Genomic DNA, 57,671 nt, shown 5'->3' on the forward strand with positions numbered 1-57,671 from the left:
ACGGTGCAGCCCAAGGAAACGCTTTACGCAGTGGCCCGCCGCTACAACCTGCGCCCTGCCGACCTGATTGTCTGGAACAACCTGCCGCAGAATCCGTCGTTGCGGCTGGGCCAGGTGCTGCGCGTGGCGGCACCGGCTGGTGGCACGCCGGCATCCTCGGTGGCGCCTGCTGCGGCAGCAAACCCGACGGCCGCGCCGGCAGCGGCTATGGTGCGCCACACGGTAGCGGGCGGCGAGTCGATGTATGCCATTTCGCGCAAATACGGCGTCACCATCAAGCAAATCATGGAGTGGAACAACAAGGCCGACTTCAACGTGAAGCCCGGCGAGGTGCTGCTCGTGCAGCCAGCCAAATAAGCTCCTGATGCCAAGCGCCCATCCATAGCGCAGTAGCTACGCCTGTTCCGCGCTGCCCGTCTGCATGCTGTGCGATAAGCACTGTTACCCTTTCCGAATTTCTTTATTCTCTTTACTGCGATGCCTTTTCTTTCCCGGATTTTAACTCTCGGCGGCCTCCTGCTGCCTCTTTCCCTGGCTGCGCAAACTTCCCAAACTACCCCAGTAGCTCCAGCGCCAGCTGTAGCGCTGTCCGAAGATTCAGTGCGGGTGATGTCGGGGCTGGTGCAGGCCAGCGTGCGGCAGCTGCGCGCCATCTACTACGAGCCCGATGACGCCCGCGCCACCCAGCTCGTGGAAACCGCGTTGCTCCAGATTCCGGCCTACAACCAGCGCCTGAGCACCTACACCGCCAGCTTGCCACGCGAGCAGCAGCAGCTACTGGCCCAGCGCCTGCGCCAGCAGCCCTGGCAGATTGAGCTGCAGACCTTGCTGCGCAGCCCTCAGTACAAAGACTTCAACACCCGCACGGCCCGCAGCCCTAGCCTTAAAGCCGCCTCCGACCGCCTGGCCGCCACGGGCTTCCTGGGAACCAAGCCGCAAGCAGCCAAGCCGGCAGCCGCCAGCACCGCCAAGGCCCCGGCCGCCACTACTCCCGACAAAGCCGTAGCCGCCGCGCCTGCCACTAGGCCCCTGACCGTTCCAGCCAAAGCGGCCCCGGCCGCCGCGCCCGCTGCCCTGCCCGGCAATGCCCTGGTAGCAGCCAAGGCCAAACCTTTAGCGCCGACCCTCACGCTGGCGGCCCCGGCCAAAGCGGCAACTCCCAAAGCCGTGCGGCATCATACGGTAGTCAAAGGCGAAACCCTGTTTGCCATTGCCCGCCAGTACGGCGTGAAGCCCGACCAGCTCCAGAGCTGGAATGCCAAGCCCGACAACAGCGTGAAAATCGGCGAAGTCCTCACCATTCAAACACCTGAATAGCCGGCCGCAACTCCCACATTAAGAGCAAAGCCAGTGCCCCTTATCCTTTTTCGGAGAGGGGGTCAGGGGGTGAGACACCTGCCATAACGATACACTTGCCGGCCAAGAGCCACCTCCAGCAAAGCAAAAGGCCGCCCGATAAGGCGGCCTTTTGCTTTGCAGTGGATGACAGAGGCGTGATTAAGCCAGCGCCAGTTCCGGCAATGCCTGGGGCACGCGCGCAATCCGGCGGGTGCGGTGGCGGAGCAGCGCCACCACCTCGGCTTCGGAGCGGAACTGGCCTTCCAGGTTCACGAAGTTGCGGGCCAGCAAATCGTAGCGGCGCGTCATGAGGTAGGCGAAGATGTGCAGGAAGTGGATGCCGTCGAACACGATGGCCTTGTTCTGGGCGTAGTAGGCCACGTTTTTACGGAAATGGGCCGGATGCTCGCTCCAGTGCAGGGCCGGCTTGAGGTGGTGGCTGATATGGTAGCCGTCGTTCCAGCACTTGTGGTTGTAGCGGGTGTTGATGCACGTCACGCTGTTGGTGTAGCAGTTGGCAGGGTCGGCGGCATCAATGAAGGCGTGCTGGCTCCAGTTGCCTAGCATCATGATGGTGCGCGTGACCAGCACGGGCATAATAAGCACGGCCAGCGTGGCAGGCAGATTCACGAAGCCCAGCCCCATGCAGGCCACCAGGTACACCACTTCGCCGCGCAGCAGCCGCGCCCGGAACGTGCGTTTGTTGGTGCGGCCCAGGTACTGCACCAGCTTCGGAATGCCCAGCACAAAGAAATCGGCGAGGTAGCGGCCGAAGCTGGCCAGCGAGTCGCGCTGGTAGTACATGGTGGAGCTGCCGTCGTCGGGCAGGTTGTTTTCGGGGTGGTGCATGCCCATGTGATGGGTGAAGTACGTTTCCGGCGTCTGCCCGAAAAACGGCCCGATCACCCACGGAATGTAGTGGTTGAGGTAGCCGTACTTCTTCTTGAACAGGATGCGGTGGCTGGTGCAGTGCAGCATCAGCCCGAACGGCCCCTTGAAGAAAAACGTGGTCAGCCCCAGAAACACCCCGAACACTGCCCACCACAGGCCCCGGTCGAGGCCCGGCACGTAGAGCAGCGCCACCAGGGGCAAGATTGTGAGCGAGATTTCCAGGATCAGGTACACAAACGGCAGGTCGCGCTTGTCCTGAATAAACTGCTGCAGAAACGCGCCGACGCGCGAAACAGGAGCGGCCGGGTCATAGACCGGGTCGGTGGAGGTAGCCAGATATTTCATGCGTGATATTGGCCGGGATGCACGGCCACAGAAGACAAAAAATGTAGATAGTTGGCACTCTCAATAATTCCGGCAACGGGCCAGCCGCGCCGCTAACTGTATATCGAAGCCGAAGCCCCGCTACTCTAAGCCCAGCCATACGCCGGCTGCTCTACCCTAACCCCGTCCGCGGCAGAATAATTGCGGACCCTGCGGGAAGATACGGGCTTTCATGCCGGCCGGCCAACCCGGACGGGCCGCCACCGGAGCCGCCCGGATGGGCGCCCACTCTCTGGTGATACGCCAAAATCCGTTGCCGCGCAATCTTTCCCGGCCGCTGATTCGTGGGTAACTTTACTGTACGCTTCGCGCCCTAACGGCGCGGTGCGGCTTGCCCATGCCCGTTTTCTCGCACCTCCACTCGCACACCCAATATTCCCTGCTCGACGGTCAGGCCAGCATTTCGGCCCTGATGAAGAAGGCTCAGGCCGACGGCATGCCGGCCGTGGCCCTCACCGACCACGGCAACATGTTCGGGGCGTTCAACTTCGTGGCCGAGGCCAACAAGTACAACGTAAAGCCGATTGTGGGCTGCGAGTTTTACATGGTGGAGGACCGCCACAAGAAAACCTTCAGCCGCGAGAAGGGCGAGCGGGACAAGCGCTACCACCAGCTGCTGCTGGCCAAAGACCAGGACGGCTACCACAATCTGAGCAAGCTCTGCTCCATGAGCTTCATTGAGGGCGTGTACTCGAAGTTTCCGCGGATTGACAAGGAGCTGCTGCTCAAGTACCACAAGGGCCTGATTGCCACCAGCTGCTGCATCGGGGCCGAGATTCCGCAGGCCATCCTGTTTCAGAGCGAGGCCAAGGCCGAGGAACTGCTCAAGTGGTGGCTTGATGTGTTCGAGGACGACTACTACATCGAGATTCAGCGCCACGGGCTGATGAACTTCGACGGCACCGGCAAAAGCCAGGAAGACGTGAACCAGGTGCTGCTGGGTCTGGCCAAGAAGTACAACGTGAAGGTCATCTGCACCAACGACTCGCACTACGTGGAGCAGACCGACTTCGCGCCCCACGACATTCTACTGTGCGTGAACACCGGCGAGGAGCACAGCATCCCGGTCGGCGACTTCCAGACGCAGTATTTCCGCCTGATTTCCCAGGACAACAAAGTTCACTACGACCACCTCGACAACCTGCGCCATCTTTCCGGCCAGGATGCCACCATCCGCCGCCAGCTCCAGCGCATCGACGAGGAAGCGCAGAGCCCCCGGCCCCGGGCCCGCTTCGGCTTCGCTAACGACCAGTTCTACTTTAAGAACCAGGCCGAGATGAACGCGCTGTTTGCCGACGTGCCGGAAAGCGTGGACAACACCAACGAAATCGTGGACAAAATCACGCCGCCCAAGCTGCAGCGCGACATCCTGCTCCCCAATTTCCCCCTGCCCCCCGAGCACCCCACCGCCGACGCCTTCCTGCGCCACCTCACCTTCAAGGGTGCCTTCGAGGGCCCGAAAGCCCGCTACTCGGAGCGCCTGCCCGAAATTGAGGAGCGCCTCGACTACGAGCTGCGCGTGATTGAGACCATGGGCTTTGCCGGCTACTTCCTCATCACCCAAGACTTCATCAACCACGGCCGCAGCATTGGGGTGGCCGTGGGGCCGGGCCGGGGCTCGGCGGCGGGCTCGGCCGTGGCCTACTGCATCGGCATCACCAACATCGACCCGATCAAGTATTCGCTGCTCTTCGAGCGGTTCCTGAACCCGGAGCGTGTGTCGATGCCCGATATTGACATCGACTTCGACGACGTGAACCGCCAGCGCGTGATTGACTACGTGGTGGACAAGTACGGCAAAACCCAGGTGGCCCAGATTATCACCTTCGGTACCATGGCCGCCAAATCGTCGATTAAGGACGTGTCGCGGGCCATGGAGCTGCCGCTGCCGGTGGCCAACGACCTGGTGAAGATGGTGCCCGACCAGGTGGGCACTACCCTGGCCAAGGCCTTCGCCGAAAACCCCGAGCTGGACTACATCCTGCGCGACGACGCCCCCGACAACCTGCGCGGCCAGATTCTGCGCCTGGCGCACAAGCTCGAAGGCTCGGTGCGCAACACCGGTATCCACGCCGCCGGCGTCATCATCGCCCCCGACGACATCACCAAGTACATTCCCGTTTCCACGTCCAAGGACTCGGACCTGCTCATCACGCAGTTCGACGGCAAGGTGATTGAGAGTGCCGGCATGCTGAAGATGGACTTTCTGGGCCTCAAAACCCTGACCATCATCGTCGACGCCATCAACCTGATCGAGAAAAACCACGGCGTCAAAATCGACATCGACGAAATCCCGATTGACGACCAGAAAACCTACGAGCTCTACCAGCGCGGCGACACCATCGGCACGTTCCAGTTCGAGTCCGAAGGCATGCGCATGTACCTCAAGGACCTCAAACCGACCAACATCGAGGACCTGATTGCCATGAACGCCCTCTACCGGCCCGGCCCGATGCAGTTCATCCCGAACTTCATCAACCGCAAGCACGGCCGCGAGGAGGTGGACTACCCGCACGAGCTGCTGGAGCCCATTCTGAACTACTCCCAGGGTATTATGGTGTACCAGGAGCAGATCATGCAGACGGCCCAAATCCTGGCCGGCTACTCCCTCGGTGGTGCCGACTTGCTGCGTCGGGCGATGGGTAAGAAGGATATGAAGAAGATGGCCCTGGAGCGGGAGAAGTTCTGCGAGGGCGCCGAGAAGCTGCACGGCATCAAGGCCAAAAAGGCCAACGAGGTGTTCGACGTGATGGAGAAATTTGCGGCCTACGGCTTCAACCGTTCCCACTCCGCCGCCTACTCGGTGGTGGCCTACCAGACCGGCTACCTCAAGGCTCACTACCCCGCCGAGTACATGGCCGCCGTGCTCACCAACAACATGGGCGACATCAAGAAGGTGACGTTCTTCATCGAGGAAGCCCGCAAGCAGGGTGTGGCCGTGCTCGGCCCCGACGTGAACGAATCCATCCTGAAGTTCAACGTAAACGCCCAGGGCCAGATCCGCTTCGGCATGGCCGCCATGAAGGGCTCGGGCGAGGCCGCCGTGGAGGACATCGTGCAGGAGCGCGACAAAAACGGCCCCTACCAGGACATTTTCGACTTTGCGCGCCGCGTGAACCTGCGGGCCGTGAACAAGAAAACCTTCGAGAGCATGGCCCAGGCCGGCGCCTTCGACTCGTTTGAGCGCTACCACCGCCGCCAGTTCCTGGAGGCCCCCGGCAACGACCAGAACCTCATCGAGAAGGCCATGAAGGTGGGCCAGCAGCATCAGGCCGCCAAGGAATCGGCCCAGCAGAGCCTGTTTGGCGGCGGCGGCGGCGAAATGGCCATCCCGATGCCCAAAATCCAGGACCTGGAGCCCTGGAGCCCCACCGAGAAGCTGCGCCGCGAAAAGGAAATCGTGGGCTTCTACCTCTCGGGCCACCCCCTCGACGACTTCAAGCTGGAAATCGACTCCTACTGCACCTGCGGCCTGGACAAGATTGAGAGCTACAAAAACCGCGACGTGACGGTGGCCGGCCTGATTTCCAACGTGCAGTTCAAGACCACCAAAACCGGCCAGCCCTTCGTGAGCTTCAACGTGGAAGATTACGAAAGCAGCCTCAATCTGGCGTTGTTCCGCGACGACTACTCCAAGTTCTCGGCCCTCATCAACCCCCGCAACTACGACAAGGAGCAGGTGCCGCCCATGTTCATCCGCGGCAAATACGCCCAGCGCTTCCGCGACTCCGACCAGTTCGAGTTCAAGATCATGACCATGGAGCCGCTGTTCAACGTGGCCGAAAAGCTGGCCAACGGCGTGCGTGTGCAGCTCGACCTGCGCACCATCACCGAGCCCTTCATGGACCGCTTCATGGAGGCCGTGGAAGGTTGCGCGGGCTCCAAAAAGCTCGAAATCAAGTTCGCCGAGCCCCACGAGCACCTGGCCGTGGACACCTACTCCCGCCGCTACCGCATCGAGCCCAAGGAGTTCATCCGCAAAATGCGCGAGATGGAAATCGACGCCTGCCAGCTGATTTAGGCTGATTGCGGGTTACTGCACCGTAGCGCGAACTTTGTAGTTCGCGTCCCCGAGCCGTTGGACAAGTTCGTTTCAGCGGCGCGGAGGCGCGAACTACAAAGTTCGCGCTACTGCGTTCTAGCGCTACGCCTACCAGACAGCAGCACGTCATTCCGAGCAGCGCGAGGAATCTCGCGTGCTGAGGTTGCTGAAGTAGCATCCCAGCTGACCTTAACAATTTTTCACTGGACATGAAGCTCCAAATTACTTCCCGAGCCATTCCATTGCTTTTTGGCTTGGGTTGGAGTTTAGCTAGTTGCCGCGTAGAGCAGCGGCTGATACTGCCGCAATCTGCCCAATATCAGGCGGCCGCCGAAGCTCCCGTTACCACCGACACCGCTCGGCCATCCTCATCCACGCTTTTAATTCCGGAGTTGAAGCGCAATTCGCGCGTCCGCCCTGCTGCAGGATTAGTGCTGAGGCCTCTCACCCGCCCCCTGATGCCACAGGCAAAAGCCACCCATCCCCACACCTCAGCCCGCCGCCACCAGGCGCCGCAGGTCGAAGCGCAGCATCGGCGGCAGCCTGCGGAGGGCGGTGTAGTGTTTGGCGTGTTCCATCTGTTGCTGCTGCTGGCTGGGGCCGCTTTATTCGTAGTCTTGGGATTGATCTTGTTCCCCATGAGCACCATACTGGGGCTATTTGCTTTCGTAGTGGCCCTGGCAGGCGTGGTTGGTGCGGTGCTGGATATCATTCGGATAGCTCGTTGAAAATAAACTTTCAATTTTTATTGAAAGTTTGAAATACTCCACTACATTTGAACCATGCAACTCGACGAAGCCAAGCGCAGATTTATTGAAGGCTGGGGCACCCTGGGCTCGGCCTGGGGCGTGAGCCGCACAATGGCGCAGGTGCACGCGCTGCTGCTGGTGTCGCCGGGCGCGCTGAGCACCGAGGACATCATGGAGCAGCTGCAGATTTCGCGGGGCAACGTGAACCTGAACGTGCGCGCCCTCATGGATTGGGGCATCGTGCGTAAGGAGCTGCGGCCTGGCGAGCGGCGCGAGTTCTTTTCGGGCGAAAAGGACATCCACCGCGTGGCTACGCTCATTCTGCAGGAGCGCCGCAAGCGTGAGCTGCAGCCCATCATGCGCGTGCTGGGCGAAATCAGCGAGGTAGAACCCTCCCCCACGGCCACGCCCGAGGAAACTGCCGCCTTCACCCAGATGATTGGCAGCATCCAGAGCTTCGCCAACTTCGCCGACCGCGCAGCCTCCACCCTCATCAAAGCCGATGAGAACTGGTTTCTGAGCACATTCATGAAGCTGATGCGGCCGGGGCCATAGCGCTTCGGCAGGCCTTTTTTTTGCCTTCTATATTTCAATAATTATTGAAAGTTTGATATACACGATTCCTTATTCGCCGGCGAAGTTTCTCTCTTCTTCCCTTTTCAAGCGTGTTTTATGGAACCTCCACTGCTTATTCTGGCCGGCGGCACGGGCTTTCTGGGCCAGCACCTGCGACGCAATTTCACCCGGGCCGGCTACCGGGTCCGGACGCTTAGCCGCCGCCCCCGCCACCCCGACGACCTCGCCTGGGACGGCCGCACCCTCGGGCCCTGGGCCGCAGCCCTGGAAGGCGCCGCGGTAGTGCTCAACCTGGCCGGTCGCTCCGTCGACTGCCGCTACCACGCCGTCAACCGCTACGCCATCGTGCGCAGCCGCACCGACAGCACTCGGGTGCTGGGCGACGCCATAGCAGCCTGCCGCAACCCACCGGCGCTGTGGCTGAACTCCTCCACAGCTACCATTTACGAGGACACCATCGGCGCAGCTCCGGCCAACACGGAGGCCACCGGCCGGATCGGGCGCGGGTTTTCGGAGATGGTGGCGCAGCAGTGGGAAGCCGAGTTCAACCTGGCTGCCTTGCCTCGTACCCGCCGCGTGGCCCTGCGCACGGCCATTGTGCTGGGGGCCGATGGGGGCGCGCTGCCTACGCTGGCCCGGCTGGCGCGCCGGGGCCTCAGCACCCCGCACGGCCACGGGCAGCAGTGGGTCAGCTGGCTGCACATCGAGGATTTCTGCCGGGCCGTGGAGTTTCTGGTGGCGCATCCGGCCCTGGCGGGTGCCTTCAACCTGTGCGCCCCCGAGCCCCTAACCAACGCTGCCTTGATGGCGCTGCTGGATGCCCACTACCGCCCCCGCTGGCACCTGCCGCAGCCCCGCTGGCTGCTCGAAATCGGGGCCTTCTTGCTGCGCACCGAAACCGAGCTGCTCCTGAAAAGCCGCAAAGTGGTGCCGCAGCGGCTGCTGGAAGCCGGCTTCCGGTTCCGCTACCCCACCTGCGCGCCAGCCCTGGCCGACCTGCTACCCCAACTGCCCTAGCCACTCAGCCTTTTCACTTCATCGCCTTTTCACCTCATCACCTTTCAACCCCCAAACGCCATGAATTACTATCTGCTGGTTTACGGAATTTATCTGCCTGTCACGGTGCTGCTCACCGTGTGGGTGGCGCGCACGCTCTTCACCAACGGCCGCACCTTCCTGGTCGACATCTTCCACGGCAACGAGCCCCTGGCCGATTCCGTGAATAAGCTGCTCATCACCGGCTTCTACCTTATCAACATCGGCTACGCCACCCTGATGCTGCGCAGCACCGACGAAATCGGGAGCTACCAGCAGAGCGTGGAAGAGCTCAGCATCAAAATCGGGACGATTATCCTGATTCTGGGCGGCATGCACTTCTTCAATCTGTATGTATTCTACAAGCTCCGCAGCCGCGCCCAAGACTATACCAACGCCCTGAACTTTGTGGTGAACAAGCCCGAGAAATAGCCCCATGCCCGACCAGACGGCGCTTTGCTGGCCCGCAGAAGGCTATCCGGCGCTTTGCTTGGTTTGACGGCCGATGCCCGGTATTGATCGAAGTGAACTTTCCCGACGCAGCCTTGTTGAAACGCAATCTGCTACCTTGCGCCCCCAAGAATCGTAAGAAGCAATTTTCAACGTCACACAAACCCCCTTCTGTCATGGGACATAAAGCCATCGAAATTACCGATGCTAACTTCGATCAGATCATCAACTCCGATAAGCCCGTGCTGGTGGACTTCTGGGCCGAATGGTGCGGCCCCTGCCGCATGGTGGGTCCGGTAGTGGAAGAGCTGGCCGGCGAATATGAAGGCAAAGTCATTATCGGTAAAGTCGACGTAGACGCCAACCCGCAGACGTCGGCCAAGTTTGGCATCCGCAGCATCCCTACGCTGCTCGTGTTCAAAAACGGCCAAGTAGTTGACAAGCAGGTAGGTGCTGTTCCAAAGCATGTACTGGCTCAGAAACTCGACGCCCAGGTAACTGCCTAAGCGCTTCTGTTTGCCTTTTGGCAAACGCAAAAAGCCCGGACCTGCTGAGCAGGTCCGGGCTTTTTGCGTTTCAGACGTCCAACGCGAAGCACCTTAGCGGCGGGGCCGGGTCTGGGCGTCGCGCTTCTGGCGGTAGAGCACCCGGTCGGCCTGGCGCTCTTCCTTGCGGATGCCCTGGCGCTCCTCGGTGGTTACTACGCCGTCGGCGCGGGCGCCCTGGCGGGCCTGGCGGGCGTCGGCCTGCTGGGCCTGGGCGCGGGCGGCTTCGGCGCGCGTCAGCTGCCCCGATTGCACGCCCTGCCGGATGCGGGCCTGGTCGTTGGCGCGGGGACGCGCAGTCTGGGCGAAGGAGGCGGTGGTGGCCAGCACACTCAGGGCCGCGCCGCAGAAGATGGCGGAGATTTTCATAGTCAGGAAAGTGAGGAGGTGAAATGTAGTATGGCTCTTGGAGAGCCGCAGGCGCGGCAGGTTTAATGACCGCTCAATACATTTCCTCGGGGCGGGCGGCGCGGGCCTCCGTGGGCGGCACCTGTGGCGGCCGGGCACCGTTGAACAGCGAGAAGCTGGGGGAGAAATGGATGGGCACCGTGAAGGTCATGGCGGTGGGCACGTGGTACTCGCGGCCGGGCCGGAACGCGGGCAGGCTGGCCACCACGCGCCGCGCCTCCTGGTCGGTTTCCGGCGACAGGCCCTGCACCACCTGCACCTGCCCCACGCGGCCCTGCTCATCCACGGTGTAACTCACGTAGACCTTGCCCGTGATGCCCTTGCGGCGCGAGTTGCGCGGGTAGTTGGTGTTGCGGGCCACGTAGTTGAGCAGCGCCGTTTCGCCGCCCGGAAACTGCGGCAGCTCGCGCTTCTGCAGCTTGCCCACGTACGGCGAGCCATCTTCGTTGAAAAACGCCAGGGCCGGCCCTTTGTCGCGGCTGAGTAGCTCCAGCGCACTCAGCTGGCCGGTGTCGTAGTAGTAGCGCCACTCGCCCACGGCCCGGCCGGCGGCGTAGGTGCCCTTGGAGCGTTTCTGGCCGTTGCGGTGCACGCTGATCCAGGTGCCGGTGCGCTGGCCGTTGAGGTACTCTCCACGCTGGCGCACGCGGCCTTCCTCGTCCCAGGCCACGTACACGCCCTCAGCCTCATCGGCGCGGTAGTGCACCTGGGCGGCCTTGGCACCGTTGGGGTGGTACCAGGTCAGCAGGCCGGTGCGCACCACGGGGTCGATGGAGCTGAGCGTGCCGCGCAACAGCAGCGTGCCCGTCAGCGAAAACTCGCGCATGGCATAGGTGCCCAGCAGCTCGTTTTTGCGGTCAATCACCCGGTAGTGGGTGGCGCTATCCGGCACCGTAGCCTCATCACGGCTATTCAGATACACGGCCGGCATACTCTGCGCCCGGGCCGACCCTGCGCAGGCCAGCAGGCAGATACTCAACGCGGCTAAAAGTGCTTTCATGAAGTGGAATCGGCAGAGGTGAGTTCAGGAAATATACCATCTACCGAGCTGCTAGCCAAGCACTTCATGAATTGTTCACAAAAATATTTATACATTCCTATTAGCAGCCGCGGATGGTCCGGGGCGTTACTTTTCCATCTTATTTTCTTCCTATGTTCCGCTTCCTTTCCTACCTGTTTCTGCTGAGTTTGCTGACTCCGGCAGCGTTTGCGCAGGCACCCGCCGCCCGCGTGCAGCAAGCTACTCCAGCCACCCCCGCCCGCCCAGCCACCCCGGCTACCCGCAGCACGGCCACGCAAACCAGCACGACCACCACGGCACGCACCAAAGCCGATGGCTCGCCGGATATGCGCTACAAGGAAAACAAGATGGCCAAAACCACCACCGTCACTGGCCCCACCCGCAAAGACGGCTCGGCCGATATGCGCTACAAAGCCAACAAAACCACCCGCACCACTACCACTAAAACCACCGGCCGGCCCTAAATCGGTTACACAGGTTTCCAACGCAAAAAGGCCGTCCCCGGTGCAGGGTACGGCCTTTTCGCGTGTAGCAGGAGTATTACAGCAGCTGGATAGGGCGGTTGAGCGACTCTTCCAGCGAAATCAGGGTTTCGGTACGCTCAATACCTTCGATGAGCTGCATCTGCCCGTGCAGCACTTCGCGCAGATGCTGCGTGTCGCGGCAGCGAATGCGGGCAAAGATGCCATAGGCGCCCGTAGTGAAGTGGATGCTGACCACCTCCGGAATTTCGCGCAGCTGGGCTGCCACGCTGGCATATACCGAGCTTTTCAGCAGATAAATCCCCAGGAAAGCATCTACACCGTAGCCCAGCTTCTGGTAGTCAATCTCCAGCGTAGCGCCTTTCACGATGCCCAATTCTTCCAAGCGAGCCATCCGCACATGCACCGTACCACCAGAAACATGCACTTTACGGGCAATTTCGGTGTAGGGCATCTTCGCATCGTGGATCAGCAGATCCAGAATCTTGCGGTCGGTGTCGTCAAGTTCGTAATTCTTAGCCATTTTGAAGGTGTGTGATTATCTATATTCAAATTAGGAACGGCATTTTTCAGAAATATTGTAAATTTTCAGACAATGCGCTGTCAAAATTTTACAATTCAAGGCAAACATCTACATTTGTTATAATCCTACGCAAACGGCGCGGGATTGTCCTTGTAGAATGATGAAACTGGCAGACATGCCCTCCTCTCTCGGGGGTGGTGATTCGGGAAAAACTGGTCCGGCGGCCGGCTAACCACACCGTGGAGGTTCGAATCCTTCTTCTACAGCTGACTGGGTGGATAATGTGAGGAGGAAAAAAATGGAACGTATCTGGGTGGGTGCGTTCCTTTCCAAGAGGCGGCATCTGGGTGGGTGCCGCCTTTTTTTTGTCCTGTCCTGTCGCTTTACGTTCCATTAAAGGAAGCTTTTCACCCTCACTACTTCAAATCGGGTGCAAAGAACGTAAAATAAGAGAGGCCATAGTACCACCGTCCCAAACAAAAGCCCGATTTGTGGTATAACTCACAAATCGGGCTTTTTATTTGAGCCTGGGCGGCGGGTAGCCGGCTACTTGTAAATCTGGATCTGGCTTTTGCCATCGGCCTTGATGAAGCCGCGGTACATACCTTCCGAGTTGAAGGGCATGGCCAGGTTGCCCTGGCGGTCCAGCGCAATCAGGCCGCCGTCGCCGCCCAGCTTGGCTACTTTATCGATGGTGGCCTGGGCGGCCTGAGCTACGGGCTGCTGCTGGAACTCCACGCGGGCGGCCACGTCGCGGGCCACCGTAGCCCGGATAAAGTATTCGCCCCAGCCCGTGCACGACACGGCGCACGACTGGTTGTCGGCGTAGGTGCCGCAGCCGATGATGGGCGCATCGCCGACGCGGCCGTAGCGCTTGTTGGTCATGCCGCCGGTGCTGGTGGCGGCAGCCAGGTTGCCGTACTGGTCGAGGGCCACGGCGCCGACGGTGCCGTATTTCTTGCCTTCGGTGAAGATCAGGCGGGCATCCTGAGCCGGATCCATGACGGCGCTGGTGGGCTTGCCGGCTTTGGTTTTCATCTTCATTTTGGCCGGCGCCGCGGCTGGGGCAGCTTTGGTGGGCGCGTTCAGCTGGTCGGGGGTGCCGGCGGCGCGGTCTTCGGCCAGCGCCTTCTGCAGCTGGTCGTAGCGGGCCTGGGTGAAGAAATAGGCCGGCTCGACGATGGTCAGGCCCTTTTCGCGGGCAAACTGCTCGGCGCCCGGGCCGGTCATCATCACGTGCTCCGACTTCTCCATCACAGCGCGGGCGGCCGCAATGGGGTTGCGCACCACCGTGACGCCCGCCACGGCTCCGGCGGCCAGGTTCTGGCCGTTCATGATGGCGGCGTCCATCTCGTTGCGGCCTTCGTGGGTGAAAACGGCACCCTTGCCGGCATTGAACAGCGGCGAGTCTTCCATCACGCGCACGGAGGCCTCCACGGCGTCCATTGAGGTGCCGCCGCGCTTGAGCACAGCGTAGCCGGCTTGCAGGGCCTGGTCGAGGGCGGCGTTGTAGGCCTGCTCCTTCTCAGGCGTCATGTTGGCGCGGGTGATGGTGCCGGCACCGCCATGAATGACGAGCGTGATGCGCGAAGGATCGGGCGCGAGGGTTGCTGCCGGGGCGGCAGATTGGGCCCGCGCCGCCAGCGGCAGGGTCAGGGGTGCAGCAAGCAGCAGGGCCAGCAGGGCCAGCAGGTGAGTACGAAGCGACATAGCAGCAGAGTAGTTGGGATGGACGATGAAACCGGAAAGCGGCGGTAAGATAAAGCCCCGCCCCGGACTCTCGTCGGGGCGGGGCTTATCGGTGGTTTTCTACCGGCCGAAACCGGTGACGCAGCTACGGATTCTGCTGGCGGTAGCGGGCCAGGCCGGCATCCAGAAACTTCACGAAGGCCTCGGCGCTGGGCTCGTAGGCTACGGGCGTGGCCAGGGTGTGGGCCAGGTCGGCAGGCGCGGTGGGGTCGAGGAGCACGTAGAAGGGCTGGGCGTTGACGTTGAAGCCCGACAGTTGCAGGTCGGCGTTTTTCTTGCCCAGCGTGGTTTTCTGCTTGTTGTCGTAGGTGGAGGTGTACCACTCATTCTGGGGCAGCTCGGCCTTGTCGTCGACGTAGAGCGCCACTACCACAAAATCGTCGCGTAGGCGCTGCAGCACCCGCGGGTCGCTCCAGACGGAGGCTTCCATCTTGCGGCAGTTCACGCAGGCGTGGCCGGTGAAGTCGATAAACAGCGGCTTGTTCAGGGCCTTGGCGCAGCGCTGGGCTTGGGCTAGGTCGAAGTAGCCGCGCAGGCCGTGGGGCAGCTCCAGGAAGTCGTCGTAGCGCGGGGCTTCGCAGGCGGCGTTGAGGGGCGTGGCCGAGGGGGCAGCGGCAGTGCCGCCAGAGGCAATGGAGAAGTCGTTGCGGCTCTGCGGGGGCAGGTAGCCGGCCAGCAGCGGCAGCGGCGCCCCAAACAGGCCCGGTATCAGGTAGGTCATGAAGCCAAAGGCCAGCACCGCCATCAGCAGGCGGCCTACGCTCAGGTGCGCGAGGTCGGAGTCGTGCGAGAGTTTGAAGCGGCCCAGCAGGTACAGGCCCAGCAGGCCCGAGAGCGTAATCCAGAGCACTAGGTACAGGTCGCGCGGGAGCAGGTTCCAGTGGTAGGCCAGGTCGGCCATGCTCAGGAACTTGAGGGCCAGCATCAGCTCCACAAAGCCCAGCACCACCTTCACGGTGTTCAGCCAGCCGCCGGAGCTGGGCAGGCTTTTCAGCCACGCCGGAAACAAGGCAAACAGCATAAACGGCAGCGCAAACGCCAGCGAGAAGCCAAACATGCCCACCACCGGCTGAATGCCGCCGCCGTGGGCCGCCATGGCCAGTATGGTACCCACGATGGGCCCGGTGCAGCTGAACGACACCACCACCAGCGTGAGGGCCATGAAGAACACCCCGGCCCAGCCGCCTTTGTCAGCCTGCTCGTCAATCTTGTTGACCATGCCGTTGGGCAGCGTGATTTCAAACAAGCCCAGGAAGGACAGGCCGAACACCACGAACACGGCAAAGAAAATCAGGTTGGGCAGCCAGTGCGTGCTGATCAGGTTCAGGCCATCGGCCCCGAGCAGCACGGTAGTGAGCAGCCCCAGCACCACGTAGATGAAGATGATGCTGAAGCCGTAGAACAAGGCCTTCAGGATACCCTGGCGGCGGTTGGCCGAGCCCTTGGTGAAGATGGACACGGTCATGGGAATCAGCGGGAACACGCACGGCGTAAGCAGCCCGCTCAGCCCCGAAAGAAACGCCACGATAGCCAAGGACAGCAGCCCCGAATCGGCCGAAACGGCGCCATTGGTGGCGGGCGTAGCGGTGGCTACTACCGGCGCGCTGGAGGCGGCCGTGGCGGTATCGGAAGTGGCAGGCATGGCGGCGGCTGTTACTACAGTCGCGGTATCGGCAGCGGCAACAGGAGTCACGGCAGCGGCGGCCTCGCCGGCGGCCGACGTGGCTGCTGCCGCCGTGGTGGTGGTGGCGGCTGTAGTAGCCGCCGCAGGAGTGGCAGGTGTGGCGGCAATGGCCGTGCCCGTTACGGGCAGCGGGCCGAAGCTCAGGGTTTCCTCGCCCGGAATGCAGCGGCCATCAATGTCGGTGCAGGTCTGGTATTCCACGTCGGCCTGCACCGTGAGGGCGCCGGGCTGCAGCAGCCGGATGCGCTGGCGCATCTGGCCGGTTTTCTCGAAGTACGTAATGTCGCCCTTGAAAACGTCGTCGTACTTCTTTTTGGAGCTGATGGATTTGGGCTTGCCTACCAGCTCGTAGGCGGGGCTTTTAGTGAAGCTGAACGTGAACACCGTGGGGCCCAGGTCGGGGTCGAAGTCGGTGGCGTAGAGGTGCCACTTGTCGTCGATGCGGGCATTGACGATCAGGTCCACCTCCTCTCCCACCTTGGCCGTGGGCTGGCTCAGGGCCACGCTTAGCTTGGTAGGCTTCAGAATTTGGGCGGTGGCTGCGCCGGCCAGGCAGAGCACAAGCAGCAACGGCAGCAGAAAATACTTTCGGAAGAACATCAGCGAAATGGAAAACAGCGAAAATGCAGGCCGACAAAGGTCGGCAGAAACCCTAACAGGCAGGCGGGTTTACCGGTTTTTTAGCGGGAGGTTGCCAGGGAATAGTAGCAAACCCCGACGGTAAGCCAACTGCTTGACCGGAATCACGTACTTTTGTTTCATAAAGGCAACTGAGCCGCGTGAGCCCGAGTTGCCGCACCTATGATCCTAAATATCGTTCTCACCGTTCTGCTGGTATTGCTGAACGGATTTTTTGTGGCAGCTGAGTTTGCCTTCGTCAAAGTTCGTCCGTCGCAGATCGACATCAAGGCCCAGAGCGGCAACCGGCTGGCCAAGCTCGTGCAGGGCATGATGCAGGACCTCAACTACTACCTGTCGGCTACGCAGCTGGGTATTACGGTAGCCTCGCTGGCCCTGGGTTGGGTAGGCGAAAGTGTAGTGGCGGCCGTGGTAATGGCCATCATCGACCAGCTGGACATCACGCTTAGCCCTACGCTGGTTCACCAGATTGCCATTGCCACCTCCTTCACGCTCATCACCGTGATGCACATTGTGCTGGGTGAGCAGGCCCCGAAGGTGCTGGCCATTCAGAAGCCTGAAACCACCTCCATGGCGGTAGCTATTCCGCTGCGGGCGTTTGCCTTCATCACCTTCCCCCTCATCTGGGTGCTCGACCGGCTTTCCAACCTGGTGGCCGGCCTGTTTGGCGGCAACGCCAGCCACGGCTCGGAAGTGCATACCTCGGAAGAGCTGCGCCTGCTGCTCGACCAGAGCAAGCAAAGCGGCGAAATCCAGGAATCGGAGCATGAGCTGCTGGAAAACGTGTTTGAGTTCAACGACCGGATGGTGAAGCAGATTATGGTGCCCCGCACCAAACTGGCCGCCATCGACGTGAACACGCCCCAGGATGGCATCCTGGAAATGGTTTACAACGAGGGCTACTCGCGCATTCCGGTGTTCGAAGGCAATATAGACAACATCGTAGGTGTGCTTTACGTGAAGGACCTGCTGCAGATCATCCGCCGCAACGAGCCCATCGAGCTGCCCAAGATCATGCGGCCGGCCTACTTTGTGCCCGAAACCAAGAAAATCAACCGCCTGCTGCGCCAGTTCCAGCGCAAGCACATGCACATGGCCATCGTGTCCGACGAGTTCGGCGGCGTGTCGGGCATCGTGACGATTGAGGACATTATGGAGGAGCTGGTTGGCGAAATTCAGGACGAGTACGACAACGAGGTGCCGGTAGTGGAGCGGGTGTCGGCCGTGGAGTTCCGCGTGAACACCTCCACCTCCATCTCCGACGCCAACGAGTACCTGCCCTTCCCGCTGCCCGAAGGCGAAGACTACGAAACGGTCGGCGGCCTGCTGAACGTCATCTACGGCAACATTCCGGAAGTCGGCGACGTGGCCGTGCTCGACAACTACGAGTTCCGGGTGCTGAAACGTTCCCGCCGTTCGGTGGAGCTGGTGCAGTTGCGCGTCACGACCGAAGCCGAGCGCGAAGAGCAGGAAGACGAAGGCCTGCAGGCGCTGTAAGCGGCGTCCGGCGTTTGCCTGAAGCAACATCGAAAAGGACCTTCCGCTGGTAGCGGAAGGCCCTTTTTACGTTCAGCAACAGCTTACTCAGCAGACGCCTCAGGCGTTTTGCTGCTGAAACCAGCTGGCGTACAGCACATAGTTGTCGGCGGTGCGAAGCATGTTGGCGCGCTGCTCCTCCGTCACGGGCTTGATGCGGCGGGCGGGCACGCCGGCGTAGAGGTAGCCCGGCTCGCACTGCGTGTTTTCCAGCACCACGGCCCCGGCGGCCACAATGCAGCCCGCCCCCACCACGGCGTGGTCCATCACAATAGCGCCCATACCAATCAGCACGTCGTCTTCCACAGTGCAGCCGTGCACGATGGCCTTGTGCCCGATGCTCACGCGCGCCCCGATGGTAGTGGCCGCCTTCTGGTAGGTGCAGTGCAGCACGGCCCCGTCCTGCACGTTGGTTTTGTCGCCGATGCGGATGGCGTTGACGTCGCCGCGGATGACGGCGTTGAACCACACGGTGCACTGCGCGCCGAGCGTCACGTCGCCGACGATGGTGGCATTATCGGCTACGTAGCAGTCGGCAGGAATTTGTGGGTGTTTGCCCTGGACGGGCAGGATGAGGGCAGGCATAGAAGTGGGCAGCTAGTGAGTGATGCGCAAAGCTACTCGCTGGCGGCCGGGCGGTGGCTACTTTCTGCTTGCCTAGGTTTACCGCGCCAGCATGCGTTTCCAGGTGCCTTTGGTCCAGTTGTATTTGAGGGTGCTGGGCAGCGCCTGCCAGAAATACTTGCTGGTTTCGACGGCAAAGCTGGGCTGCATATAGCAGTTGATGGTACAGCCCTCGCACTGCGGCAGGCGGCCTTCCAGCGCTACCAGGCGGCCCACTTCGGGCGCGTGGTAGAGGTCGTAGAGCTGGCCGTTGATGGGAAATTTCTGCTCGCCGAGGTGGTAGCAGGGTAGAACCAGCTCGTTGGAGGGCGAAATAACCAGTGTGGTGCTGGCCGCCCGGCACACGGGCGCCGCCACGTGGTTGCCACCGTCGCGCCGGAGCTCAATGAAGGCCTCGTTGAGGTACACGCCCTTGCGCTTGCCAAAGGCCGACAGGTAGTCCAGCTCGGCCGGCGTCAGCTGCCCGCCGGTTTCCACGGTGTTGTACTCGAAGGCCGGGTTCAGAATCAGCACTAGGCCGTTGGGCTGGGTGATGTCGCGGTACACGGCTTCCAGCTCGTGCAAGTTTTCGCGGAACACCGTGAACAGCACGTCAGGCCGCTCACCCAGCTCCCGGGCCACGCGGATGCTTTCCAGCACGAAATCGTAGCAGGCCACGCCCCGGCCCTTGTCGTGCACCTCCTTCTCCGACGAGTCGAGGGAGAAATGCAGCATGTCCACTTTGCCGCGCAGCTTCTCGGCGTATTTGGGGTAGAGTAGGCAGTTGGTGGTGAGAGTGGTGATGAAGCCCATGTCGTGGGCCAAACCTACAAACTCATGAATCTGGCGGTGCAGCAGCGGCTCGCCGCCCGTAAAGTCCACCACCGACACGCCTAGGCGCTTCAGGTCGCGCAGGTTGCGCTCCACATCTTCCAGCGTGATGTAGGGCGAGGGTTTCTCCCAGATGTCGCAGAACGAGCACTTGGCATTGCACCGGTACGTGACGTAGTAATTGCACAAAACCGGATGACGAACTAAGCGCATTTTTTTGGAGCTGTAAGCTTTAAGCTGCAAGCTACAAGCTTTTGCTGGGGTGTAGCGGCACACTGTGGAACAGAGCACATAAGCAGAGCTTGCAGCTTACGGCTTACGGCTTGCAGCTCATAGCTTGTAGCCCTAATGCGCCAGCGCGCCCCAGGCGGTGTCCCAGTGGGTGGGCGTGGCGGCCAGGGCCTCGGGGGTAGCGGGGCCGTGGTGCTCCAGGTAGTAGTTGCAGAAGCCCTTGAGCGGGCACCGGGCGCAGTCGGGCTTGGTGAAGAAGCACACCTTCTGGCCGTGCCAGTAGTTGTGCTTGTGAAAATTGAGTAGCGTCAGGGCATCCTTCGGCAGCTGCTCCAGCAACACCTGGTGGGCCTTGTCAGCGGAGGCTTTGGGCCCGATCATGCCCACGCGCTGCGCGATGCGGTGCACGTGCGTATCGACGGGCAGTACGGGCTTGCCGAAATTAAACAGCAGCACCAGCGAGGCCGTTTTCAGGCCGATACCGGGCATATCGTTCAGCCACGCCATGCCTTTTTCCGTGGGCCAGTCGGCCAGAAAATCCAGCTCAAACGCCCCGCGTTCCGCCCAGATCCGGCGCAGAATCTCCTGGATGCGGGGCGCCTGGGTGTCGGGCCAGCGAGTAGTGCGGATGGCGTGGGCCAGCTCGGCGGTTGGCGCCGCCAGCACTCCAGCCCAATCGCCGAAGGCTTCCAGCATCCGGTCGTAGGCCAGTTCCTCGTCGGCGTGGGTGGTGCGGTGGGAAAGCACCGTGGAAATCAGCTCCCGCATAGGCGAGCGGCGCGGCGTATCCAGCGAGAGCGGCGGATAAAACTCGTTCAGCAGCTGGTGGTTTTGCAGGGTCTTGTCGGCAGCCGGCGAAGAGTAGGTGGCGGGGGTGGGCATGTCTGCTTGTACCGGCCGGCCGGGCTCGGGGTTGCGCCCGGCGCCTAACTCCCCTGCCCCAGAGCCGACGGCGCAGGCAGCCGGACACAAAAAAACGGCAGCTCCCTGCGGAAGCTGCCGTTTTTCAGACTAGTGCTTTAGCGGACTATCCAGCCAGCTTAGATGGTGCCTTTTTCGGCAGCCTTCTTCAGCTTCTCGTTGGCGAAGATGGCAATTTCCACGCGGCGGTTGGCAATGCGGCCGGCTTCGGTGGAGTTGTCAGCTACAGGCTGGCGCGAGCCATAGCCCGTTACGGTGAAGCGCGAAGCGTCTACGCCCTGCTGCTGCGTGTAGTTGGCCACGGCCTGAGCCCGGCGCTGCGACAGTGGGTCGTTGATGGCGTCCGAACCGCTGGTGTCGGTGTGGCCTTCCACGATGACGTTGGTGTCGCCGTACTTGATGAGGGTTTTAGCCAGGTCCTGGATGTTGGCCTGCGCAGCCGAGGTCAGAGCCGACGAGTTCTTAGCGAACAGCAGGCCCGAGTCGAAGGTGATTTTGATGCCTTCCCCTACGCGCTCCACTTTGGCGCCGGCCATTTCCTTTTTCAGCTCAGCCGCCTGCTTGTCCATGCGGCGGCCAATCAGCGCACCACCGGCACCGCCCACGGCAGCTCCAATGATGGCACCTTTAGCCGTGCCCGACTTACCGCCAATTACGCGGCCCAGTACGGCACCACCGGCCGCGCCACCCAGGCCACCGATTACGGCGCCTTTAGCGGTTTTGCTCCAGGGCTTCTTGGTGGTAGTTGTGCCGGCATCCTGAGCCTGTACCGTGCTGGTGCCAAACAGCAGCACAGCCATCATCAAAGCGAAAAGTGAACGAAGGTTTTTCATGAGTGAAAAAGAGGTTAAGGGGTTTCGGAGTTGGTGAAGAAAAGAGCAGAACAGTGGCAGCCGCTGAGTGGCTCTGTGGTGAGGTAATTCGCAACCACCTTGCCAAAAACGCATTTCGGTGTCTAAAATTGCTGAAAAGTTCGTTTTCAGCTAATGGAAGGCGTTTTTATTGAGCGATATTTTTACAAATCAGGCTGAGCACTTGCCTTTTAGCCCACAGTAATTCCTGCCGTATTGCGGCTGCCTTCAGCAGCCATACAACCGCACGAAAGGCCGCAAGGTGGGCTCAACCTACGCAAAAAAAAGGCCGCACAGAGCGTGCGGCCTTTTTTAGTGTGCGAATGCCTGACGGCTTACAGTTTGCCGGCTTCGGCAGCCTTCTTCATTTTTTCGTTGGCATAGATGGCAATTTCTACGCGGCGGTTAGCCTGCTTGCCAGCTTCCGTGGTGTTGTCGGCAATAGGCTGCGACGAGCCGTAGCCGCTGCTGGTGATGCGCGAAGCATCTACACCCTGCTGCTGCGTGTAGTTGGCCACAGCCTGAGCGCGGCGCTCCGACAGCGGCTGGTTGATGGCATCCGAGCCCGAAGCATCGGTGTGGCCTTCTACCAGTACGTTGGTGTCGGGGTACTTCTGCAGTACGGCCGCCATCTTCTGGATTTCGGTCATCGAAGCAGGACGCAGGTCGCTCTTGTTGGTGTCGAAGAGGATGCCCGAGTCGAAGGTGATTTTGATGCCTTCGCCTACACGCTCCACTTTGGCGTTCTGCATGTCGCGCTGCAGGTCTTCAGCCTGCTTGTCCATTTTGCGGCCGATCAGAGCCCCACCGGTGCCGCCTACTGCAGCGCCAATGATGGCACCAGCAGCCGTGCCGTTTTTGCCGCCAATCACGCGGCCCAGAATAGCGCCGGCTGCAGCACCGCCGCCAGCCCCGATGAGGCCGCCTTTAGCCGTTTTGCTCATTCCCGTCTTGCGGGGGCCGGTGCCGTTGGTGTCAGGAGCGTCCGGAATGTTGGGATTGCGGGGCTGAGAAGTAGCGCATGAGCCCAGCAGCAGCGTGAAGGCCATGAAGAACGAGAGCAGCGAATTAGGAGCTTTCATTGAAGTGAACTAGGGAGTGAGAAAAATCAAGTGAGGTTGGTCGTGCTTTACTGGAATTACCGCTAAAAAGTTGGCCGAATATAGACTTGCATCTATATCAACCAATGGCTCAGGCAGAAAAAAACCATGCGGCAAAATGCCCGGCCCATGCAGCAAATCCGCACAGACCGGGCATTTTCAACAAGTGTGCCGAAAGTTAGCGGGCCCGCTGGCCCAGCTTGGCTCCAACCGGCTCGGCCGCCTCGGTAGGGCGCAGCATGCCCAGCAAATCAGACAGTTGCTGCTTGAGCTGCTTGCGGTCGACAATAAAATCGAGGAAGCCGTGCTCCAGCACAAACTCGGCGCTCTGGAAGCCCTTCGGCAAATCCTTGCCGATGGTCTCCTTGATAACACGCGGCCCGGCAAACCCGATGAGGGCACCCGGCTCGGCAATGTTGAAGTCGCCGAGCATGGCAAACGAGGCCGTTACACCGCCGGTGGTGGGGTCGGTGAGCAGCGAAATGTAGGGCACGCCGGCTTCGGAAAGCAGCGCCAGCTTGGCCGAGGTTTTGGCCATCTGCATCAGCGAGAAGCCGGCTTCCATCATGCGGGCGCCGCCGGAGCGCGAAATCATCAGGAAGGGCAGGCGCTGCTGGCGGGCGTAATCAATGGCGCGGGCAATCTTCTCGCCGACCACCGAGCCCATGGAGCCGCCGATGAAGCGGAAGTCCATGGCGGCTACCACTAGGCCCTGGCCGTTGGAGAGGCCGTGCGCCGTCCGGACGGCGTCGCGCAGGCCGGTCGTCTTTTCAGTAGCCACCAGGCGTTGCGGATAGGCTTTAGTATCCACGAAGTGTAGCGGGTCGCCGGAGTGCATATCGGCATCCAGCTCCGTAAACTGCCCGTCGTCGAAGAGGAAATCGAAGTATTCGGCCGCGTCAATCCGGTCGTGGTGGTTGCAGTTGCCGCAGGTGGAGAGCAGGCGCTTGTGCTCGGCCATGGTGGCCACGGTTTTGCACTCGGGACACTTGTACCACAGCCCGTCCGGCGTCTCCTTCTTTTGCTCCGTCGGCGTGACGATGCCCTTTTCTACGCGCTTAAACCAAGACATTCTTTTTAGGTGATTAGGTGATTAGGGAATGAGGCGATGAAGCAAATAAGTAGTCAGGCTGAGAAGGTAAGCATTTATAAAGGGTTGGTGTTGTCTAACAGATATGTTGCTGTCAGCAAGTTTCTATTCCCTTATTACCTCATCACTTAATTACTTCATAACCACTTACGCCAGCGTGATGGCCGGGTCCAGGTATACGTCCTGGATGGCGTTGAGGAGATGTACGCCTTCAGCGAAAGGCCGCTGAAAGGCTTTGCGGCCCGAAATCAGGCCCTGGCCGCCGGCGCGCTTGTTGATGATGGCCGTGCGCACGGCGTCGGCCTGGTCGGTGGCGCCTTTGCTTTCGCCGCCGGAGTTGATGAGGCCGATGCGGCCCATGTAGCAGTTGGCTACCTGGTAGCGGGTCAGGTCGATGGGGTTGTCGGAGGCCAGCTGGTCGTACATGGCCGGGAAGGTCTTGCCGAATTTGAGCGTGCTGAAGCCGCCGTTGTTTTCGGGCAGCTTCTGCTTGATGATGTCGGCCTGAATGGTTACGCCGAGATGGTTGGCCTGGCCAGTGAGGTCGGCCGACACATGGAAGTCTTTATCGTCGGTTTTGAAGGCGTTGTTGCGGGTGTAGCACCACAGCACCGTGGCCAAGCCCAGCTCGTGGGCCAGCGCAAACGCCTCACTCACCTCCTGTAGCTGCCGGCCCGATTCCTCGGAGCCGAAATAGATGGTGGCCCCCACCGCCGTGGCGCCCAGGTTCCAGGCCTCCTTCACCGAGCCGAACATGATCTGGTTGAACTTATTGGGGTAGGTCAGCAGCTCGTTGTGGTTGATTTTAACCAGGAACGGGATTTTGTGGGCGTACTTGCGGGCCACCGTCCCGAACGTGCCGAAGGTGGTAGCTACGGCATTGCAGCCGCCTTCCACGGCCAGCCGGATGATGTTTTCGGGGTCGAAGTACATCGGGTTGGGGCCGAAGGCGGAGCCGGCCGTGTGCTCGATGCCTTGGTCGACGGGCAGGATGCTGAGGTAGCCGGTGCCGCCCAGCCGCCCGTGGTTATACAGCTGGCCCAGGCTGCGCAGCACCTGCGGCGTGCGGTTGCCGGGCACAAAGCAGCGGTCCAGAAAGTCGGGGCCGGGCTGATGCAGCAGGTCTTTGCGGATGGTTTTGCACTCGTGCTGGAGCAGCGCCTCGGTTTCGGCGCTCAGGGAAGCAGTAGGAGATGCCATGGCAGAAGGGGAAGGAAAGGGCCGCTGAAATCAGCCGTCAAATATAGGTTGAAAATCGGTTGATTGCGGGGCGGCATTGCAACATGCAGCAGCCCCTGAGTACCTTGCCGCGGGATGGAGCGGGCCCAGAGCCCGGCCGCCCAACTCTGGCTTTTCAACCCGTGTGTTTCGTGAACAACTCTGTTTCTCTGCTTCCTGCGCTGGCCCTGGTGGCGGCCCTGGCACTGCCCGGCTGTGTGGCCTCCAAAAAATACGACGACCTGAAGGCCCGCCAGGCGTCCACGGAACAAGGCAAGGCCGAAGCCGAGCGCCAGCAGCGCACGGCCGTAGCCGAGCTGCGCAAAGCCACCGACGAGCTGGCCGAAATGCGCCTGCAGAACCGCCGCCTCCAGGACGACTCCACACAGACCGGCACCGCCCTGCGCCGCACCCGCCAGCTCTACACCCAGCTCACCGACAGCTACGACAAGCTGCTGAAAAACTCCGACCGGGAGCTGGCCAACAAGTCGTCGGACTACAACAAGGTGGCCCAGGACCTGGCGCGCCGCGAGGCCGAGCTGGGCGAGCTGGACGCCGGCCTGCGCCGCAGCCGCGCCGACATCGACAAGCTCAACGCCGACCTGAAAACCCGCGAAGCCCGCTTGGCGGAGCTGCAGAAAGCCCTAGCCGAAAAAGACAAAGCCGTGAACGACCTGCGCGCCAGCGTCACGAACGCGCTGCGCGGCTTCCAGGGCACCGATTTGCAGGTGCAGATGAAGGACGGCAAGGTGTACGTGTCGCTGTCGGAACAGCTGCTGTTCAAGTCGGGCTCGACGAAGGTGGACCCCAAGGGCCAGGAGGCGCTCAAGCAGCTGGCCACCGTGCTGCAGCAGCAACCCGACGTGAACGTGGTGGTGGAAGGCCACACCGACAACGTGCCGTTCAGCCGCCCAGCCGGCGCCATGCAGGACAACTGGGATTTAAGCGTACTGCGGGCCACCGAAATTGCGCGGCTACTGGCCGCGGGCGGCGTGCCGCCGCAGCGCGTTACGGCCTCAGGCCGCAGCCAGTACGTGCCCGTGGCCGCCAACGACTCGCCCCAGAACAAGGCCCTCAACCGCCGCACCGAAATCATCCTGACGCCCAAGCTCAACGAGCTGCTGAAGATTCTGGACTCGAACTCGACGACGGGCGGCAAATAAATACCGGCGGGGTTGTTTCCTATTCCTCACTCTATCAACTACTTTCAAAGGGCAGCCGCTAGCGGCTGCCCTTTATTGTTTTTCATCCTTATCCCCTCTTCGTTATGCGCATACATTTCCGCATCTGCTTTATCCTACTGAGCATCTTACTGCTGGCCAGCGCGCCGGGCGCCCACGCCAGCCACGTGCTGGGCGGCGACCTTGACTACAGCTACATTCCCGGCTCGGCTTCGCAGTACCGCATTACGGCGCGGCTGTACAGCAACCCAGCCGATGCAGGTGCCATGTTTCCCGACCCCACGAGCCTGTCTTTGTTCGGTTCGCAAAATGGGTGTACCAGCACTTCAGCCAACAATTTTCAGTTGGTGGTGCCCCGCATGCAGCTCACGCGCCGGGCACTGGGGTGTGCGGTCAATGGGCGCAGCTACAACATCAGCCAATATGAAGCCACCGTGACGCTGCCGCCGGGCCAATGGACGCTCAAGGCCATCGAGGAGCTGCGCTCGGGTGGCATGCTAAACCTGCTTGATAGCGGCACACAGGGCTTTTACATAACGGCCTACCTTGACAACTCCAGCGGCCTAATCAACAACTCGCCGCGCTTCACCTCCTTTACGCTGCCCTACGTGTGCGGCAGCCAGCCAAACCGCTACAGCTTCAGCACCTTCGAGCCTGACGGCGACTCGCTGGTGTACCGCTCCGTGCAGCCGCTGGCTAGCACCCTAACAGAACAGGGCTGCGGCAATACCATTCCGTACACCAGCTACAGCGCCGGGCAGTTTCAGGACCCTGTCAGCGGGCAGACGGCGACGTACCCGGCCGGGCAGTTCACGGCGGGGTTTCCGCTGCTGTCGTTTCGGGCTATCAACGGGGTGGCGGTACCGCAGTTCGAGCTGAACGCAGCCAACGGCGACCTGCAAACCACCCCCGTAACGGTACGTGGCTTCAACACCGTGGCCGTGCAGGTAGACGAGTACCGCCGTGTGAATGGCACCTGGAGGCGCATCGGCAGCGTAATGCGCGACGTAGTATACTCCGTGTTTGATGCGGGTGGCAACCGCAACCCCGGCTTCACGGGCCTGCAGATTGGCGGCACCAGCCAGCCCCTCGACCAGACCATCGTGGTGCAGCGCGGCCAGCAAGTGGCGCTGACGCTCACGGCCGCCGACCCCGACGCGGGACAGGCCGTGCAGATCAGCAGCGACGTGGCGGCCGTTATTCCCGGGGCTTCTTTCCAGCTGCAGGGCGCCAGCCAGGCCGTGCTGAGCTGGCAAGTACCGGCCACGCTGCCGGCAGGCCGCTACTCCTTCACCGTGACGGTGGCCGACAACAACTGCCCGACCAACGGCTCGGAAGTGCGGACTATCAATTTCCGGGTTTCGGCGCCGGCTTTGGCTACGGCCAGCACCCGGGCCCGGGTGCTGGCGGCTTACCCGATGCCGTTCCGCAGCCAGGTGCAGTTTCAGCTCCCCACGCCCGGCGTGCAGCCTGTGTACGTCACCGATGGCCTGGGCCGGCTGATAGCCACGCTGCAAAGCCGCCCCGATGGCACCGTGGCCTGGGCGCCGGCGGCCAGCGTAGCTCCGGGCGCCTATTTTGCCCGGCCGGTTTCAGGCGAAGCGGTATTCCGGCTGCTGCGCGAATAACATTTTGTCTCCACAGATTACGGGGCGGTTTCCTGACGGAGGCCGCCCCATAGTCTGTGCAGGCGAGCTGCTAGCGTATCAGCCGGAATTGAGTTGGTCGGCCGGGGCCTGTAATCCGAAGAAAGTAGACGCCGGCTTGTAACGGGAGCTGAGACACATCCAGCTCGGCCCTTTTGCTGCCTGGTGCCAACTGCAGTTCCCCCTGCCCCACGGTACGGCCCAGGGGAGCAAGCAGGCTGTATTGCACCACAGGCCCGGGCGCAGCCGGGAAGTTCAGCGTATAGCGACCTGATGGTGAAGGGTTGGGATATAGCGTAACCTGAGGCACGGCAGTAGCAGGTGTTGCCAAGGCCGTTTGCGGCCGGGGCACCGCGCCCGTCCCGCGCCAGACTTCCAAGCCCGACAGGTTCACGGTGCCGCCCGTGCTGGTCAGCGCCAGCGTACCGGCCGCCGTCACGCTTACATCATACGGCCCGAGCTTGGCCCAGGTGCCGGCCGAACCGCTGTTGTAGTTGGCCTCAACTGGCAGCCCGTTCAAACTCAGCGAAAATACTTCCGGGTTATTGTCTTCCCAGACGTAGGCCCACACCCGATACTGGCCGGCCGGCACGCCGCTGAGCGTGGCCGTCAGCCCGGTTACCTTCCAAGCCGAGCTGCGGATCATGCTCGTGCGCGGCGCGTCGGTGGCTGGCACCAGCGGCACAGCGGTGGTGCTAAAGGTGGCGCCGTTGGTGGCGAAGCCCGGGGCCGTGCCGCCTTCCCAAGCGTTGCCGTCCAGGCTCACGGCCGCCCCGCCCACGTTGATGGCCCGGTAGAAGGCATAGCTCGTACCACCGCTGGCGTTGACCTGCACGCTCACCTGGTCGGGTGTGCTGCTGGCTCCACCGTTGTCAGTGACCACCAGACTGAACACGTACGTGCCCGCTACCAGCCCACTCACCGTAGGCTGAGCGGCAGCCAGCGAGGAAAATGCGGCTGTATTTGGTCCGCTAACCTGGCTCCAGGTATAGGTGTTGATGGTGCCGTCCGGATCGGTGCCGCTGCCTAGTAGTTGCGCTGTGCTAGTCGGCAGGGTCAGGGTTTGATCCGGACCAGCATTGGCCGCGGGCGGCTGGTTGGTGGGTGGCGTACTCGTGCTACGCCAGACTTCCAAGCCCGACAGGTTCACGGTGCCGCCCGTGCTGGTCAGTGCCAGCGTACCGGCCGCCGTCACGCTTACATCATACGGCCCGAGCTTGGCCCAGGTGCCGGCCGAACCGCTGTTGTAGTTGGCCTCAACTGGCAGCCCGTTCAAACTCAGCGAAAATACTTCCGGGTTATTGTCTTCCCAGACGTAGGCCCACACCCGATACTGGCCGGCCGGCACGCCGCTGAGCGTGGCCGTCAGCCCGGTTACCTTCCAAGCCGAGCTGCGGATCATGCTCGTGCGCGGCGCGTCGGTGGCTGGCACCAGCGGCACAGCGGTGGTGCTAAAGGTGGCGCCGTTGGTGGCGAAGCCCGGGGCCGTGCCGCCTTCCCAAGCGTTGCCGTCCAGGCTCACGGCCGCCCCGCCCACGTTGATGGCCCGGTAGAAGGCATAGCTCGTACCACCGCTGGCGTTGACCTGCACGCTCACCTGGTCGGGTGTGCTGCTGGCTCCACCGTTGTCAGTGACCACCAGACTGAACACGTACGTGCCCGCTACCAGCCCACTCACCGTAGGCTGAGCGGCAGCCAGCGAGGAAAATGCGGCTGTATTTGGTCCGCTAACCTGGCTCCAGGTATAGGTGTTGATGGTGCCGTCCGGATCGGTGCCGCTGCCTAGTAGTTGCGCTGTGCTAGTCGGCAGGGTCAGGGTTTGATCCGGACCAGCATTGGCCGCGGGCGGCTGGTTGGTGGGTGGCGTACTCGTGCTACGCCAGACTTCCAAGCCCGACAGGTTCACGGTGCCGCCCGTGCTGGTCAGTGCCAGCGTACCGGCCGCCGTCACGCTTACATCATACGGCCCGAGCTTGGCCCAGGTGCCGGCCGAACCGCTGTTGTAGTTGGCCTCAACTGGCAGCCCGTTCAAACTCAGCGAAAATACTTCCGGGTTATTGTCTTCCCAGACGTAGGCCCACACCCGATACTGGCCGGCCGGCACGCCGCTGAGCGTGGCCGTCAGCCCGGTTACCTTCCAAGCCGAGCTGCGGATCATGCTCGTGCGCGGCGCGTCGGTGGCTGGCACCAGCGGCACAGCGGTGGTGCTAAAGGTGGCGCCGTTGGTGGCGAAGCCCGGGGCCGTGCCACCTTCCCAGGCATTGCCATCCAGGCTCACAGCCGTCCCGCCCACATTGATGGCCCGGTAAAAGGCGTAGGTAGGCGCCGTGCTGCAATCCGGGTTCAGGCGTATTTCCCGGGTGGTGGCCAAGCCCGCCGCGTCCGTTACGGTCAGTACCACGCGGTAGTAATAGGTTTCGGCGCCGCAGCCTACCGGGGTGGTCGTGAGGCTGCCTTCGGTGGTAGTCTGGATAGGCTCAGGATGCTCGTGGTCGGCGTGGTGCAGGAAGCTCTGCCATTGGTAGCTCAGTTGGGCCGGGCTGTGCTCCTGGTCCGTGACAGTGGCGCGCAGCACAAAGCTGGTCTGGCTGGCAATGGAGTACAGCGTATTCGGGGCCGGGCTGGTAATCGTGACCTGCGGCGGCGTATTGTTGGCTGAAATCAGCAGCGTGGCCTGGCCGGTCTGGCCCTGCGGGTCCGTCACGGTCAGCCGGACGGTGTACGCCGTGGGAGCCGTGGTAGGCGTCACGAAGCTATGCGTGGGGCTGGCCACCGTGCTGGTGGTGCCATCACCAAAATCCCACCGATACGTGAGAGCCTGGTTTTCGGGGTCGGTGGAGGCCGTGCCGGTAAACTGTACGCTCAGCGGACTTGCCCCAAAGCTCAGGTTAGAGCTGGCCACGGCCACCGGCGGCTGGTTGACAGGGCTATAGGTGACTTTGCGGATTTCGGAAGGAAAGTTGACGTAGTATAGGCCGGGCGTGGTGGGGTGTACCGCCAGGTAGACCGGCACGGCATCAGCCGAAACAAAATCACGCACGGCGGACGGAGTGTTCGTTCCGCTCACCGTCATATTGCGAATCCAGCCTCCGGAGTAGTCGCCGAAAAAGTAGGTATTTTGATACTGCGCCGGAAAATCGGTGTACGGATAAAACACGCCGCCTACGCTGGCGCTGCCGCCAAACTGTGGCCCCGAAACCGGCGAGCCAGCTGCTCCGATATTGACGACGCCCGGCGTGGAGCCGCTGAAGATCCCCGTGCGCGAAGGCCCGGTATCGTGGTGCCAGTCGATGAGTGGGCGCGTATGCACAAAGGTGGGAATCGAGGCCGGAATAGCCTGCCCCCCGCAGGAATTGGTGAAGGTGGCCGTACCGCTAGGCGTGGCCTGTACCAGCAGGTTTTTGAAGTAGAAATATTGCTGCGTACAGCCGTTGACGCCATACTGCGGGTTGGGGGCGTAGAAATTGTACTGATTGGGGCCCTGATACGTGGTATTGGGCTCCAGCCCTTCAAAAAGCGGCCAGCCCATATTCTGCCGGGCCTGGCTCACAACGTCCACTTCCTCCCAGGTGAAATAGCCCACGTCGCCGACGTAGAGCGTACCGGGGTTGCCGTCAGCCGGGTTGGTGCTGCCGGTGCCGGGCTTGCGCGTCATCCGAAACGGGTTGCGGAAGCCCAGCGCCCACACCTTGGAGCGGGGCGCCTGCGGATCGGCCGCAACATAGTAGGGGTTGCTGGGCACGCCGGCCCCGGTTTCGGGGTCGAGGCGCAGAATCTTGCCGTTCAAACAGTCGATGGCCTGCGCCCGGAAGGCGCCCACGTTGTCTTTGCTGGTCATCATGCCATCGGCCAGGGCCTGGGCGTAATAGGTGTTGGGGTTGCTGCCATAGTCGTTGTCGGAGCCGTGGGCGCCGTCGCCTACCGACGCCAGCAGCGTACCATCGGCCCCGAAAACCAGGCTTCCGGCGCTGTGGCTGCGCTCCAGGCAGATGACGCCCGTTGATTTGGTGGCCCCCAGCAGAATCTTGCGGCTGGCTAGGTTCACGCTGTACTGGGTGCCGCTACGCGTGGCTGTGTAGCGCGTGAGCCGGCTGATACTGGCGCTGAAATAATCGTTGGCCGTGGCGCTATAAGCCGGCGTCCCGAAGTTCATCAGATAATGCCGATCAACGAGGTAGAACAGGTAGAAATAGCCGTTGGTCTCGAACTGTGGGTGCAGCGCAAAGCCCAGCAGGCCGTGGTCGTTCCAGGCCCCTACTTCCGGGCTGATATCTAGCAGCAGCGCCCGCTGGCCGTTGTTGACCACCCATACCTTGCCCCCTCGCTCCCACACAAACATGTGGCTGCCGCTGGCATTGAACGTAAGCCCAACGGCCTCATTCCACTGATCGGAAACAAGCGTGGAGACGAAGCCCGCAGGCGGCGCCTGTGCACGCACCGGCGGCACCAAGGCCAGGAGCAGCAGGCATAGCAGTAGGTAGAGAAACTTGCGCATGGTAGCAGAAAAGTGATTTGGGCGTAGCATAGCCAGCAGACGGCTACAGGCAGACGACACAGCAGATGTGCACAGAGCAGAAACTCAGACCGGCGGGCAGACAGGCGCACAACTGACAGGCGCTGCTGCGCGGAGCCAATCGGCACTGATGGCCTGGGACTAAAACGGTGGAAAAAGCGCTGTTCGGGGCGAAGCAGCTAGAACCGGCAGGTGAGCGGTGCTGGCTAGCTTGAATGAAGGACAACCACTGCACAGCAGGTGGCAGCTCATAGGATGGTGTAATTCTATCACGCACAAACCGCCTATAGCGGCTTGCCTACCGGAATATCCCCACGGTACTTCCGGCCAACTCAACAATTCTCAGCACGCTGGCTGCAACTACGAGACAGATGAAATTTACAATAATTATTCAAATAAATAATATGATTTAATGAATATTAAATCATCAAAAATACTCTTCCCACATATTCATGTGGCTTTTTAGTCAACTCAAAATGCCAGTCTACTTGGCGCTGTGGCTGGTGCGGCTGCCTTGCTCTGTCGCAGATCAGTAGAATAGGAAACCAGCACGCTATTCTTTTTTGGCAGAATCCGCGCTACCCTTGGCCGGCTAAAGGCGTCGCTCTTTTACTTCTGAATTCTGGCAGTAACCTGCACCGAGGACTGAAAAATAGGGTGAATCTATCATTGATATAAAGTCAAAAAAACACTGCTCTTTACTGTGTTTTCACACATTTAGGCCGCTGAATGATATCTGGCATAAAGTCTAAAAACTATGAAGGATGGTTAGGCTATATGTGAGCAGCACGGCACCTTTCCAACGTCATGCAGCCACTCACCCAGATTTCCGCTTCTGCCGTACCCGGTCTCATCGCCCGACCGGGCACCGGTGCCCACCGTCGCCCGGCAGCGCCGGCCCCGGTAAGCCCCGAAATCAACTACGCGAGCCTTATTCTGGCGCAGCTGCGGCGCCATCCGGCCCAGCCGTGCCTAGTGTGGCCTGCCGCCGATGGTAGCACCAGCCAACACACCAGCCACGACCTGCTGCAACGCATTGCAACCCACCGGCAACAACTGCTGGCGGCGGGCGTGCGGCCCGGCCACTCCGTGCTGCTGGCCTTGCCTGTTAGCGCAGAGCTGATTGCGGGTTTGCTAGCCGTGCAGGCGCTGGGCGCCGTGCCGGTGCTGCCCCCCGCCGGGGCTTCTGCATGGCAGCTGCTGCAGCTTACGCGCTGCCTAGGCATCCGGGCGGTACTGACCGGCCCTGCTGCTTCGCCTCTGGTCCGGCTGGCGGCCGGGCTGTGCGGTGTGCAGCTGCTGGCGGCAGTAGATAGGCCGCTGGCCGCTGCTGTTGAGGGCTGGGAAGCCTGGCCGGTACCGGCGCAGCAGCCGGCGCTGGTGTCGCATAGCTCCGGCTCCACGGGGCAGCCCAAGGCCATCCGGCGCAGCCACGCAGTGCTGCAGGCCCAGCACGCGGCTATCAAGGCCGCGTTTCCGCCGTGGCAGGGGCAGCGCGACTTCCCGCTGTTTCCGAACGTGCTGCTGCACAACCTGGCGGCGGGCGTGGTAAGCGTACTGCCCGCCGTGCCCTGGCACAACCTGCGGCAACTCAACCCGGCCCGGATTGTAGAGCAGCTGCAAACAGAACAGATCCAGACCCTGACCGGTAACGTGGCCTACTTCACCGCTTTGCTTGCGCACCTGCAGCAGCAACCGGTTGCGCTGCCTCACGTGGTGGCCGTGGGCGTGGGTGGCTCACCGGTGCCGGAGCCGCTGGCGCAGCAGCTGCGGCAGGCGTTCGGGCAGGCGGCGGTGCACATCATTTACGGCTCATCGGAGGCCGAGCCCATTGCCGTGCGGCAGGTGACCGACGACGTGCCCGACCCACTGGCCGGATACTGCGTGGGCCCCATTCAGGCTGGGCTGGAATGGCGTTTTGAGTTGCTGGGCGTGCTGCAGGGCCGCGCCACGCCCGGCCAGCCGGTGGGCGAGCTGTGGGTGCGGGGCGCGCACGTGGCCGCCCCGTCCGGCGAGTGGCTCCGTACCGGCGACTACGGCTACGTGGCCGATGGCCTACTCTACCTCACCGGCCGTCAGGGCAACGAGCAACTGCACCACGGCGTGCAGCACTACCAATTGGAGCACCTGCTCTACCACCTGCCCGGCGTGGAGCGCGCCGCCGCTCGCGCCGACGCCGCGGGCTTCACGGTGTTCGTGCAGGGCACCGTACCGCCCGCAAGCGTAGCCCAACTGCTGGCCGAGCAATTTCCGCAGGTGCCGGTGCTGGGCATTCAGGCGCGGGCCACGCTGCCCATAGACGCGCGCCATCATTCCAAAATTCTCTACTCTCAACTTCGCTAGCTATGGAATCCGAGTTCTACAAAGTGGCGCTGGACCGCCTGCTCTATTCGCTGGTGTGGGAAGACAGCCGTACTCTCTACGGCGCCCTCACCCTGCAGCCCACCGACCACGTGCTGGTTATAGCCTCGGCGGGCTGCAACGTGCTCAATGCGCTGCTCAAGAACCCGCGCCACGTCACGGCCATCGACCTGAATCCGGTGCAGCTACAGCTGCTGCGCCTGAAGCTGCACGTCATCCGGCACCACGAGCACGCGGTGCTGCGCGGCCTGCTGGGGCTGGCCGGACCAGCGGCCGTGGCGGCAGCCTGGCAAACGGTGGCGCCCACGCTGACGGCTGCCGAGCATGGCTACTGGGCCTCGTTTTTCGAGAGCCATCCGGCCGGGATTCTCACGGCGGGGCGGCTGGAAAGCTACGTCACGGGCTTTCTGCCGACGCTGGCTCCCACCCTGCAGGCCCACCTGCGGCAGCTGCTGGAGTTTGATACGGTGGCTGAGCAGGCCGCCTACTTTGAGGCTACTCTGGCCAGTTCGGAGTTTCCGGCGCGGTTCACAGCGTATTTCGATGAGGCAAACCTGAGCAAGGGCCGCGACCCGCGCCTGTTTCGGTACGCGGCCGAGTCGGGCGGCGAGGCCTTTTACAGCCGCCTGCGCGACACGCTGCGCACCGAGCTGATGCGCGACAATTTCTTTCTGCGGTTCTTCTTCTTCGGACCCGAAAACCTGCCCTGCGCCATCCTGCCGCCCTGCTACCAGCGCCGCAACTACGCGCTGCTGCGCCGGCAGCTGCCCAAGCTCACGTTGGCAGCAGGTGAGGCTGTGGACTACCTGCGTAGCGCGGCGGGCCAGCACATCAACAAAGCCAGCCTGTCTAACATCTTCGAGTATACCAGCCCGGCCGAGTTCCAGCGGACCACGCAGGCGCTGTTTGCGAACAGCCGGCCGCTGCGGGTGGTATACTGGAACCTGCTGCTCGACCAGGGCGCCGACAACGCTCCGGGTGCGGAACCGCTGCCAGTAGCCACGGCAGTTTCTGAGCGGTTGTCGCAGCAGGAGGCCTGCTTCTACTTCCGCAACGTGCGCGTGCTCGACTCGCGCCAGATCTGCGCCGCTGCTTCTTCTGCCACACCTTCTTTCCTCGCTGACTGTGCCTGATACCACCACCCTCGACCTGGTGAGCCCGGCGTTTCTGGAAGAAATGCTGCGCGCCCACGCCCCCAATTCCGCCCACAAAGTGCTGGCCGTGGATCCCCTGCCGCTCGACAACTCCGCCAGTATTCTGGTGACGCTCACGGCGGGCCAGAGCGCCCGTCCCATCGGGCACTTCGGGCTGGCCGTGACGTTGGAAGAAGCCGGCCGGCCGCCCACGACCCATCATCTGGTGCTCAAGGTGAAGCCCCACGGCGGCGAAATATCCAGCATGCTGGCCGGGCTGGCTGGTTTGTGCGGCGGCGAGCTGGCTGCGGTGTACTCAGCCTTTGCCGAGCGCACCGGCTTCCAGCACACCCACCAGCGCGAGCTGGCCGTGTATGAGCACGCCGCGCCCGGCCTGATGCCGCGCATTTGGGGCACGCACGCCGACAAGGCAACCGGCCTTTACTGCGTGCTGATGGAGTATCTGGAAGACGTGACGCTGCTCAACTCGGTGCAGACGCCCGCCGCCTGGACCAACCACCATATCCGGACGGCGCTGGCACAGCTGGCCGCCTGGCACGCCTGCCACCTGCTGCCGCCCGGTTTTGCCGCGCCCGCCTGGCCCGACCTGCCCACCGGCGCCTACATGCAGGAGCTGGCCCCGCTCTGGACAGCACTGCTCCACAACGCCGCGCCCCGCTTCCCGGAGTTGTTCGGGGTCCAGCGTACGGCACAGCTACAGGCCGCCATCCAGCAGATTCCGCAGCGCAAGGCCTGGCTGGATGCGCGGCCCCGCACGCTCATCCACAACGACCTGAACCCGCGCAACACCTGCTTCCGGGGCGCCGGGGCCAGCCTGCAGCTCTCCGCCTACGACTGGGAGCTGGCCACTTACCACGTGCCGGTGTACGATGCCGTAGAGCTGCTCTGCTTCGTACTCGATACCGACCGCTACCACCTGCGCCCCGCCTATCTGGAGCACTACCGCCACACCCTGCACGCCCTCACCGGCCGCTACGCCGACCCAGCCGCCTTCCGCCGGGAAACCCACTACGCCGCCCTCGATTTCGGTTTGCACCGTCTGGGCATGTACCTGATGGCACATTCCGTGGGGCCCTACCCCTTCCTGCCCCGCGTGGTCGAGAGCTTCTTCGATACGCTAACCCAGACGGTGCCCACTGAAAACACCGCACCTGCCGCTATTGCCTCACACATTGCTTAAAACCTGTTTGCCTGAACTGCGGAAGCTGTCAGTGCGATGTAGAGACGCCATATTTTGCGTCTCGTCGTTGCTGATGTTTTTTGGGCAGCACGGTTCCGGTCGCCCAACGACGAGACGCAAAATATGGCGTCTCGTCGTTGGGCGATGATAACTCAAATAGCTTATCAGGTGCCGCAAAAACAGCCGCACACTCCTTCCTGCCGCTCAACTCTCCCGATGAATATCCGCCACCTGGCCGCGTACCTGAATCAGCGGTTTCCACCCGTCAATATGGGCCTGTTTGCCATTCTGTTTCTGACGGTATGGGCTGTGGCGACGCTGGATGCGGCAGGCCAGGGGCTGGGCCGGTTCCGGTGGCTGGAGGTGGGCGGCGGGCTGGCTACCATTTCCTTTTTTTTTCGCCTGCGGGTGTTCGATGAGCTCAAGGACTATGCCGCCGACGCCATCAACCACCCGCAGCGCGTGCTGCAGCGGGGCCTCGTGACGCTGCCGCAGCTGCAGCAACTGGCGTGGCTGGGCGCGGCAGGCGAGCTAGTATGGTCGGCGCGGATGGGGCGGGCGGCGCTGGGCGGCTGGGCGCTGACGCTGGGCTACAGTGTGCTGATGCGCTACGAGTTCGGCGTGAGTGCGTTTCTGAAGCGCCGGCTGGTGCTGTACGCCTTCAGCCACATGCTGATTATGCCGCTCGTCGTGTATTGGCTGTGGCAGGCGTACCAGCTGTTTCAGCCCGATGGCGCCACGCCGCCGCGGTTCTGGCTGCTGGCGGCCCTGAGCTTGCTGGGCGGCTTTGCGTTCGAGCTGGCCCGCAAAACCCACGCCCCCGCCGCCGAGCGCCCCGGCATCGATTCCTACTCCCGCACGCTGGGCTACCGCGGGGCCATTGCGGCGGTGCTGCTGGTGCTGCTGGGCGGCACTGCGGTGCAGGGCGTGCTGCTGCGGCAGCTGCAGGCCGGCAGTTGGGCGCTTGAGCTGCTGGCGGGGCTGTTTGGGCTGGCGCTGCTGGTGTACGGCCGGGCGGCGGCCAAGCCCCAGGAAAAGCTGCTGCGCACCGCCGAGCTGCTGGTATCGGTGTTCATGCTGACCAGCTACCTGGCCCTCATCGGCCTTATTCTGCTGTAGAGACGCGTATTCGCGTCTCGTCGTCCGCGTCGCCTGCCAAAACCAGAATCTTTCGGCAACCACAGGGCTTCAGTTGAAGTCGCCTGATGACCATGGCTTGCCCAACAATCGTTCGGCTCCCCCTCTCCTTTGCGGAGAGGGGGCCGGGGGGATGAGGCGCCCGGCAGCACGAGTACCAAAGCACCGTTTTATTTCACTACACCCATGATACTTCACGGTTCCACTCCGCCTGCTCACCACACCATCGGCCACAAGGCGCGCGGGCTGTTCCGGCTACAGGCAGCGGGCATGCGCGTGCCGGAGTTTCTGGTGGTGCCCGCCGAAACCTTCGATGGGCTGCTGCTGGCCGCGCCGGATGCGGCGCAGCAGCGGCAGCACCTGCAGGCGTTCCAGCTGCCCGCCGCCGACCAGCAGGCCATCCGGCAGGTGCTGGCCGGATGGGGGTTTCCGGCGCAACCGGTAGTGGTGCGCTCCTCGGTAGCCGATGAGGATGGCGCGGGCGCCTCGTTTGCGGGGCTTATGGATTCGTTTCTGAACCTGACGTCGGAGGCAGCGGTGTGGGCGGCGGTGGGACAGTGCGCGGCCAGCGCCTACTCCGAGCGGGCCCTGGCCTACCGACGGCAGAAGCAGCTGCCGCTGGCGGCGCGGCCGGCCGTCATCATTCAGCGGCAGCTGGCCGCCGAAGTCAGCGGCGTGGTGTTTTCCACGTTTCCGGAGTATCCGCAGGAAATGGCCGTGCACGCCGTCTGGGGCTTTGGCGAAGGTTTGGTGGGCGGGCAGCTGCAGCCCGATGAGTTCTACCTCGACAAGCACACCGGCACCCGCTGCCACACCCAATTAGCCGCCAAGGAAACCCAGTTTCAGTGCGCTGCCTACGTCGATGGGCTCCGGCAAACCGCCGTGCCCGCTGGCCAGCAGCACGCCGCCTGCCTCACCGATGCCCAGCTGGCCACGCTGTTTGCGGCGGCCACGCAGCTGGAGCAGCAGTTCGGCCAGCCCCAGGACCTGGAGTTTGTGGTGGAAGCTGGCCAGCCGTGGCTGGTGCAGGCGCGGCCCATCACCCAGCCCATTCCGGAGGTGGTGGTCTACGACAATTCCAACATCCAGGAAAGCTACTGCGGGGTCACGACGCCGCTCACGTTCAGCTTCGCGCAGCGCGCCTACGCCACCGTGTACCGCCAGACCATGCACGTGCTGGGGCTGCCGCCGACCCGCATTAAGGCCCACGAAAGCACCGTCACGCAGCTGCTGGGATTGGTGAAGGGGCGCATCTACTACAACATCAACAATTGGTACCGCGGCCTGCAGCTGCTGCCCTCCTTCCGCCAGAACAAGGCCGACATGGAGCGCATGATGGGCCTGGAAGAGCCCGTGGATTTCGTGGTGAGTCAGCGCAAAACGCTGGGTGCCACGCTCCGGCTGTTGCCCGGCCTGGGCCTGAACCTGCTGCGGCTGCTGCGGGCCTTCGGACAGTTGAAGAAGCGCGTGCCAGCCTTTCATGCCCACTTTCGGGCGCACTACCAGCGTTTCTACGCCCTGCCGCTAGCCACGCTCAACGGCGCGGAGCTGCGGCAGCAGAAGGACCTACTGGATGCGCAGCTGCTGCAAAACTGGACCACGCCCATCATCAACGACTTCTTCGTGATGACCACCAACGGCCGCGTGAACCGGGGTTTGCAGCGGGCCGGCATCGTGCAGCCCGACGAGTTTCTGAGCCGCTACCTGTCCGGCGACCAGCAGGTGGCCAGCACCCAACCCACGCGCCGGCTGCAGGCCCTGGCCCGCGCCGCGTGGCCCCAGGCAGCATTGCGCGAGCTGGTGCTGGCCGCCCCGCACGATCTGCACGCCCAAGTGGCCCAACTGGCGCCGGATTTTCACCGGGCCGTGGAAGAGTTCATCGGGCAGTACGGCGACCGGACGGTGGGCGAGCTGAAGCTGGAAACGGCCACCATGCGCGTGGAGCCCGCCGTTTTCTACCAATACCTGCGCAACTTCCTGCTGGCGCCTCCCGCCCCGGAAACCGAAACCGGCAGCCCTCTGCAACAGCAGGCCCGGCAGGAGCTGGCCGATAAGCTGGCCGGCCGCAGCCGCTGGTTTCGGTGGCGGCTGCAGCGCAGCCTCAACCAGCTGCAACAGGCCATCCGATACCGCGAGGCGCTACGGCTGGAGCGCACCCGGCTGTTTGGCATGTACCGGGCGCTCTACCGGGCTATGGGCACCCAGCTCACGGAGCGCGGCCAACTGGCTTTTCCCGAAGATGTGTTCTGGCTGACGGAGCCGGAGCTGCTGGCCGCCCTGGCCGACGGCGCCACTCCCCTGCTGCCGCTGGTAGCCGAGCGTCGCCGCGAGTTCCGGCAGTATGCCCAGGAAGACGTACCGTCCCGCGTGACGGTGCCCGCCCGGCCCGCTGACGCCCCGCCCCTGCCCGAAGGCGCCATAGCCGGCACCGGCTGCTACCCCGGCGTGGCCGAGGGCGAGGTAATCGTCATCACCGACCCCGGCGGCGACCTGAACGTGAGCGGCAAAATCGTGTGTGCCCTGCGCACCGACCCCGGCTGGGCAGCCCTGTTCCCAATGTGCCGCGGCGTCATCATCGAGAAAGGCTCGTCGTTATCGCACTCCGTGATTCTGCTGCGCGAGCTGGGCATCCCCACCATCATCAACGTGCCGCACGTTACGCAGCGCCTACGCACCGGCCAGCAATTCCGCCTCAACGGCGAAACCGGCCGGATTGAGGTGGTGGACTGACGCTAGAACGGCTCCGGTCCGGCGGCTTTTTCCAGCCGTGGGGCCGGTCGTCACTTGAACGTAGCCACCAGAATATACCAACGATACAACATCAGCAGGCGCGACTACCGGCCCGATGGCTTCAACAGCCGCCGAACCGGTAGGCATCAGCCACACTCCTCTTATGAACCCCATTCACCAGCTGCCCTTTGAGGGCACTTTGCCGGATTCGTTCTTTCAGATTCCCGGCCCGCTGTACGCAGCGCTGCCCTACCAGCCACAGGAAGACGCGGCGGCCGTGCGGCAGCTGTTCCGGCAGGAACTGGAGCGCAACGACATCGTGCTGTTCACCGACCACGCGCAGCTGCGGCTGGTAGGCATCTTCCCCAAGAACGGCCGCACGGCCTACTTCGGGTTCTGGGAAACTGTGGACGACGTGACCCTGAACGCAGCGGCCTTCGCGCAGCTGCAGCAGGCGGCGCGGCAGCGCGGCTACACCCACCTGCAGGGCCCACTCAACTTCAGCACCTACCACTCCTACCGCCTGCGGCTGGGCAGCGCGCCTTCCTGGCAGCAGTTCGACCGGGAGCCGGTTAACCCCACTTACTACCCCGGCCTGCTGGAGCAGCTGGGTTTTGCGCCGGTGCTGACGTTTGAAAGCCGCCTGATTGCGCCCGCCACGGTGCCGGCTGTGTATGCAGACAAAGCCGCGCTGCTGGCCGCCGTCCGGAGCCTGCCCTACGAGTTTCTGCCCCTCACGCCGGAGACCTGGCCGGAGCACGAAGCGGCGCTGTTTGAGCTGGTACACCAGGTGTTCAGCGCCAACCCGGCCTACCAGCCTATTCCGGAAAGCCAGTTCCGGCAGCTCTACAACGCCCAGTATGCCGCCCGGCTGTGCCCCCATACATCGGTGCTACTGCGCGAAAAAGCGCACGGCCGCCTGGTGGCGCTCAGCCTCTGCCACCCCAACTACGCGCCTTTGCAGCTGGGCTCCGAGCCACCCAATTTCCAGCGCGACTACCCGCGCCTGCCGCGCAAGACCCTGCTGGCCAAAACCATCGGCGTGCACCCCGATTTCCGCAACCAGCAGCTGATGAGCTACCTGGGCGCCTACGGCATGCTGGCCTTCCGCGAGTTGTACGACGAGGCCATCTTCTGCCTGATGCGCTCCGACAACTTCTCCCTGCACTTCACCGACGGCCTGCCCGCCGAAACCGCCCATTACGCGCTGTACGAGCTGCCACTGACGTGAACTGTCATTCCGAGCGGAGCGAGGAATCTGGGTGACGCTGCTGCACGATTTCAACTCAGATTCCTCGCTCCGCTCGGAATGACAATCTATCCTCTATTCCCATTATGCTGTATCTACACAAACTCCGCTACCTGCTTCTGCTGCTGATTGTGGCAGCCTGCGTGGCGCTGTGGCCCGGCGTGAAGGCCGCCATGGTGGTCGATAACAGCCTTTCCACCTGGTTTCTATCCGGCGACCCGGCTTTGCGCGAATACCACGCCTTCCAACAGCGCTTCGGCAACGACGAAGTAGTGATTCTGGCCGTGCATGATGTGCAGCCGGTACTTTCGCCCAAGTATCTGGCTGCCTTCTGGCACCTCACCCGCGAGCTGGAAGCCCTGCCCGCCGTGGCGGGCGTGAACGGGCCCGGCAACACCCAACTGCCCGGCCGGGGCCTGGCCGGCTCCTCGCGGCAGCTGCTGATGCCCGGCACCACGGCCGCCGAAGTACGGCAAACACTGCATCCGCTGCCCACGCTGCGCCAGAGCCTGTTTTCCGACGATTATCGCACGGCGCGCTTTATCATCCGGCTGCGGCAAATGCCTGATTTCGATGACCGGCGCGGCGAGATTCTGGCGCAGGTGCAGCGGGTGGTAGACCGGCACTTCCGGCCGGAGCAGGCCCACCTGGGCGGCGTGGGCATCGTGTACGCGGGCCTCAATGCGCTGTCACAACACGATTTTGGGCTTTTTCTGGGGCTGGGCTATTTGCTGATGTTCGGGGTGCTGCTGCTCATTTACCGCAACCTGCTGCTGCTGGTCTACATGCTGGGCATCGTGGGGCTGGCCACCTACGTCACGTTTGGGGTGTACGGGGCGCTGGGCTACCGCGTAAACCTGATGACGGTGCTGCTGCCCATCGTGCTGATTCTGCTCGGCATCATGGATTCCATGCACGTCATCAACGAGCGCAACCGCCTGCGCACGCCCACCAGCCCCGCCCGCCACGACGCGCTGCAGGCTTTGCGCAACGTGTTTGCGCCCTGCCTGTTCACCATGCTCACCACCGTAGCCGGGTTCCTGGCGCTGCTCTCGTGCCCGATGGCCATTCTGCGCAACTTCGGGATGTTTGCGGCGCTGGGTATCGCGCTATGCCTGGTGTTTACGTTTTTGCTGGGAGTGCTGCTGCTGCCACTGGCCAAAGCCCCGGCCCGCACCGCCGCCGCCACCCACTCGGCCGCCAGCCGCATGGTGGCGTTCTACCAGTATCTGCTGGCCCGGCCGCGCTTTTTTGCCACGCTTTCGGTGCTGCTCACGCTGGCGCTGGCTGCCGGCCTGCCCCGCCTCCGCTCCGACACCTACACGCTCGGCTACCTGCCCGCCACCCACCGCGTCGTCACGGACCACGAGGCCATTGAAGCCAGCTGGGGGCCCTACATGCCGCTGGAGCTGCTGGTGGAGCCCCGCCCCGGCCACACCCTGTCGGACGTAGCCGTGGTGCAGGCCACCTTCACCTTCGCCGACTCGGTACGGCGGCTCAGCGGCGTAGGCCAGGTAACAGGGTTTCACTCTTTGTATCAGGCCGGCCTCGAAGCCCAGGTGGGTCGTAAGGCTACCCGCCTGCGGGCCAGCCAGGGCGCTTTGCACGCCGTGGAGCGGCAACTGGGGCTGGAGTTTCCGGCGCTGCTGGCGCAGTTCGTGCACGCGCCGTCCGGCACTGGGCGCGTCACGGTATCAGGCCGGATGCTGTCGGCGCGGCAGCTCACAGCTAAAGTGGATACGCTACTGCAGATTGCGCAGGCTACACTGGGGCCGGTGGCTACGGTGCGGCCCGCCGGCTACCAGCCGCTCTACGCCAATATCGTGGCCTACGTCACTGAGTCGCAGACCAACAGTCTGCTGCTGTCATTCGGGCTGGTGTTTGCACTGACGTGGGCGTTTATCCGCAGCTTCCGGCTGGCACTGCTCACGGTGGTGCCCAACCTGTTTCCGGTGCTGGTGCTGCTGGGCGCCATGGGCTGGCTGGGCATCCCGCTCGACACGGCTACGGCCAGCATTGCCTCCATCGTGCTCAGCTTGTGCGTCGATGACACCATTCATTTCGTGTACAGCTACCAGCAGCACCGCCGCCACGGCTTCACGCCCGCCCAGGCCCGCCTCACTACCATTGCGCACGTCGGCCCCACCATCGTCCTGACCAGCGTGGTGCTGTTTCTGGGCTACGCCGTCATGACGCTGGGCTCCCTGAAAACCGTACAGCTGTTTGGCCTGCTCACAGCCATTGCCGTAGCCGGCGCCTTCTACGGTGAGCTGGTTATCTTCCCGCTGGTCCTGAAAAAATACGACCCGGAATAAGCACAGGGCCTATTCCGGGTCGCGGGACATTTGAAGAAAGCCTGCCGGCAGCCGGCTAGAGCGTCAGGTTGAGGCGGCCGAAATAAAAGGCCCCGCTGTAGCCAAACTGGTTGGAGCTGTACAGGAACCGGCCCCGGTTGGTGGCGTCGAGGGTGGAGTAGGCCAAGCTTTGCGGGTTGTTGTTGGGGTCCTGATAGAGGCGGTCGGGGTACACGTCGAACAGGTTGTTGACGCCCACACTCACGCCCACGTTCTTCAGCACCTGGGCGCTGAGCACGAAGTCGGTAATCCACTTGGCCGAAAACGTCTGGTCGATGAAGGCGCGGTCGGGGTTAGCATCCTTGGTCTGCACCTCGCCGAAGCGCACGGTGCGCAGGTTGGCACTGAAGATTTTGTAGCCGTAGTCGGCGCTCAGGTTGATTTTGCTGCGCGGCTGGCCGTTTTCGAGGCGCGCCCGCTGGGCCCGGTCAAACAGCGTGTTCTGCAGCGTGGGGTTGGCATCAATGAAGCCGGAGCTGTTGAAGCTACGCACCTTCGTGGCGTTGAAGTTGGCGGCGGCCGTCAGGGTCAGGCGGCTTTCAGTGCCCAGAGTCAGGCGCTCATTGGCTACCACATCGAGGCCGCGGGTGCGGGTGTTCACGGCGTTGGCAAAGAACTGGATGCCCTGCACCGGCAGCGTACCCAGAATCTGAGCTACGGCCGCGTTGCCGCGGTTGTACTGGCTGCTGAGCACGATTCGGTCCCGGATGTCAATCTGGTAGGCATCCACGGTAAGCGTGATGGTACGCAGCACCCGCGCCGTCAGGCCCAGGCTGTAGTTCGTGGATTTCTCCTGCTTCAGCGAGCCAATCCCGAAGGAGCGCGTGAGCGGGCTGTCGTTGTTGGTGGTCAGCACTTCGCGCAGCTCGCCGCTATTGAACTGGGTGCTGGAGTTGGTGAAGTAGCGCTGCTGCAGCGAAGGCGCCCGGAAGCCGTTGCTGATGGCGCCGCGCACGGCCACGTCGGGCAGCACGCTGTAGCGGGCGGCCAGCTTGCCGCTCACGTTGCTTCCGAAATCGGAGTAGCGCTCGGCGCGGCCGGCCACGCTCACCAGCAGCTTTTCGGTGATATCACTTTCCAGATCAACATAACCGGCCACGTTGGTGCGCGAACGGTCGGTGGCGTCCTGCGGGCGGTAGCCGGCAAAGCCCTGCGAGCCCGCCGCCGCATAGGTAGCCGGCGTGCTGCCGGAGGCCGGCGTGATAATGCGGCCCTGCTCGTTGATGCCGTTAGCGTAGGAGCCCAGCTCGCCAGCCTCAATCTGGAAGTTATCCACCCGGAATTCACCGCCGAAGGCCACGTTGAGGGTGCTCAGCACCGGCAGTTCCAGGAACTTGCGCGAGAAGCCCAGGTTCACGGTGTTCTGCTGAAACAGCAGCTCGCCGGCGTAGAACTCGGTGGGGCTGGTGCCCAGCGGCAGCGAGGCGTTGAGCGTGTTGCTGATGTCGTAGCGCAGGCTGTTGCGGCCGTAGGTGTTGCTCAGGTCGGCCTGGAAGCCCAGCACCCGGCCCCGCACACCCGTAATCAGCGAGGCGTCATCCACGGTGCTGTTGATGAACGGCAGGTAGCCGTTTGGGTAGAGGCCCAGGTCGATTTGGGTGGTTTGGGTGGGCAGGCGGTAGAGGGCGCCGCCGCGGCCGGTGCGGCGCGTGAGGCCGCCGGCCACGTAGGCTTCCAGCTCCTGAGCCGGCAGCAAGGTGTAGGCTGCGTTCAAAAAGCCGCCGTAGGTGCGCGTGTCGGAAGCGCCTACCCGAATGTTGCGGCGGTTGAAGCCGTTCTGGGCCACCAGCGCGTCGTCCTGGGCCTTGAGGGACAGCTTCTGGTCGTTGGTGAGGCCGCCAGGGTAGTTGCCGGCGCTGGTGCCTTTGTAGATGAGCGGGGCCGTGTCGGTGCCGCTGCGGTCGAAGTAGCTGCGGTTGCTGAACTGCCCGCTCACGTTCACGAAACCGCGCTTGTTCAGCCCGAAACCGGCGTTGGCATCGGCCTGAAACAGCTGCCCGTCGCTCTCGGTGGTCTGGCCGGCGGTGCTGCTCACGTTCACGCCGGTGGTGTCGTCTTTGAGCTGGATGTTGATGACGCCGGCAATGGCGTCGGAACCATACTGGGCCGCAGCGCCGTCACGCAGCACCTCAATCCGCTTGATGGCGGCCGGCGGAATGACGTTCATATCAGTGCCCACCGAGCCGCGGCCGGGCGTGCCGTTGATGTTCACCAGCGCCGACGTATGCCGCCGCTTGCCGTTCACGAGCACCAGCACCTGATCGGGCCCCAGGCCGCGCAGCGAGGCCGGGTCTACGAAGTCGGTACCGTCGGTTACGGTCTGGCGCGTGCTCTGGAACGAAGGCGCGATGTACGTCAAGATCTGCGTGACGTCGGTTTGTGCGTAGGCCTTGATTTCGCGGGCCGAAATAACGTCGACCGGCGCCGTGGTCAGGATGTTGGAGCGGCCTTCGGTGGCGCGCGAGCCGGTTACCACCACCTCGTTGAGGGCGGTCTGGTTGTCGGCGAGGCGCACGTCAACGGAGGTGCGGCCGTTGAGGGGTACCTGCTGCGTCACGGAGCCAATGGCCGACACCACCAGCGTGGCATTGGGCTGCACGCTCAGGCGGTAGCGGCCGTCAGCGTCGGTGCTGGTGCCGTTGCTAGTGCCCTGCTCCAGCACGGTCACGCCGGGCTGGCCCTGGCCGGTGGTGTTGGTTACGCGGCCCGTCACGGGCACGGTCTGGGCAAAGGCGGCGTAGCTGGCCACCGACAGGGCCGTGACTAGGCCCAGCCGCGTTGCGGATAGATTATTCATGTCAGAAAGAAAAAAGAAAACAAGCCAGGGGGCCGGCCGCGCCCTGCGGGGCGGCCGTGCCGTTCACACATCCGACGCACCGCCTTTGGCGGGGTCCGTTCAGCACAATCCGGGAAAAGAAAGAATATCAGCGCAGCCCTATGTACGCACTACCGCGCTGGTGGTTGGCGCCAGCCGGCGCAGCCTCAACAACAGCAACAGCACCCCGCCGCCACACCTGCGGAAGCAGGCCGGCAAATCGGCATCGGGGAGAAAGCGGGCAGGTTGAGCAAGTACATCAGGCGGGCAAACAGAAACCAGGGTGCCGGCGCACAACCGCGCGCCAGAACAACCCCTGCACTACCGCTTACGGCGCCGAATGTTTCGCGAACGGAAAAAAACCAACGTCAGCGCGCCACACCTACTGCACCAGGCGGCGCACCAGCAGCAACGCCCGGGTGGCCCACTGCTGCATATGCAGGCCGGAGTAGTGCAGGCCGTCGGACGCGAACTGGGCGGGGTCGTAGCTGGTGGCGCGGGTCAGGTCGGTGATGTCGAGGAAGGCCACGCCGGCCGCCGCGCACTCCTGCCGGGCGGCATCGTTGAACTGATCGATTTCCTGGCTGATGGCGGCCTGCGAGTAGCTGCGGCCCATCCGCGACTGGCCCCAGTCGGGAATAGACAGCACCACCACGCGCCCGGGCCGCCCGCCAGCCAGCCGGATGGCCGTTTGCAGCAGCTCCCGAAAATCGGTGCGGTACTCCGCCAGCGGCAGTCCCTGAAACTGGTTGTTCACCCCAATCATCAACGACACCAGCTCGTAAGACGCAGGCGGATTGGCGGCCACAATGGCCTCGCGGAGCTGCTCGGTGGTCCAGCCGGTGCGGGCAATGATGTCGGGCTTCTGCAAGCCCTCGGCCTGGGCCAGCCAGGCCAGCTGCACGCCCCAGCGGTCGGCGGCCGGTACGCCCTGCCCGATGGTGTAGGAGTCGCCGAGGGCCAGAAACCGCCGCGTGCCCGCCGGGGCCGACACCGGATCTGCCGCGGGCGGCAGCGCGGCTGGCGCTGGTGTTTCGGCCCCACAACCCAACGTGAACAGCCAGACGGAAAACAAAACAAGCAAGCGGGACATGGGCAGCGGCGCAACTACGTGAGGCCAACGTACGGCCCCACCGCGCCGCCAGATTGCCCGGCATATCACCCCACAAAAAAGCGCCGCCCGGAAACTACCGGACGGCGCTTTTTTCACAGAATCCACGGCCAGCCCCGGCGCAGCAGCGCGCCGGCAGCCAGCCGCGCTACGCTAGCCGATGGCTTGCTTCAAATCTTCAATCAGGTCTTCCACATCCTCGATGCCCACGCTCAGGCGGATCAGCGAGTCGGAGAGGCCGGCCTTGCGGCGCTCCTCGGCCGGAATGCTGGCGTGCGTCATGGTGGCGGGGTGGCCCGAGAGGCTTTCCACGCCGCCCAGGCTTTCAGCCAGCGAAAACAGCTCGAACTTCTCCAGCACGGCCACGGCGTCTTCTTTCCGGTCGCCTTTAAGCACGAAGGAAATCATACCGCCGAAGTCACGCATCTGCTTGGCCGCTACGGCGTGATTGGGGTGCTCCGCGAAGCCGGGCCAGAACACTTTCTCCACTTTTGGGTGGCTCTTGAGGTATTCGGCTACGGCGCGGCCGTTTTCGCAGTGGCGCTGCATGCGCAGGTGCAGGGTTTTGAGGCCGCGCAGCACTAGGAAGCAGTCCTGGGGGCCGGGCGTGCCGCCGCAGGCGTTCTGCAGGAAGCGCAGCCGCTCGTGCAGCTCGTCGTCCTTCACAATCACGGCGCCCATCACCACGTCGGAGTGGCCGCCCATGTACTTGGTCAGCGAGTGCATCACCATGTCGGCGCCCAAATCCAGCGGTGTCTGCAGGTAAGGCGTCGAGAAAGTATTATCCACCACCAGCAGCGCGCCAGCCTTTTTGGCCACGGCGGCGGCGGCTTCAATGTCGATGACGTTGAGCAGCGGGTTGGTGGGCGTTTCCACCCAGATCAGCTTGGTATTGGCCGTTACTTTCTCTTCCACGGCCGCCATGTCGTGCATCGGCACGAAGTGGAACTTGATGCCGTAGTTGGCGAATACCTTGGTGAAGATGCGGTAGGAGCCGCCGTACAGGTCGTTAGTGCTGATGACCTCGTCGCCGGGCTGCAGCAGCTTGATGATGCAGTCGATGGCGGCCATGCCCGAGGCGAAAGCCAGGCCGTGCTGGCCGTTTTCCAGCGCTGCCAGCGCGTCCTGGAGCTGGGTGCGGGTGGGGTTGTGCGTGCGCGAGTACTCGTAGCCCTTGTGGTCGCCGGGCGAGCGTTGCACGTAGGTCGAGGTCTGGTAGATGGGCGTCATGATGGCCCCGGTTTCGGGGTCGGGGTGCACGCCGGCATGGATGGCTTTGGTTCCGAATTTCATCTGGTACGACTAAGGTTCTGGGGAACTGGGGTTGGGCCCGCAAAGGTAACCACGCGCCGGTAGCATTGCCCGAGGCGCCCGCGGCCGGCCGGTGAAAAGCCGAACCCTGAAAATCAGAATTTTGCCGGCTCCGGTGGCTAAATCCTCCGGATGGCGTTCTATCTTGTTGGCAAAATTCTATTCACACTTTTTTTATCCGCTTGAAAACACTCCTACTCCTATGGGCCCTGCTGGGCCTGCCCGCCGCCGTTGCCCTGGCCACCCCCACCCCACCCGACTCCATCGACAGTGAGCGGCACTACATCGACTCGGTGCAGGCCACCCTGCACTACCAGACCGGCCTAATTACGTTGCCCGACGGCTTGGGCTCCATTACAGTGCCGGCCGGCTTCCGCTACCTCGATGCCAAGCAGAGCGAGTACGTGCTGACCAAGCTCTGGGGCAACCCCGATGGCGAGTCGCTGGGCATGCTGTTCCCGGCCGAACGCGGCCCACTCGATGAAAACAACTGGGCCTTCGCCGTCGAGTACGACCCTTCGGGCTACGTGGAAGACACCGACGCGGCCGAAATCGACTACGACGACCTGCTGGAGGACATGAAGGAGGCAACCGAGGAAAGCAACGCCGAGCGTGAGGAAGCCGGCTTCGGCCGCATCATGCTCATCGGCTGGGCGTCCAAGCCCTTCTACGATGCCAAGCTCAACGTGCTGCACTGGGCCAAGGAGCTGCGCTTTGCCGGCACCGACTACAACACGCTCAACTACAACGTGCGCGTGCTCGGCCGCAAAGGCGTGCTCAACCTCAACGCCATCGGCGACATGGGCCAGCTGCCGGAAATCCGCCGCAGCATCCCGCAGATGATCAAGAGCGTGGAGTTTGCCCAGGGCCAGCAATACGCCGACTTCGACCCCAAAATCGACGAGGTGGCCGCTTACGGCATCGGCGGGCTGGTGGCGGGCAAGGTGCTGGCCAAGGTGGGCGCCTTTGCGCTGCTGGCCAAGTTCTGGAAGGTGATTCTGGCGGTGGTGGCCGGCGGCTGGGCCTCCATCCGCCGGTTCTTCGGCGGCAGCTCCTCCGACGAGTAGGCGGGCCGGCCACGCTATGTAGCCTTCTGCCCCGTTCTTACGTTCTACCTTCGGGCCGGCGCCTTCACGCCGGCCCGTTTGTTTTCACTTGCAGTCTATGGCTTTTCTCCGGGAGCTTTTTCAAAAAAACGCCTCTACCTTTCTTTCCATGGCGCTGCTGGCGGGTTTGCCGTTTGTGGGCAGTTCGTCGCTGGGGTTCCTGCTCTACCGCAACCAGGAGCTGCTGCAGCACCCCACGCTGCTGCAGGCGGTGCTGTACTTCGTGGTTATCGGGGTGGCCATGGCGTTTTCGCTGCTGCACACCACGCTGGCCGTGCTCATCACCGGGTTTTACTTCGGCTGGGCCGGCTTCCCGGGCATGCTCATCGCCTACACGCTGGCGGCCCTCACCGGCTACCAGGTAGCCTCCAGCCTCGACCACGGCAAGATGCTGGCGTTTCTGCAGCGCTTCCCCAAAGCCGCCGCCGTCATGCGCGAAATGAAGACCGACAGCTGGAAGCTGGTGTTTCTGCTCCGCATCTCCCCGGTCACGCCGTTTGCCCTGATGACGTTCATTCTGGCCGTGATGGGCGTGGATCGGCGCCGGTTTCTGCTGGCTTCCATCGTGGGGATGCTGCCGCGCAGCCTGTTTTTCTACTGGCTCGGCACCAAAGCCCAGGATATTATGCTGCTGCTCCGCGACCCGGGCACTGGCAACGCCGGCAAAGTGCTGGTGGCGGTGCTGGTCACGGTGTCGCTGTTTGGCCTGTATTACCTTTTCAACCGCGCTATGCAGCGCGCGCTACGCCAAGGCACGAAAATCGAGTAAAAAAATCCAGCTGAAATTCAGCATCTTGCAGTCTTTCGCGAAAAAAAACCAGGCTAAATGCGGGACCCGGCTTGCACCGCCGGAATTTTCCCTGCTATCTTTGCACAACCAAAACGGATAAACGATCCGCCAAACGGTAAAAATGGTTGTGTAGCTCAATTGGATAGAGCATCTGACTACGAATCAGAAGGTTTAAGGTTCGACTCCTTACACGACCACATAGCAGCTCTAAAACACCCTGTAAACCAAGCGTTTACAGGGTGTTTCTGTTTTCAGGTAAAACATAGGTAAAACAACTGGTCATTTGGCGATAGCGGTGATGGTGGCCTGTGTGTGCTAACATGTCCCTATACCCCAACCCGGACCGCCAGCAGACATTGATGAGTGGTGTCACATCCGGCGAAGCTGTAATGGTACTCGCCCCCACGAGGCAGATGTTATGACAGAATCTACGAGTCACCGACCGCCGTATTCAGCCGCAATGATTGGTGGTCGAATAGGACGACTGAAAAAAGTACGCCCGCAGCCGAAGCGATAGACCGTTCAAGCGGTGGGTTTTGCATGAAAGTACACGCCGTGGTGGATGCTCTGGCTAACTGCCTGCACTTGGTGCTAACGCCGGGCAAAGCCGCCGACAGCCCGCAGTTGTCCGGCCTACTGGCCGCACAGCCCAGCACGGTGGTGGCTGACAAAGCGTACGACACCAATAATATACTGGAAGCCATTACCCTTCGTCAGGCCGCCGCCGTCATTCCGCCTGAAGTCAACCGGTTGAACCAGCGCGACTACTTTTTGGCCGCCTGAAAGAGGCCTGCGGCTTTGCCACCCGCTACGAGAAAACCGCTCTCTCCTTTTTAGCTGTGGCCTACCTGCTTGCTGCCCTCGATTAGATGCGTTAGATGTCCACACAGCTTAATGCAGGAGCCCCGCAGACAACTCAAAAAGTATTTACCCCTCACTAACTGCTCCTCACAGCAACCCGTAGTAATGCTGCATCACTGGGCTTGATGGGAAATCAGTTTTCACGGTTTCAAGTAGGGAGCGGATGGTAATGGTGTTACTGCCACCCTTTGCTAAATTTTCGAGGGCGTGATGCCATTGCGTATCACCGTCATCTGTTTGTTTTAAGAAACCAACTCTACCGCCAGCCCGCTTCCATACTTGTCGCTCCTCCGGCCCTCTTTCATACAAATCGGCAAGAATGGCGGAGAGTTTACCCCTACTCGGCGCGGAAACTAATAGCTCAGCAAGCGTATCGGCGGCGGATAAAGCATTGATTACCACAACTTCTGACTGCGGATGCGCTGCAACTGGGGCAACTTGTGCAATAGTGTTTGTACTGATTTGGTCATCCAGAAGTCGGGCCAGCATCTCGGCAGCGAAAGCGGCGGCGTTAGCGGCGGCAATGGGTTGCCAACCGGCTTGGTCGGAAGCTGTCTTATTCACCAGCAGGTCGGAAATACCGCGGATGACGATGCCTTTTGCGTGGTGCGAGTGAACGGGAGCTAGGAACCCATACCCTTCCATTTCTACAGCAATGGCTTGACTTACACTTTGGGCGATTAGCTTAAAGGTGGCGGAGCGGTTGGAAGCTACTACTTTCTCGCCGGCGGCAATGGGCTTTACTTCGGCTTTGTAATCATTAGCTGGTCCAAGTCGATGTTGCCACATTTTGTTGTTAGCAATGAATTTAGCCAACTCTGTAAGCTCGTGCGCTCCAGAATGAGTCTTGATACGGGATTTGTACTCTTCGCCGTCCTTCCCACCCTCGTAGTGCAATATTTCGGATGAGGCGACAACATCACCGAGGTTCACGTCTTTAATGCCGCCTCCTACGCCCACGAAGAAGGCGTAGCGGGGCTTGAAGTAGGAAAGGGCACGCTCGGTGGCCTGAGCGGCATCTACGTTTCCCGCACCAGACTCGGCCAAGGCAACTGAGAACTTACGCTCGTTGTGGTTGAAAATCCCTCGCGTGTAGCGGGTACCCGTTTCAGGGTGTCTTGTGGGCTGCGTTTCCGTTAGAATTTGCTGTACAGCGTTAAATTCTAGACCGAGCGCGGTCATTATTAGAACTTCGGTTGACATGTTGGAGGGTGAAAGTTGGGTCGGTGGAACCAGGGTTGAAGACTTGTAGTCAGCCCCCCCTGTGAATAGACTGGTGAACAAGTGTTTCCATCCACCAAGCTGACTTTCGCATTCGGCCAGAGCAAGGTGGAAATGCTTTTGGTACTTAGCCTTGTCCGCTACTTTCTGCGCAGACTGCGACCATCTTTTACTGTTAATGAGCCGACCGAGAGCTACCGCGGCTCTCGAATCAATAACTGTGAGGTTTGCCACATAGTCAGCTAGGTAATAGTCGGTCAGGTTGTCGCAGACAGCCTGCACGGCGAGAACGGCCGTAGGGTCGGCGCGGTATGTGTAAAGCAGCCGAGTGGTGAATGTTGGCTTTTGTACTTCTTGACGTAAGGTGCTTTCTATGAGTTGAGGATGCTGTCCACGCACCAGTTCGACAATGAGAGCATTAGCGGTTGCCAGCAAGAAAGCCGGACGAAAGGCAGACGGAAGCAGTGACCACAACGCCGGACGCTGGGGATGGTGTAACACGTTGGCAAACGACGACTTGGCAATAAGAGGCAGCAACGGGAAAGAATCAGTCGGGTTTTCGACCAGCAATCCTAAGTAAGCGTCAACCGTTGCAGCGGGGGTAGTCAGACCCGCAGTTAGCCGAGTTGAATGATGTACCGCGCACTCCCAGATTTGTCGCCAAGCGCGTTGCGCGAGGTCAAGGCTGGCCAGCAATGAAGGTCTTCTGACGCACGCAACGCCCGCCAATTCCATCAACTGGCTGTTGTCGGTTGCTAGGGCTAGGTCCAGCAGGTCGTCATCCGCCACGGTCTGGGCAAGCTTCGCCACATGCGGTGATGTATGACTACGGTGAGTGCTTTCTGCTGCTACCTGGCGTTGTAAGGCCTCGGCTGGAGGCAGAGTTACTGCAGCTACAGCGGCGTGTAATTCCCACCAGCCACGCTTGCGGCTCAGGGCAAGTAGCGGTTCAGCAACCACTTTGTCAAGTACAGCCGGCACCGTGGCGGCGAGCAGTGAAGCCGTTTCAGGAGCCGAAGCCAATGTGGCGAGCAGCTTTTTACGAGTGTCGTCGTAGTGCTGCACTCCCAGCCACCATGCGCGGGTTAAGGTTGGCGTGGGCTGCCGCAACAGGGCAGCAAGGGTAGCATCTATCCCCGTTCGCAACCACTGCTGATTTTCCGCGGCGTTTGGTCCCGTATCGAGGTCGAAGGTTTCAGTTATGGCGTCATCCGAACTGGTCGCGGCCGTTAACAGATTTTTTACACGGGTGGCAACGGCGGCTTCCAATGCTGAGGCGTCGGCAAAGGGCCTCAGTGAAAATTTTCGCAGCATTCTCAGTGGAGGCTCAGGGGTCGTAGCAATGACTTTGGCCACGCACTGTAGCACGGCAGCTTTCACGGATACCCCTTTGGATGGTGCGGGCTGAAGCACTGCCACATCACGCGCCAGTGACATCATCTCAGTCGCGGGTAACTCAGCCAAACGCCCGTAGTTTGTGAAAGCCCGTTCGTACTGCGTGAGGGCACGAAACTGAACTGGCGCAACCTCCAAAACGTCTAGGAAAACGCGAAACGGGGTGGCTTCGGCTGCATTCCAGAGCAGATGCTCTTGAGGCGATAAATCACTAACAGGATCTGCGTCAGCAATGGTAATCAGCGACCGGCCAGACCAACGCCCCGCCACCACTGGCGGTACGCCAATCAAAAGGCTGCTAACGGTCTCAGAAGCCGGCGGACTAAAGCGGGTTGCCCATGTCAGCAACGGGCGTAGGCTAGGCAGCATACCATTCCACAGACGTACCAGTAATGCCTCCATCTGCTCCGGCTCGGCGATTACTGCCACCGACGGCACCCCACTGAATAGCTGCTCGCCAACCTGCTGCAAGCTACCAGATACCGGCGCAAGGGGTAATTCAATTCGCTCGGCTGGCAAAAATGAAACAGGGGCTAGATTGGTACGGTTGGCAGCAGCGGGTAGCACCGGCAGCAGCAGGGACAGCACTGCCCCTAGGTCGGGCAGACTGGGTACCGCCTCCAATGGCAGTAGCAGTACGTGCGTAAAAACCATGCCGGAGCGAGCAGTAGCCACGTCGGGCCATGTGCGGCTAAGCAGGAAATATCCAGCAGTGGTAGCGGCGGACAGATAGGAAGAAATGCCCGGCGGAATTACATCGTTGCCAGGGCGGTCAGTAAAGCCAGGCAGAAAGTTCTGTAGCTGCTCACTGAGCGAAGTACTGCTGGCCAGGTAGCCGTGCGAAGTGCCCCTAACTGCCCCGTAGTAGGCTTGCTGAATAATGACGGGCGCGGCGGGCATTTTCAGGAAGCTACTAACAGGGTGAGATCGGGGCTGTGCGTGCCATCCGCTAGCACCACGTAGCCTTTTTGCTCGGGACCATCTACAAAATCTTCGTTGGGCATGTCGGGGTCGAGCGTAGTTTCGGTAGATGAGACACCCAGGATACGTAGCGCGTTAGGCTCCCAGGTAGCCGCTAGGAAATCGGCTAGGAAAGGCAGGCAGCTACGGAGTTGGTCGGCAGGACGAGGGGCATCGGCTACGTTGGGCAGGGTATCCCAGCAGGTAAGCGCCACTGTTAGGCGCGGTTGCCGGGCGAGGATAAGTGCCGACTGCCCCCTAACATAGCGCAGCATTTGCAACAGCTCGATGTAAAAAGCTGGGTCCGACAGCTCGCCGTTAGCCAGTGCCTCTTTAGCTCGGGGCCGCTGCTCGATGAGGTGTGAGCGGGACCGGTTAGTAACATCTTCGAGAGACTTGACTTCGTCCGGCCGAATAAACAGCAACCACTCGTCGGCCTGCGTAATCAGCTCCTGCCAACGCGGTGAAATAAGGTATTGATTGACAATGCGCTGCACCTGTTCGCCGGCGTAGTCCGGGAACGTAAGCGCTACTTCCTGTCCCTGAAGGTTGGTCACGGTGAAGCTAATTTCCTCATTGAACCCACTCGGGGTGTGCCCGGCCGATCGGCCTTCACGCAGACGTTCGATGATGTGGTTGATGGCCGTTAGGTCAGTGGGTGGGGCAGCCATTTGCAGTGCGTACTGCGGTGCCCGCCGCCTATCGGTGAGGCGCAGGTAGAGCTGGCCGACGTAGTGCGTTTTGCCAACGTGAGGACCGCCCAGAATCAGTAGTTGATGGGACATCGATTTCAGCGGATTACTTGGCGACGTAGCAGAAAAAGGTCTTGTTCAGTAGTGGACGGCACTGGCACCGGCGGCGTGGTGCCTAGTTCGCGGCAGTGCGTATCAAGCAGCCACGCCACACTGTCCAGCACCTGCGGGTGCCAGCGGTCGGCCCCGCTCAGTTCCACGCTAACTTCGAACTCGCGGTAATGGCGCGGGGCGGCGTGTTGCAGGTGCTGACTGATATCGGTCAGAAACTGCGGACGCTCATTAGGCACATCGGCTTTGGTCCACACTAGTCCTAGCGGACGGGAACCGAGCCGGTGCGTGAGCCGGTCAGCCAACTCCTTGATTTCCCCGCGGGCCTGACCACGCTGGGTTCCAGTAAGACGTTCACGGTCGGCAAATAGCAGGAAGGCGCGGCTGTGCTGATAAACCCAGCGGGCACCCGCAGCAGTATCGGAGTCGTGCTTGATAATCCAGTCGGTAAACCACTCCCCGGGCGCATCGGTGAAGAGGACATCGAGTACGGCCGCCGGCTCATCTTCTGACCGCAAGGCCAAGTGCAGAATACCCGGTACGCGGCCCTCATCTCTACCGGTGCTTCGGCTGGTGTGCGGTGGAAACTGAATATCTGTTCGGCTTTCCTTGAAGGTAAGGTAGCTGGCAATAGCCTCCCAACCGGGCAGTGTATAAGAGCCCGCAAACCTGTAGCCCGGAATGCCTTGCCCCTGCCGAAGCAGCGCGTAGAGAAGGGCTAGAAACGTGGTTTTGCCAGCATTGGCCGCCCCTACTAGCCCAATGCATAGCACCCGTGAGCGGGCCGTAAGCAGGCGCATATCCTGCGCCCCTAGCGGGCTGCCCGTCCAACTCACCCGAAAGCCGGCCGGCAGCTCCGTAACCTCGCTCGGCCCTAACGCGGCGGCTTTACCAGA

General features: G+C 62.2%; 42 protein-coding genes and 1 tRNA gene (2 of these 43 only partly in view). 23 read left to right on the top strand and 20 right to left on the bottom strand.

Annotation, left to right across the window (positions count from 1 at the left end):
- On the top strand, positions 1-357 hold the end of the coding sequence (locus O9Z63_RS12825) for a LysM peptidoglycan-binding domain-containing protein (protein ID WP_270125633.1). It extends 1,929 nt beyond the left edge of the window; 357 of the gene's 2,286 nt are visible here — the last part of the coding sequence; its start codon lies off the left edge, out of view; its stop codon occupies positions 355-357.
- A gap of 120 nt (positions 358-477) precedes the next feature.
- Positions 478-1,317 (top strand): LysM peptidoglycan-binding domain-containing protein, encoded by an 840-nt coding sequence (locus O9Z63_RS12830; RefSeq protein WP_270125634.1) that lies wholly within the window; start codon positions 478-480, stop codon positions 1,315-1,317.
- Between the two features lie 180 nt (positions 1,318-1,497).
- Here O9Z63_RS12830 and O9Z63_RS12835 read toward each other — a convergent pair whose 3' ends face one another.
- A complete protein-coding gene (locus O9Z63_RS12835; RefSeq protein ID WP_270125635.1) occupies positions 1,498-2,574 on the bottom strand; it encodes a fatty acid desaturase family protein in 1,077 nt (358 codons plus the stop codon).
- A 376-nt stretch (positions 2,575-2,950) separates the two neighbouring features.
- Between O9Z63_RS12835 and dnaE the strand changes: the two genes are divergently transcribed.
- From dnaE to trxA, 6 genes are all read left to right on the top strand, one after another.
- A complete protein-coding gene (dnaE, locus tag O9Z63_RS12840) occupies positions 2,951-6,634 on the top strand; it encodes a DNA polymerase III subunit alpha (protein ID WP_270125636.1) in 3,684 nt (1,227 codons plus the stop codon).
- A gap of 230 nt (positions 6,635-6,864) precedes the next feature.
- Positions 6,865-7,383 (top strand): hypothetical protein, encoded by a 519-nt coding sequence (locus tag O9Z63_RS12845; RefSeq protein WP_270125638.1) that lies wholly within the window; start codon positions 6,865-6,867, stop codon positions 7,381-7,383.
- Positions 7,384-7,437: 54 nt separating this feature from the next.
- The gene (locus tag O9Z63_RS12850; protein ID WP_270125639.1) at positions 7,438-7,959 is read left to right on the top strand and encodes a GbsR/MarR family transcriptional regulator; all 522 of its coding nucleotides are present in this window, start codon (positions 7,438-7,440) and stop codon (positions 7,957-7,959) included.
- A 117-nt stretch (positions 7,960-8,076) separates the two neighbouring features.
- Positions 8,077-8,997 carry a TIGR01777 family oxidoreductase gene (locus O9Z63_RS12855; RefSeq protein WP_270125642.1) on the top strand — a complete coding sequence of 307 codons (921 nt, stop codon included), beginning with the start codon at positions 8,077-8,079 and terminating at the stop codon, positions 8,995-8,997.
- Between the two features lie 60 nt (positions 8,998-9,057).
- The gene (locus tag O9Z63_RS12860) at positions 9,058-9,447 is read left to right on the top strand and encodes a hypothetical protein (RefSeq protein WP_052381488.1); all 390 of its coding nucleotides are present in this window, start codon (positions 9,058-9,060) and stop codon (positions 9,445-9,447) included.
- A 194-nt stretch (positions 9,448-9,641) separates the two neighbouring features.
- Positions 9,642-9,971, top strand: coding sequence for a thioredoxin (gene trxA, locus O9Z63_RS12865; RefSeq protein WP_044016382.1), 330 nt, complete (start codon positions 9,642-9,644; stop codon positions 9,969-9,971).
- 93 nt (positions 9,972-10,064) lie between these two features.
- Here trxA and O9Z63_RS12870 read toward each other — a convergent pair whose 3' ends face one another.
- Positions 10,065-10,379, bottom strand: a complete 315-nt coding sequence (locus O9Z63_RS12870) for a hypothetical protein (protein WP_270125645.1) — start codon at positions 10,377-10,379, stop codon at positions 10,065-10,067.
- Between the two features lie 73 nt (positions 10,380-10,452).
- A complete protein-coding gene (locus O9Z63_RS12875; RefSeq protein ID WP_270125647.1) occupies positions 10,453-11,418 on the bottom strand; it encodes an energy transducer TonB in 966 nt (321 codons plus the stop codon).
- Positions 11,419-11,570: 152 nt separating this feature from the next.
- Here O9Z63_RS12875 and O9Z63_RS12880 point away from each other — a divergent pair, with 152 nt between their 5' ends.
- A complete protein-coding gene (locus O9Z63_RS12880) occupies positions 11,571-11,903 on the top strand; it encodes a hypothetical protein (RefSeq protein WP_270125648.1) in 333 nt (110 codons plus the stop codon).
- 76 nt (positions 11,904-11,979) lie between these two features.
- On the opposite strand, the gene O9Z63_RS12885 is transcribed toward O9Z63_RS12880, so the two are convergent.
- The 3 genes from O9Z63_RS12885 to O9Z63_RS12895 all read right to left on the bottom strand — a co-directional run bounded on the left by O9Z63_RS12885 (position 11,980) and on the right by O9Z63_RS12895 (position 16,477).
- Positions 11,980-12,444 carry an Lrp/AsnC ligand binding domain-containing protein gene (locus O9Z63_RS12885; protein ID WP_044016376.1) on the bottom strand — a complete coding sequence of 155 codons (465 nt, stop codon included), beginning with the start codon at positions 12,442-12,444 and terminating at the stop codon, positions 11,980-11,982.
- A 546-nt stretch (positions 12,445-12,990) separates the two neighbouring features.
- Positions 12,991-14,154: an isoaspartyl peptidase/L-asparaginase family protein gene (locus O9Z63_RS12890; protein WP_270125649.1), complete on the bottom strand. Its 1,164-nt coding sequence runs from the start codon at positions 14,152-14,154 to the stop codon at positions 12,991-12,993.
- A 124-nt stretch (positions 14,155-14,278) separates the two neighbouring features.
- Entirely contained in the window at positions 14,279-16,477 is a 2,199-nt protein-coding gene (locus tag O9Z63_RS12895) for a protein-disulfide reductase DsbD family protein (protein WP_270125651.1), read from the bottom strand.
- 201 nt (positions 16,478-16,678) lie between these two features.
- Here O9Z63_RS12895 and O9Z63_RS12900 point away from each other — a divergent pair, with 201 nt between their 5' ends.
- Complete coding sequence (locus O9Z63_RS12900; protein ID WP_044016369.1) at positions 16,679-18,013, top strand: hemolysin family protein; 1,335 nt, start codon at positions 16,679-16,681, stop codon at positions 18,011-18,013.
- A gap of 99 nt (positions 18,014-18,112) precedes the next feature.
- Here O9Z63_RS12900 and O9Z63_RS12905 read toward each other — a convergent pair whose 3' ends face one another.
- The 7 genes from O9Z63_RS12905 to O9Z63_RS12935 all read right to left on the bottom strand — a co-directional run bounded on the left by O9Z63_RS12905 (position 18,113) and on the right by O9Z63_RS12935 (position 24,879).
- Positions 18,113-18,637, bottom strand: a complete 525-nt coding sequence (locus tag O9Z63_RS12905; RefSeq protein ID WP_270125654.1) for a gamma carbonic anhydrase family protein — start codon at positions 18,635-18,637, stop codon at positions 18,113-18,115.
- A 78-nt stretch (positions 18,638-18,715) separates the two neighbouring features.
- Entirely contained in the window at positions 18,716-19,699 is a 984-nt protein-coding gene (locus O9Z63_RS12910) for a radical SAM protein (protein ID WP_270125655.1), read from the bottom strand.
- Positions 19,700-19,831: 132 nt separating this feature from the next.
- The gene (locus O9Z63_RS12915; RefSeq protein ID WP_270125656.1) at positions 19,832-20,599 is read right to left on the bottom strand and encodes an endonuclease III domain-containing protein; all 768 of its coding nucleotides are present in this window, start codon (positions 20,597-20,599) and stop codon (positions 19,832-19,834) included.
- Positions 20,600-20,757: 158 nt separating this feature from the next.
- Positions 20,758-21,471 carry an OmpA family protein gene (locus O9Z63_RS12920; RefSeq protein WP_270125658.1) on the bottom strand — a complete coding sequence of 238 codons (714 nt, stop codon included), beginning with the start codon at positions 21,469-21,471 and terminating at the stop codon, positions 20,758-20,760.
- 353 nt (positions 21,472-21,824) lie between these two features.
- Positions 21,825-22,571, bottom strand: a complete 747-nt coding sequence (locus tag O9Z63_RS12925; RefSeq protein WP_270125659.1) for an OmpA family protein — start codon at positions 22,569-22,571, stop codon at positions 21,825-21,827.
- 196 nt (positions 22,572-22,767) lie between these two features.
- Complete coding sequence (gene accD / locus O9Z63_RS12930; RefSeq protein ID WP_270125661.1) at positions 22,768-23,661, bottom strand: acetyl-CoA carboxylase, carboxyltransferase subunit beta; 894 nt, start codon at positions 23,659-23,661, stop codon at positions 22,768-22,770.
- Positions 23,662-23,826: 165 nt separating this feature from the next.
- On the bottom strand, positions 23,827-24,879 hold the full coding sequence (locus tag O9Z63_RS12935; RefSeq protein ID WP_270125662.1) for a class I fructose-bisphosphate aldolase: 1,053 nt from the start codon (positions 24,877-24,879) through the stop codon (positions 23,827-23,829).
- Positions 24,880-25,049: 170 nt separating this feature from the next.
- On the opposite strand from O9Z63_RS12935, the gene O9Z63_RS12940 reads away from it, so the two are divergent.
- Positions 25,050-26,060 carry an OmpA family protein gene (locus O9Z63_RS12940; protein WP_270125663.1) on the top strand — a complete coding sequence of 337 codons (1,011 nt, stop codon included), beginning with the start codon at positions 25,050-25,052 and terminating at the stop codon, positions 26,058-26,060.
- A gap of 104 nt (positions 26,061-26,164) precedes the next feature.
- Positions 26,165-27,706: a hypothetical protein gene (locus O9Z63_RS12945; protein ID WP_270125664.1), complete on the top strand. Its 1,542-nt coding sequence runs from the start codon at positions 26,165-26,167 to the stop codon at positions 27,704-27,706.
- A gap of 70 nt (positions 27,707-27,776) precedes the next feature.
- On the opposite strand, the gene O9Z63_RS12950 is transcribed toward O9Z63_RS12945, so the two are convergent.
- Positions 27,777-32,219 (bottom strand): PKD domain-containing protein, encoded by a 4,443-nt coding sequence (locus O9Z63_RS12950; RefSeq protein ID WP_270125665.1) that lies wholly within the window; start codon positions 32,217-32,219, stop codon positions 27,777-27,779.
- Positions 32,220-33,044: 825 nt separating this feature from the next.
- Between O9Z63_RS12950 and O9Z63_RS12955 the strand changes: the two genes are divergently transcribed.
- The 7 genes from O9Z63_RS12955 to O9Z63_RS12985 all read left to right on the top strand — a co-directional run bounded on the left by O9Z63_RS12955 (position 33,045) and on the right by O9Z63_RS12985 (position 44,363).
- A complete protein-coding gene (locus O9Z63_RS12955; RefSeq protein ID WP_270125666.1) occupies positions 33,045-34,580 on the top strand; it encodes an AMP-binding protein in 1,536 nt (511 codons plus the stop codon).
- Between the two features lie 2 nt (positions 34,581-34,582).
- Complete coding sequence (locus O9Z63_RS12960) at positions 34,583-35,731, top strand: DUF3419 family protein (RefSeq protein ID WP_270125667.1); 1,149 nt, start codon at positions 34,583-34,585, stop codon at positions 35,729-35,731.
- Entirely contained in the window at positions 35,724-36,932 is a 1,209-nt protein-coding gene (locus O9Z63_RS12965; RefSeq protein ID WP_270125668.1) for an aminoglycoside phosphotransferase family protein, read from the top strand. The genes O9Z63_RS12960 and O9Z63_RS12965 overlap by 8 nt, the downstream gene beginning before the upstream one ends.
- A 216-nt stretch (positions 36,933-37,148) precedes the next feature.
- On the top strand, positions 37,149-38,051 hold the full coding sequence (locus O9Z63_RS12970) for a UbiA prenyltransferase family protein (protein WP_270125670.1): 903 nt from the start codon (positions 37,149-37,151) through the stop codon (positions 38,049-38,051).
- A 204-nt stretch (positions 38,052-38,255) separates the two neighbouring features.
- Positions 38,256-40,799: a PEP/pyruvate-binding domain-containing protein gene (locus O9Z63_RS12975; protein ID WP_270125672.1), complete on the top strand. Its 2,544-nt coding sequence runs from the start codon at positions 38,256-38,258 to the stop codon at positions 40,797-40,799.
- A gap of 163 nt (positions 40,800-40,962) precedes the next feature.
- Positions 40,963-42,030 (top strand): hypothetical protein, encoded by a 1,068-nt coding sequence (locus O9Z63_RS12980; protein WP_270125673.1) that lies wholly within the window; start codon positions 40,963-40,965, stop codon positions 42,028-42,030.
- 104 nt (positions 42,031-42,134) lie between these two features.
- Complete coding sequence (locus O9Z63_RS12985) at positions 42,135-44,363, top strand: efflux RND transporter permease subunit (protein ID WP_270125674.1); 2,229 nt, start codon at positions 42,135-42,137, stop codon at positions 44,361-44,363.
- A gap of 55 nt (positions 44,364-44,418) precedes the next feature.
- Here O9Z63_RS12985 and O9Z63_RS12990 read toward each other — a convergent pair whose 3' ends face one another.
- The 3 genes from O9Z63_RS12990 to O9Z63_RS13000 all read right to left on the bottom strand — a co-directional run bounded on the left by O9Z63_RS12990 (position 44,419) and on the right by O9Z63_RS13000 (position 49,621).
- Entirely contained in the window at positions 44,419-47,199 is a 2,781-nt protein-coding gene (locus O9Z63_RS12990; RefSeq protein WP_270125675.1) for a TonB-dependent receptor, read from the bottom strand.
- Positions 47,200-47,599: 400 nt separating this feature from the next.
- Positions 47,600-48,310, bottom strand: a complete 711-nt coding sequence (locus tag O9Z63_RS12995; protein ID WP_270125676.1) for an SGNH/GDSL hydrolase family protein — start codon at positions 48,308-48,310, stop codon at positions 47,600-47,602.
- A 171-nt stretch (positions 48,311-48,481) separates the two neighbouring features.
- Entirely contained in the window at positions 48,482-49,621 is a 1,140-nt protein-coding gene (locus tag O9Z63_RS13000) for a cystathionine gamma-synthase (RefSeq protein WP_044016341.1), read from the bottom strand.
- Positions 49,622-49,821: 200 nt separating this feature from the next.
- Here O9Z63_RS13000 and O9Z63_RS13005 point away from each other — a divergent pair, with 200 nt between their 5' ends.
- From O9Z63_RS13005 to O9Z63_RS13020, 4 genes are all read left to right on the top strand, one after another.
- Entirely contained in the window at positions 49,822-50,706 is an 885-nt protein-coding gene (locus O9Z63_RS13005) for a DUF2167 domain-containing protein (RefSeq protein ID WP_270125677.1), read from the top strand.
- Positions 50,707-50,854: 148 nt separating this feature from the next.
- The gene (locus O9Z63_RS13010; RefSeq protein WP_270125678.1) at positions 50,855-51,514 is read left to right on the top strand and encodes a TVP38/TMEM64 family protein; all 660 of its coding nucleotides are present in this window, start codon (positions 50,855-50,857) and stop codon (positions 51,512-51,514) included.
- Between the two features lie 144 nt (positions 51,515-51,658).
- Positions 51,659-51,732: transfer RNA gene (locus O9Z63_RS13015), tRNA-Arg, on the top strand.
- Between the two features lie 316 nt (positions 51,733-52,048).
- Entirely contained in the window at positions 52,049-52,318 is a 270-nt protein-coding gene (locus tag O9Z63_RS13020) for a transposase (protein ID WP_270129271.1), read from the top strand.
- Positions 52,319-52,483: 165 nt separating this feature from the next.
- Here the strand turns inward: O9Z63_RS13020 and O9Z63_RS13025 are convergent, their stop codons facing one another.
- The 3 genes in view from O9Z63_RS13025 to O9Z63_RS13035 are tightly spaced (at most 5 nt apart) and all read right to left on the bottom strand, a layout consistent with a single transcriptional unit that may run on beyond the window.
- Entirely contained in the window at positions 52,484-55,912 is a 3,429-nt protein-coding gene (locus tag O9Z63_RS13025; protein ID WP_270125680.1) for a GAP1-N1 domain-containing protein, read from the bottom strand.
- A 2-nt stretch (positions 55,913-55,914) separates the two neighbouring features.
- On the bottom strand, positions 55,915-56,757 hold the full coding sequence (locus O9Z63_RS13030) for a TRAFAC clade GTPase domain-containing protein (RefSeq protein WP_270125681.1): 843 nt from the start codon (positions 56,755-56,757) through the stop codon (positions 55,915-55,917).
- 5 nt (positions 56,758-56,762) lie between these two features.
- On the bottom strand, positions 56,763-57,671 hold the 3' portion of the coding sequence (locus O9Z63_RS13035; RefSeq protein WP_270125682.1) for a TRAFAC clade GTPase domain-containing protein. The gene runs 114 nt beyond the window's last position; the window shows 909 of its 1,023 coding nt (coding positions 115-1,023); its start codon lies beyond the right edge, outside the window — the gene reads right to left on this strand; its stop codon occupies positions 56,763-56,765.

The sequence above is a fragment of the Hymenobacter yonginensis genome, assembly GCF_027625995.1.
In the GTDB taxonomy this organism is placed as follows: domain Bacteria; phylum Bacteroidota; class Bacteroidia; order Cytophagales; family Hymenobacteraceae; genus Hymenobacter; species Hymenobacter yonginensis.

Excerpts from the sequence above, each read along its gene's own strand:
- O9Z63_RS12950 (WP_270125665.1), bottom strand. The coding sequence starts at position 32,219 with ATGCGCAAGTTTCTCTACCTACTGCTATGCCTGCTGCTCCTGGCCTTG.
- O9Z63_RS13030 (WP_270125681.1), bottom strand. The coding sequence starts at position 56,757 with ATGTCCCATCAACTACTGATTCTGGGCGGTCCTCACGTTGGCAAAACG.
- accD (WP_270125661.1), bottom strand. The coding sequence starts at position 23,661 with ATGTCTTGGTTTAAGCGCGTAGAAAAGGGCATCGTCACGCCGACGGAG.
- O9Z63_RS12955 (WP_270125666.1), top strand. The coding sequence starts at position 33,045 with ATGCAGCCACTCACCCAGATTTCCGCTTCTGCCGTACCCGGTCTCATC.
- O9Z63_RS12990 (WP_270125675.1), bottom strand. The coding sequence starts at position 47,199 with ATGAATAATCTATCCGCAACGCGGCTGGGCCTAGTCACGGCCCTGTCG.
- O9Z63_RS12835 (WP_270125635.1), bottom strand. The coding sequence starts at position 2,574 with ATGAAATATCTGGCTACCTCCACCGACCCGGTCTATGACCCGGCCGCT.
- O9Z63_RS12900 (WP_044016369.1), top strand. The coding sequence starts at position 16,679 with ATGATCCTAAATATCGTTCTCACCGTTCTGCTGGTATTGCTGAACGGA.
- dnaE (WP_270125636.1), top strand. The coding sequence starts at position 2,951 with ATGCCCGTTTTCTCGCACCTCCACTCGCACACCCAATATTCCCTGCTC.
- O9Z63_RS12855 (WP_270125642.1), top strand. The coding sequence starts at position 8,077 with ATGGAACCTCCACTGCTTATTCTGGCCGGCGGCACGGGCTTTCTGGGC.
- O9Z63_RS12985 (WP_270125674.1), top strand. The coding sequence starts at position 42,135 with ATGCTGTATCTACACAAACTCCGCTACCTGCTTCTGCTGCTGATTGTG.
- O9Z63_RS12975 (WP_270125672.1), top strand. The coding sequence starts at position 38,256 with ATGATACTTCACGGTTCCACTCCGCCTGCTCACCACACCATCGGCCAC.
- O9Z63_RS13010 (WP_270125678.1), top strand. The coding sequence starts at position 50,855 with ATGGCGCTGCTGGCGGGTTTGCCGTTTGTGGGCAGTTCGTCGCTGGGG.
- O9Z63_RS12925 (WP_270125659.1), bottom strand. The coding sequence starts at position 22,571 with ATGAAAGCTCCTAATTCGCTGCTCTCGTTCTTCATGGCCTTCACGCTG.
- O9Z63_RS12850 (WP_270125639.1), top strand. The coding sequence starts at position 7,438 with ATGCAACTCGACGAAGCCAAGCGCAGATTTATTGAAGGCTGGGGCACC.
- O9Z63_RS12830 (WP_270125634.1), top strand. The coding sequence starts at position 478 with ATGCCTTTTCTTTCCCGGATTTTAACTCTCGGCGGCCTCCTGCTGCCT.
- O9Z63_RS12915 (WP_270125656.1), bottom strand. The coding sequence starts at position 20,599 with ATGCCCACCCCCGCCACCTACTCTTCGCCGGCTGCCGACAAGACCCTG.
- O9Z63_RS12885 (WP_044016376.1), bottom strand. The coding sequence starts at position 12,444 with ATGGCTAAGAATTACGAACTTGACGACACCGACCGCAAGATTCTGGAT.
- O9Z63_RS12910 (WP_270125655.1), bottom strand. The coding sequence starts at position 19,699 with ATGCGCTTAGTTCGTCATCCGGTTTTGTGCAATTACTACGTCACGTAC.
- O9Z63_RS13025 (WP_270125680.1), bottom strand. The coding sequence starts at position 55,912 with ATGCCCGCCGCGCCCGTCATTATTCAGCAAGCCTACTACGGGGCAGTT.
- O9Z63_RS12870 (WP_270125645.1), bottom strand. The coding sequence starts at position 10,379 with ATGAAAATCTCCGCCATCTTCTGCGGCGCGGCCCTGAGTGTGCTGGCC.
- O9Z63_RS12880 (WP_270125648.1), top strand. The coding sequence starts at position 11,571 with ATGTTCCGCTTCCTTTCCTACCTGTTTCTGCTGAGTTTGCTGACTCCG.
- O9Z63_RS12935 (WP_270125662.1), bottom strand. The coding sequence starts at position 24,879 with ATGGCATCTCCTACTGCTTCCCTGAGCGCCGAAACCGAGGCGCTGCTC.
- O9Z63_RS12860 (WP_052381488.1), top strand. The coding sequence starts at position 9,058 with ATGAATTACTATCTGCTGGTTTACGGAATTTATCTGCCTGTCACGGTG.
- O9Z63_RS12960 (WP_270125667.1), top strand. The coding sequence starts at position 34,583 with ATGGAATCCGAGTTCTACAAAGTGGCGCTGGACCGCCTGCTCTATTCG.
- O9Z63_RS12980 (WP_270125673.1), top strand. The coding sequence starts at position 40,963 with ATGAACCCCATTCACCAGCTGCCCTTTGAGGGCACTTTGCCGGATTCG.
- trxA (WP_044016382.1), top strand. The coding sequence starts at position 9,642 with ATGGGACATAAAGCCATCGAAATTACCGATGCTAACTTCGATCAGATC.
- O9Z63_RS13000 (WP_044016341.1), bottom strand. The coding sequence starts at position 49,621 with ATGAAATTCGGAACCAAAGCCATCCATGCCGGCGTGCACCCCGACCCC.
- O9Z63_RS12920 (WP_270125658.1), bottom strand. The coding sequence starts at position 21,471 with ATGAAAAACCTTCGTTCACTTTTCGCTTTGATGATGGCTGTGCTGCTG.
- O9Z63_RS12945 (WP_270125664.1), top strand. The coding sequence starts at position 26,165 with ATGCGCATACATTTCCGCATCTGCTTTATCCTACTGAGCATCTTACTG.
- O9Z63_RS12905 (WP_270125654.1), bottom strand. The coding sequence starts at position 18,637 with ATGCCTGCCCTCATCCTGCCCGTCCAGGGCAAACACCCACAAATTCCT.
- O9Z63_RS12845 (WP_270125638.1), top strand. The coding sequence starts at position 6,865 with ATGAAGCTCCAAATTACTTCCCGAGCCATTCCATTGCTTTTTGGCTTG.
- O9Z63_RS12890 (WP_270125649.1), bottom strand. The coding sequence starts at position 14,154 with ATGTCGCTTCGTACTCACCTGCTGGCCCTGCTGGCCCTGCTGCTTGCT.
- O9Z63_RS12970 (WP_270125670.1), top strand. The coding sequence starts at position 37,149 with ATGAATATCCGCCACCTGGCCGCGTACCTGAATCAGCGGTTTCCACCC.
- O9Z63_RS12895 (WP_270125651.1), bottom strand. The coding sequence starts at position 16,477 with ATGTTCTTCCGAAAGTATTTTCTGCTGCCGTTGCTGCTTGTGCTCTGC.
- O9Z63_RS12875 (WP_270125647.1), bottom strand. The coding sequence starts at position 11,418 with ATGAAAGCACTTTTAGCCGCGTTGAGTATCTGCCTGCTGGCCTGCGCA.
- O9Z63_RS12995 (WP_270125676.1), bottom strand. The coding sequence starts at position 48,310 with ATGTCCCGCTTGCTTGTTTTGTTTTCCGTCTGGCTGTTCACGTTGGGT.